Origin of the sequence: Acidovorax sp. HDW3, assembly GCF_011303755.1 — a bacterium.
Taxonomy (GTDB): domain Bacteria; phylum Pseudomonadota; class Gammaproteobacteria; order Burkholderiales; family Burkholderiaceae_C; genus Paenacidovorax.
On record NZ_CP049885.1, the window covers coordinates 2,651,579 to 2,705,748 of the forward strand.

At 63.5% G+C, this 54,170-nt stretch carries 62 protein-coding genes (1 of these 62 cut by a window edge); 8 read left to right on the plus strand and 54 right to left on the minus strand.

What is annotated here, in order from left to right:
• From secY to G7045_RS12265, 18 genes are all read right to left on the minus strand, one after another.
• Positions 1–344, minus strand: partial view of a preprotein translocase subunit SecY gene (gene secY / locus G7045_RS12180; protein WP_166159891.1) — the start only. It extends 976 nt beyond the left edge of the window; only the first 344 of its 1,320 coding nucleotides appear in the window; the start codon lies at positions 342–344; its stop codon lies beyond the left edge, outside the window.
• A gap of 18 nt (positions 345–362) precedes the next feature.
• Complete coding sequence (rplO, locus tag G7045_RS12185) at positions 363–794, minus strand: 50S ribosomal protein L15 (protein ID WP_166160454.1); 432 nt, start codon at positions 792–794, stop codon at positions 363–365.
• Between the two features lie 11 nt (positions 795–805).
• On the minus strand, positions 806–988 hold the full coding sequence (gene rpmD, locus G7045_RS12190; RefSeq protein ID WP_166159892.1) for a 50S ribosomal protein L30: 183 nt from the start codon (positions 986–988) through the stop codon (positions 806–808).
• A 14-nt stretch (positions 989–1,002) separates the two neighbouring features.
• Positions 1,003–1,521, minus strand: a complete 519-nt coding sequence (rpsE, locus tag G7045_RS12195) for a 30S ribosomal protein S5 (protein WP_166159893.1) — start codon at positions 1,519–1,521, stop codon at positions 1,003–1,005.
• Between the two features lie 15 nt (positions 1,522–1,536).
• On the minus strand, positions 1,537–1,902 hold the full coding sequence (gene rplR / locus G7045_RS12200) for a 50S ribosomal protein L18 (protein WP_166159894.1): 366 nt from the start codon (positions 1,900–1,902) through the stop codon (positions 1,537–1,539).
• A gap of 11 nt (positions 1,903–1,913) precedes the next feature.
• Positions 1,914–2,447, minus strand: coding sequence for a 50S ribosomal protein L6 (gene rplF, locus G7045_RS12205; RefSeq protein ID WP_166159895.1), 534 nt, complete (start codon positions 2,445–2,447; stop codon positions 1,914–1,916).
• A gap of 27 nt (positions 2,448–2,474) precedes the next feature.
• A complete protein-coding gene (gene rpsH, locus G7045_RS12210) occupies positions 2,475–2,870 on the minus strand; it encodes a 30S ribosomal protein S8 (RefSeq protein WP_166159896.1) in 396 nt (131 codons plus the stop codon).
• Between the two features lie 20 nt (positions 2,871–2,890).
• A complete protein-coding gene (rpsN, locus tag G7045_RS12215) occupies positions 2,891–3,196 on the minus strand; it encodes a 30S ribosomal protein S14 (RefSeq protein WP_166159897.1) in 306 nt (101 codons plus the stop codon).
• Between the two features lie 8 nt (positions 3,197–3,204).
• Positions 3,205–3,744: a 50S ribosomal protein L5 gene (gene rplE / locus G7045_RS12220; RefSeq protein WP_166159898.1), complete on the minus strand. Its 540-nt coding sequence runs from the start codon at positions 3,742–3,744 to the stop codon at positions 3,205–3,207.
• A 10-nt stretch (positions 3,745–3,754) separates the two neighbouring features.
• Positions 3,755–4,075 (minus strand): 50S ribosomal protein L24, encoded by a 321-nt coding sequence (gene rplX, locus G7045_RS12225; protein ID WP_166159899.1) that lies wholly within the window; start codon positions 4,073–4,075, stop codon positions 3,755–3,757.
• Between the two features lie 11 nt (positions 4,076–4,086).
• Complete coding sequence (gene rplN, locus G7045_RS12230) at positions 4,087–4,455, minus strand: 50S ribosomal protein L14 (protein WP_166159900.1); 369 nt, start codon at positions 4,453–4,455, stop codon at positions 4,087–4,089.
• A 208-nt stretch (positions 4,456–4,663) separates the two neighbouring features.
• Complete coding sequence (locus G7045_RS12235) at positions 4,664–6,262, minus strand: glycerol-3-phosphate dehydrogenase/oxidase (protein ID WP_166159901.1); 1,599 nt, start codon at positions 6,260–6,262, stop codon at positions 4,664–4,666.
• Between the two features lie 128 nt (positions 6,263–6,390).
• Entirely contained in the window at positions 6,391–8,124 is a 1,734-nt protein-coding gene (locus tag G7045_RS12240) for an ABC transporter substrate-binding protein (protein WP_166159902.1), read from the minus strand.
• A 174-nt stretch (positions 8,125–8,298) separates the two neighbouring features.
• Positions 8,299–8,607 carry a DUF2160 domain-containing protein gene (locus G7045_RS12245; protein ID WP_166159903.1) on the minus strand — a complete coding sequence of 103 codons (309 nt, stop codon included), beginning with the start codon at positions 8,605–8,607 and terminating at the stop codon, positions 8,299–8,301.
• Positions 8,608–8,619: 12 nt separating this feature from the next.
• Entirely contained in the window at positions 8,620–9,432 is an 813-nt protein-coding gene (locus G7045_RS12250) for a carbohydrate ABC transporter permease (RefSeq protein WP_166159904.1), read from the minus strand.
• Positions 9,425–10,321, minus strand: coding sequence for a carbohydrate ABC transporter permease (locus G7045_RS12255; protein ID WP_166159905.1), 897 nt, complete (start codon positions 10,319–10,321; stop codon positions 9,425–9,427). The genes G7045_RS12250 and G7045_RS12255 overlap by 8 nt, the downstream gene beginning before the upstream one ends.
• Before the next feature lie 82 nt (positions 10,322–10,403).
• Positions 10,404–11,474: an ABC transporter ATP-binding protein gene (locus tag G7045_RS12260; RefSeq protein WP_166159906.1), complete on the minus strand. Its 1,071-nt coding sequence runs from the start codon at positions 11,472–11,474 to the stop codon at positions 10,404–10,406.
• 2 nt (positions 11,475–11,476) lie between these two features.
• Positions 11,477–12,559: an ABC transporter ATP-binding protein gene (locus G7045_RS12265; protein WP_166159907.1), complete on the minus strand. Its 1,083-nt coding sequence runs from the start codon at positions 12,557–12,559 to the stop codon at positions 11,477–11,479.
• A 181-nt stretch (positions 12,560–12,740) separates the two neighbouring features.
• Between G7045_RS12265 and G7045_RS12270 the strand changes: the two genes are divergently transcribed.
• Positions 12,741–13,508, plus strand: coding sequence for a DeoR/GlpR family DNA-binding transcription regulator (locus G7045_RS12270; protein ID WP_166159908.1), 768 nt, complete (start codon positions 12,741–12,743; stop codon positions 13,506–13,508).
• Positions 13,509–13,530: 22 nt separating this feature from the next.
• Positions 13,531–15,027, plus strand: a complete 1,497-nt coding sequence (glpK, locus tag G7045_RS12275) for a glycerol kinase GlpK (protein ID WP_166159909.1) — start codon at positions 13,531–13,533, stop codon at positions 15,025–15,027.
• Between the two features lie 400 nt (positions 15,028–15,427).
• Here glpK and G7045_RS12280 read toward each other — a convergent pair whose 3' ends face one another.
• A complete protein-coding gene (locus G7045_RS12280; protein WP_205737192.1) occupies positions 15,428–16,354 on the minus strand; it encodes an Rpn family recombination-promoting nuclease/putative transposase in 927 nt (308 codons plus the stop codon).
• A gap of 454 nt (positions 16,355–16,808) precedes the next feature.
• On the minus strand, positions 16,809–17,246 hold the full coding sequence (locus tag G7045_RS12285) for a prepilin-type N-terminal cleavage/methylation domain-containing protein (protein ID WP_304503222.1): 438 nt from the start codon (positions 17,244–17,246) through the stop codon (positions 16,809–16,811).
• A gap of 239 nt (positions 17,247–17,485) precedes the next feature.
• Here G7045_RS12285 and G7045_RS12290 point away from each other — a divergent pair, with 239 nt between their 5' ends.
• From G7045_RS12290 to G7045_RS12300, 3 genes are all read left to right on the plus strand, one after another.
• The gene (locus tag G7045_RS12290) at positions 17,486–18,034 is read left to right on the plus strand and encodes a sel1 repeat family protein (protein ID WP_166159910.1); all 549 of its coding nucleotides are present in this window, start codon (positions 17,486–17,488) and stop codon (positions 18,032–18,034) included.
• 267 nt (positions 18,035–18,301) lie between these two features.
• On the plus strand, positions 18,302–18,598 hold the full coding sequence (locus G7045_RS14755; RefSeq protein ID WP_166160457.1) for a DUF6516 family protein: 297 nt from the start codon (positions 18,302–18,304) through the stop codon (positions 18,596–18,598).
• A complete protein-coding gene (locus tag G7045_RS12300) occupies positions 18,595–18,969 on the plus strand; it encodes a helix-turn-helix domain-containing protein (protein WP_166159911.1) in 375 nt (124 codons plus the stop codon). Before G7045_RS14755 ends, G7045_RS12300 begins: the two co-directional genes overlap by 4 nt.
• 314 nt (positions 18,970–19,283) lie before the next feature.
• Here the strand turns inward: G7045_RS12300 and G7045_RS12305 are convergent, their stop codons facing one another.
• The 33 genes from G7045_RS12305 to G7045_RS12465 all read right to left on the minus strand — a co-directional run bounded on the left by G7045_RS12305 (position 19,284) and on the right by G7045_RS12465 (position 50,030).
• Positions 19,284–19,529: a DUF2274 domain-containing protein gene (locus G7045_RS12305; RefSeq protein ID WP_166159912.1), complete on the minus strand. Its 246-nt coding sequence runs from the start codon at positions 19,527–19,529 to the stop codon at positions 19,284–19,286.
• Entirely contained in the window at positions 19,526–20,800 is a 1,275-nt protein-coding gene (locus G7045_RS12310; protein ID WP_166159913.1) for a TrbI/VirB10 family protein, read from the minus strand. Before G7045_RS12310 ends, G7045_RS12305 begins: the two co-directional genes overlap by 4 nt.
• Positions 20,801–20,802: 2 nt before the next feature.
• On the minus strand, positions 20,803–21,795 hold the full coding sequence (gene trbG, locus G7045_RS12315; protein WP_166159914.1) for a P-type conjugative transfer protein TrbG: 993 nt from the start codon (positions 21,793–21,795) through the stop codon (positions 20,803–20,805).
• Positions 21,792–22,496, minus strand: coding sequence for a conjugal transfer protein TrbF (trbF, locus tag G7045_RS12320; RefSeq protein WP_166159915.1), 705 nt, complete (start codon positions 22,494–22,496; stop codon positions 21,792–21,794). The genes trbG and trbF overlap by 4 nt, the downstream gene beginning before the upstream one ends.
• A gap of 24 nt (positions 22,497–22,520) precedes the next feature.
• The gene (trbL, locus tag G7045_RS12325) at positions 22,521–23,885 is read right to left on the minus strand and encodes a P-type conjugative transfer protein TrbL (RefSeq protein WP_166159916.1); all 1,365 of its coding nucleotides are present in this window, start codon (positions 23,883–23,885) and stop codon (positions 22,521–22,523) included.
• Positions 23,882–24,211: a hypothetical protein gene (locus tag G7045_RS12330; protein ID WP_166159917.1), complete on the minus strand. Its 330-nt coding sequence runs from the start codon at positions 24,209–24,211 to the stop codon at positions 23,882–23,884. The genes trbL and G7045_RS12330 overlap by 4 nt, the downstream gene beginning before the upstream one ends.
• 11 nt (positions 24,212–24,222) lie before the next feature.
• A complete protein-coding gene (gene trbJ, locus G7045_RS12335; RefSeq protein WP_003138979.1) occupies positions 24,223–24,948 on the minus strand; it encodes a P-type conjugative transfer protein TrbJ in 726 nt (241 codons plus the stop codon).
• Positions 24,945–27,398: a conjugal transfer protein TrbE gene (trbE, locus tag G7045_RS12340; protein WP_166159918.1), complete on the minus strand. Its 2,454-nt coding sequence runs from the start codon at positions 27,396–27,398 to the stop codon at positions 24,945–24,947. Before trbE ends, trbJ begins: the two co-directional genes overlap by 4 nt.
• 12 nt (positions 27,399–27,410) lie before the next feature.
• Complete coding sequence (locus G7045_RS12345) at positions 27,411–27,683, minus strand: VirB3 family type IV secretion system protein (protein ID WP_003138984.1); 273 nt, start codon at positions 27,681–27,683, stop codon at positions 27,411–27,413.
• Entirely contained in the window at positions 27,680–28,069 is a 390-nt protein-coding gene (locus G7045_RS12350; RefSeq protein ID WP_166159919.1) for a TrbC/VirB2 family protein, read from the minus strand. Before G7045_RS12350 ends, G7045_RS12345 begins: the two co-directional genes overlap by 4 nt.
• Positions 28,066–29,136, minus strand: a complete 1,071-nt coding sequence (gene trbB / locus G7045_RS12355; RefSeq protein WP_166159920.1) for a P-type conjugative transfer ATPase TrbB — start codon at positions 29,134–29,136, stop codon at positions 28,066–28,068. The genes G7045_RS12350 and trbB overlap by 4 nt, the downstream gene beginning before the upstream one ends.
• Positions 29,133–29,597, minus strand: coding sequence for a CopG family transcriptional regulator (locus tag G7045_RS12360; RefSeq protein ID WP_142091868.1), 465 nt, complete (start codon positions 29,595–29,597; stop codon positions 29,133–29,135). The genes trbB and G7045_RS12360 overlap by 4 nt, the downstream gene beginning before the upstream one ends.
• The gene (locus tag G7045_RS12365) at positions 29,594–31,594 is read right to left on the minus strand and encodes a conjugal transfer protein TraG (RefSeq protein ID WP_142091867.1); all 2,001 of its coding nucleotides are present in this window, start codon (positions 31,592–31,594) and stop codon (positions 29,594–29,596) included. The genes G7045_RS12360 and G7045_RS12365 overlap by 4 nt, the downstream gene beginning before the upstream one ends.
• A 236-nt stretch (positions 31,595–31,830) precedes the next feature.
• Positions 31,831–32,109, minus strand: coding sequence for an EexN family lipoprotein (locus G7045_RS12370; RefSeq protein WP_025297938.1), 279 nt, complete (start codon positions 32,107–32,109; stop codon positions 31,831–31,833).
• A 4-nt stretch (positions 32,110–32,113) separates the two neighbouring features.
• Positions 32,114–33,049 (minus strand): LysR family transcriptional regulator, encoded by a 936-nt coding sequence (locus G7045_RS12375; RefSeq protein ID WP_022580529.1) that lies wholly within the window; start codon positions 33,047–33,049, stop codon positions 32,114–32,116.
• 187 nt (positions 33,050–33,236) lie between these two features.
• Positions 33,237–33,503 (minus strand): hypothetical protein, encoded by a 267-nt coding sequence (locus G7045_RS12380; RefSeq protein ID WP_142091866.1) that lies wholly within the window; start codon positions 33,501–33,503, stop codon positions 33,237–33,239.
• 127 nt (positions 33,504–33,630) lie between these two features.
• Positions 33,631–34,269: a transmembrane anchor protein gene (locus G7045_RS12385; RefSeq protein WP_142091865.1), complete on the minus strand. Its 639-nt coding sequence runs from the start codon at positions 34,267–34,269 to the stop codon at positions 33,631–33,633.
• Between the two features lie 22 nt (positions 34,270–34,291).
• Positions 34,292–34,939 (minus strand): HupE/UreJ family protein, encoded by a 648-nt coding sequence (locus tag G7045_RS12390; protein WP_240919221.1) that lies wholly within the window; start codon positions 34,937–34,939, stop codon positions 34,292–34,294.
• Between the two features lie 265 nt (positions 34,940–35,204).
• Positions 35,205–36,446, minus strand: a complete 1,242-nt coding sequence (locus G7045_RS12395; protein ID WP_142091863.1) for a TolC family protein — start codon at positions 36,444–36,446, stop codon at positions 35,205–35,207.
• Positions 36,443–36,745 carry a DUF3240 family protein gene (locus tag G7045_RS12400; RefSeq protein WP_142091862.1) on the minus strand — a complete coding sequence of 101 codons (303 nt, stop codon included), beginning with the start codon at positions 36,743–36,745 and terminating at the stop codon, positions 36,443–36,445. The genes G7045_RS12395 and G7045_RS12400 overlap by 4 nt, the downstream gene beginning before the upstream one ends.
• Positions 36,738–39,830: an efflux RND transporter permease subunit gene (locus G7045_RS12405; RefSeq protein WP_142091861.1), complete on the minus strand. Its 3,093-nt coding sequence runs from the start codon at positions 39,828–39,830 to the stop codon at positions 36,738–36,740. Before G7045_RS12405 ends, G7045_RS12400 begins: the two co-directional genes overlap by 8 nt.
• Before the next feature lies 1 nt (position 39,831).
• On the minus strand, positions 39,832–40,947 hold the full coding sequence (locus G7045_RS12410) for an efflux RND transporter periplasmic adaptor subunit (RefSeq protein ID WP_142091860.1): 1,116 nt from the start codon (positions 40,945–40,947) through the stop codon (positions 39,832–39,834).
• Positions 40,948–41,133: 186 nt separating this feature from the next.
• Positions 41,134–42,129, minus strand: coding sequence for a M56 family metallopeptidase (locus G7045_RS12415; RefSeq protein WP_166159921.1), 996 nt, complete (start codon positions 42,127–42,129; stop codon positions 41,134–41,136).
• On the minus strand, positions 42,129–42,527 hold the full coding sequence (locus G7045_RS12420; protein ID WP_025297936.1) for a BlaI/MecI/CopY family transcriptional regulator: 399 nt from the start codon (positions 42,525–42,527) through the stop codon (positions 42,129–42,131). The genes G7045_RS12415 and G7045_RS12420 overlap by 1 nt, the downstream gene beginning before the upstream one ends.
• A 110-nt stretch (positions 42,528–42,637) precedes the next feature.
• The gene (locus G7045_RS12425; RefSeq protein ID WP_166159922.1) at positions 42,638–44,635 is read right to left on the minus strand and encodes a relaxase/mobilization nuclease and DUF3363 domain-containing protein; all 1,998 of its coding nucleotides are present in this window, start codon (positions 44,633–44,635) and stop codon (positions 42,638–42,640) included.
• A gap of 424 nt (positions 44,636–45,059) precedes the next feature.
• Positions 45,060–45,647 carry a S26 family signal peptidase gene (locus G7045_RS12430; protein WP_142091856.1) on the minus strand — a complete coding sequence of 196 codons (588 nt, stop codon included), beginning with the start codon at positions 45,645–45,647 and terminating at the stop codon, positions 45,060–45,062.
• Positions 45,644–46,177 (minus strand): DUF2840 domain-containing protein, encoded by a 534-nt coding sequence (locus G7045_RS12435; protein ID WP_142091855.1) that lies wholly within the window; start codon positions 46,175–46,177, stop codon positions 45,644–45,646. Before G7045_RS12435 ends, G7045_RS12430 begins: the two co-directional genes overlap by 4 nt.
• Positions 46,174–46,458 (minus strand): chromosome partitioning protein ParB, encoded by a 285-nt coding sequence (locus G7045_RS12440; RefSeq protein WP_166159923.1) that lies wholly within the window; start codon positions 46,456–46,458, stop codon positions 46,174–46,176. The genes G7045_RS12435 and G7045_RS12440 overlap by 4 nt, the downstream gene beginning before the upstream one ends.
• Positions 46,455–47,093, minus strand: a complete 639-nt coding sequence (gene parA, locus G7045_RS12445) for a ParA family partition ATPase (protein WP_016452353.1) — start codon at positions 47,091–47,093, stop codon at positions 46,455–46,457. The genes G7045_RS12440 and parA overlap by 4 nt, the downstream gene beginning before the upstream one ends.
• Before the next feature lie 253 nt (positions 47,094–47,346).
• Complete coding sequence (locus tag G7045_RS12450) at positions 47,347–48,204, minus strand: replication initiator protein A (protein WP_142091853.1); 858 nt, start codon at positions 48,202–48,204, stop codon at positions 47,347–47,349.
• A 26-nt stretch (positions 48,205–48,230) separates the two neighbouring features.
• Positions 48,231–48,512, minus strand: a complete 282-nt coding sequence (locus tag G7045_RS12455; protein ID WP_003107109.1) for an AlpA family transcriptional regulator — start codon at positions 48,510–48,512, stop codon at positions 48,231–48,233.
• Positions 48,513–48,595: 83 nt separating this feature from the next.
• The gene (locus G7045_RS12460; protein WP_166159924.1) at positions 48,596–49,369 is read right to left on the minus strand and encodes a DNA -binding domain-containing protein; all 774 of its coding nucleotides are present in this window, start codon (positions 49,367–49,369) and stop codon (positions 48,596–48,598) included.
• 310 nt (positions 49,370–49,679) lie between these two features.
• A complete protein-coding gene (locus G7045_RS12465; protein ID WP_166159925.1) occupies positions 49,680–50,030 on the minus strand; it encodes a DUF2958 domain-containing protein in 351 nt (116 codons plus the stop codon).
• Between the two features lie 230 nt (positions 50,031–50,260).
• On the opposite strand from G7045_RS12465, the gene G7045_RS12470 reads away from it, so the two are divergent.
• From G7045_RS12470 to G7045_RS12480, 3 genes are read left to right on the plus strand one after another with little or no spacing between them, the layout of a single operon-like run.
• Positions 50,261–50,557: a helix-turn-helix domain-containing protein gene (locus G7045_RS12470; RefSeq protein WP_166159926.1), complete on the plus strand. Its 297-nt coding sequence runs from the start codon at positions 50,261–50,263 to the stop codon at positions 50,555–50,557.
• 37 nt (positions 50,558–50,594) lie between these two features.
• Positions 50,595–52,283 (plus strand): AAA family ATPase, encoded by a 1,689-nt coding sequence (locus G7045_RS12475; protein ID WP_166159927.1) that lies wholly within the window; start codon positions 50,595–50,597, stop codon positions 52,281–52,283.
• 2 nt (positions 52,284–52,285) lie between these two features.
• Positions 52,286–53,161, plus strand: coding sequence for a DNA adenine methylase (locus tag G7045_RS12480; RefSeq protein ID WP_166159928.1), 876 nt, complete (start codon positions 52,286–52,288; stop codon positions 53,159–53,161).
• A 36-nt stretch (positions 53,162–53,197) separates the two neighbouring features.
• On the opposite strand, the gene G7045_RS12485 is transcribed toward G7045_RS12480, so the two are convergent.
• Positions 53,198–53,512 carry a DUF736 domain-containing protein gene (locus tag G7045_RS12485; protein ID WP_166160458.1) on the minus strand — a complete coding sequence of 105 codons (315 nt, stop codon included), beginning with the start codon at positions 53,510–53,512 and terminating at the stop codon, positions 53,198–53,200.
• Between the last annotated feature and the right edge of the window lie 658 nt (positions 53,513–54,170).

Below are 54,170 nucleotides of genomic sequence, written 5' to 3' on the forward strand. Positions count from 1 at the left end.
GTGATCTTGCGGCGGCCGGCTTCGCCTTCCTTCTTGAGCTGTTCAAAAGTCGGGATGACGTAGGTCATCAGCTGCATGATGATCGACGCCGAGATGTACGGCATGATCCCCAAGGCAAACACCGTGAAGCGCGAGAGCGCCCCACCCGAGAACATATTGAACAGATTGAGGATGCCGCCCTGCTGGCCATTGAACAGCTGCTGCAGTTGCGCCGGGTCGATGCCAGGAACGGGGATGTGAGCCCCGATGCGGTACACGACCAGCGCGAGCAACAGAAAAACCAGGCGGCGACGCAAATCGCCGAACTTGCCGGTTTTTGCAATCTGAGCTGCGCTAGTAGCCACGGATGTCCTCTTTCAGATTCAGGCCACGGCGCCGCCGGCAGCCTCGATGGCAGCCTTGGCACCCGCAGTAGCGACCACACCCGTGAGTTTCACGGACTTGGTCAGCTCACCGCACTTGATGACCTTCACCACCTTGGCCATAGCGGACACCAGGCCCGCCTGCTTCAAGGCAGCGACATCGACTTCGGCCAGGCCGAGCTGATCGAGCGCACGCAGAGTCACCTCGGCGTTGTACTTGAGCGACTGCGACTTGAAACCACGCTTGGGCAGACGGCGCTGCAGAGGCATTTGACCGCCTTCGAAGCCCACTTTGTGGTAGCCACCCGAACGCGACTTCTGACCCTTGTGGCCACGGCCTGCGGTCTTGCCCAGGCCGGAGCCAATGCCACGACCGACACGGCGCTTGGCGTGCTTGGCACCCGCTGCAGGCTTGATGCTATTGAGTTCCATCATCAACCCTTTCAGAGGACTTTGACCAGATAGCTGATCTTGTTGATCATGCCGCGCACTGCCGGGGTGTCCTGCAGTTCGCTGACGCTGCCCAGCTTGCGCAGGCCCAGGCCGCGCACCGTCGCGCGGTGCGACTCTTTGGTGCCGATCGGGCTACGAACCAGCTGGATCTTGACAGTTTGTTGTGTCGTCATTTAACGCACTCCAATCAGGCGAACAGGTCTTCGACCGACTTGCCACGCTTGGCTGCCACTTCCGCCGGGGTGGTGGAGTTGGTCAGGGCGTCGAAAGTGGCGCGAACCATGTTGTAGGGGTTGGACGAACCGTGGCTCTTGGCCACGATGTCGGTGATGCCCATCACTTCAAAGACGGCGCGCATCGGGCCGCCGGCGATGATGCCGGTACCCTTGGGGGCCGGAGCCATCTGCACGACAGCAGCACCGTGGTGACCGACGACGTTATGGAAAATCGTGCCGTTCTTGAGCGACACCTTGACCATGTTGCGACGGGCCTCTTCCATGGCCTTCTGCACAGCAGCAGGCACTTCCTTGGACTTGCCCTTGCCCATGCCAACGCGGCCATCACCGTCGCCGACCACGGTCAGTGCAGCGAAGCCGAGAATACGACCGCCCTTCACGACCTTGGTCACGCGGTTGACCGCGATCATTTTTTCGCGCAGACCGTCGTCACGACCTTCGTCTTGCACCTTGGGGGTAAATTTAGCCATTTTTATCCGCTCCGCTTAGAACTGCAGACCTGCTTCACGGGCTGCGTCGGCCAGGGCCTTGACGCGGCCGTGGTAGGCGAAACCTGCGCGGTCGAAAGCCACCTTCTCAACACCAGCAGCCTTGGCCTTTTCGGCAATGCGCTTGCCGATCAGGGCTGCAGCAGCGGCGTTGCCGCCCTTGCCAGCAGCGCCGATTTGGGTGCGCACTTCTGCTTCGGCGGTAGAAGCCGAGGCCAGCACCTTGGTGCCGCAGCCAGAGATGACGCTGGCGTAGATGTGCAGGTTGGTACGGTTCACCGACAGACGCGCCACGCCTTGCTGGGCAATGCGGATGCGGGTCTGACGGGCACGGCGCAGACGCTGCTCTTTTTTCGTCAACATATTGCAGCTCCTTACTTCTTCTTGGTCTCTTTGATCACGACCTTCTCATCCGAGTAACGGATGCCCTTGCCCTTGTAGGGCTCGGGAGGACGAACGGCACGGATCTCAGCGGCCAGCTGGCCCACCACTTGGCGGTCAGCACCCTTGACGACGATTTCGGTCGGCGTCGGGCAGGCAACGGTGATGCCGGCGGGCATCTCGAAGTTCACGGGGTGCGAGAAACCGATGGCCAGGTTGAGCTTGTTACCGGTGGCAGCGGCCTTGAAGCCCACGCCGATCAGGTTGAGCTTCTTCTCGAAGCCCTTGCTCACGCCCTGCACCATGTTGTTCACCAGCTGACGCTGGGTACCGCTCATGGCGTTGGCTTCACGCGAATCATTGGCGGGCTCAAACGAGAGCTTGCCTTCGTTGTTGGCGACCTTGACCAGCGCGTTCTGGGCGATGGACAGCGTGCCACCCGTACCCTTGACGCTGATTTTGTCGGCCGCAAGGGTCACTTCCACACCAGCGGGAACGACCACGGGGGATTTTGCTACGCGAGACATTTCAGTATTTCTCCTTCATGCCAGCGATTAAGCGACGTAGCACAGCACTTCGCCGCCGACGCCGGTGGCACGTGCCTTGCGATCGGTCATCACGCCCTTGGGGGTGGTGACGATGGCCACGCCCAGGCCGTTCATGACCTGGGGGATGGCGCCTGCGCCCTTGTACACGCGCAGGCCAGGACGGCTCACGCGCTCGATGCGCTCGATCACCGGACGACCGGCGTAGTACTTCAGGGTGATTTCGAGTTGGGACTTGCCGCCTTCGGCCTTCACTTGGAAGCCGTCGATGTAGCCCTCGTCCTTCAGCACCTGGGCAATCGCCACCTTCACCTTGGAGGCGGGGGCGCTCACCGTGGCCTTGGCGACCATTTGTGCGTTGCGGATGCGGGTCAGCAGGTCAGCGATAGGATCACTCATGCTCATGTTGTTCTCTCCTGCTCGACTTACCAGCTGGCCTTGGTCACGCCGGGGATTTCACCGGCGAAGGCCATTTCACGAATCTTGGCGCGACCCAGGCCAAACTGGCGGAAGGTGCCACGGGGACGACCCGTGATTTCGCAGCGGTTGCGCTGGCGCGTCGGATTGGCGTTACGGGGCAGCTTCTGCAGGCCCAGACGAGCGGCGTCGCGCTCTTCGTCGGAACGCTTGACGTCGCCGGCGATGGCCTTCAGTTCTGCATACTTGGCAGCGTACTTGGCGGCCAGTTTTTCGCGCTTGAGTTCGCGCTCGATCAAAGCTTTCTTAGCCATGCGCCACCTCAGTTCTTGAAGGGGAATTTGAACGCGGCGAGGAGAGCCTTGCACTCGTCGTCGGTCTTGGCGGTGGTGGTGATGCTGATATTCAGACCACGCAGAGCATCCACCTTGTCGTATTCGATTTCGGGGAAGATGATCTGTTCTTTGACGCCGATGTTGTAGTTGCCACGGCCATCAAATGCACGGCCGGAGATACCACGGAAGTCGCGCACGCGGGGCAGCGCAACCGTCACGAAGCGGTCCAGGAATTCGTACATTTGAACGCCACGCAGCGTCACCATGCAGCCGATGGCCTGGCCTTCGCGGATTTTGAAACCGGCGATGGCGCGCTTGGCCTTGGTGACGACAGGCTTCTGGCCTGCGATCTTGGTCAGATCGCCGACGGCGTTGTCGAGCACCTTCTTGTCAGCCACGGCCTCGCCCACACCCATGTTCAGGGTGATTTTGGTCAGGCGCGGGACTTCCATGCTGGATTGGTAGCCGAACTTTTCTTTGAGTTCAGCCGCGATTTTTTCGCGATAGAGTTTTTGCAGTCGTGCCATGTCTTACCCCTTAGGCCGCCTTGATTTCGGCGCCGTTGGACTTGAACACGCGAACGCGCGTGCCGTCGGCCTGCACCTTGATGCCCACGCGATCGGCCTTGCCAGTCGCTGCATTGAAGATCGCCACGTTGGACTGATGGATAGGCATGGCCTTTTCCACGATACCGCCGGTGGTGCCCTTCATGGGGTTGGGCTTGACGTGCTTCTTGACCAGGTTGATACCGTCGATCAGCAGATGTGCATCGTCTGCGCGCAGCGTGACGGTGCCACGCTTGCCCTTGTCACGGCCGGTCAGCACGATGACTTCGTCGCCTTTGCGAATCTTGTTCATGGTGCGTCCTTTTAGAGAACTTCAGGGGCCAGGGACACGATCTTCATGAACTTTTCGGTACGCAGTTCACGGGTCACGGGGCCAAAAATACGGGTGCCGATCGGCTCTTGCTTAGCATTGAGCAGCACAGCGGCGTTGCCATCGAACTTGACGAGCGAGCCATCGGCACGGCGAATGCCCTTGGCAGTACGCACCACGACCGCGCTGTAGATCTCGCCTTTTTTGACGCGACCACGCGGAGCGGCTTCTTTCACGCTCACCTTGATGATGTCACCAACGCTGGCATAACGGCGCTTCGAACCGCCGAGCACCTTGATGCACAGGACGGACTTGGCGCCGGTGTTGTCGGCAACCTCTAACCGAGATTCTGTTTGGATCATTTCAATATTCCCAACTTGCTCCAGCAGACCCAACAGCCCCAGAGAACTTCTCAAGGGCCGCGAGCAGCCAGTCAGTCTTGGGCCCGTCGTCCACGCTGCGAACCATTTCGCCGCGCTTCCACTGGGCAGAAAACCTCACGATATTTCACGCGAAGCCTTGCATTGTCGCTGCGCTTTACAACAAAGTCAAGCGCTATAACACACAACTTCAGTGTGGCAGCTGCTGGTATTGCTGCGCCAGCGCCACAAAAGCATCGAGCTGCGGCTCGCCGCCGAGCTCTTCTTGCAACAGCGCGGCCACGCGCGGCGCCAGGGTGGCGGCGCGGCGCGCGTCGAGAAACAGCAGGCGGCAGCGCCGCGCCAGCACGTCTTCGACCGTGCGCGCGTATTCGTAGCGCGCGGCAAAGCGCACCATGGCCTCGCTCAGGCCGTCGGCCAGCCAGGCATCGGCGCCTGGCAGCTGCTGCACGCTGGCGGCCTCGCTGCCATAAGAATGCAGGCCCTGGGCATCGCACAGGCGGTGGCGCACCACCTCGCGACGGGGGCTACCAACCAGAGGGAGCTGCTGCGTAACGCCCGCCTTGCGCGCTGGCAGCAGGCCGGCGTCAAAGCATTTTTGCAACACATCCTCGGCCATGGCGCGGTAGGTTGTCCACTTGCCGCCGGTGACGGTGACCAGGCCACTGGCGCTGGCGAGCACGGTGTGCTCACGGCTGATGGCCTTGGTGTTGCCGCCGTCGTCCTCGGGCGGCTTGACCAGGGGGCGCAGGCCCACCCAGATGCTGCGCACATCCGCCGCCTGGGGGGCGCGCTCCAGGTATTTGGCCGATTCGCTGAGGATGAAATCCACTTCCTCTTTGAACGCCTGCGGCTCGCGCGCCAGGTCCTGGCGCGGGCTGTCGGTGGTGCCCAGAATGAGCTTGCCCAGCCAGGGCACGGCAAACAGCACGCGGCCATCGGCCGTCTTGGGCACCAGCAGGGCGTGGTCAGAGGGCAAAAACTCCCGATCAACGACGATGTGCACGCCCTGGCTGGGCGCCACCATGGGGCGCACGTTTTTGCCCTGGGCCTGGCCGTCTTGCTGGCGCAGTTCATCGACCCACACGCCCGTGGCGTTGACCACGGCGCGCGCGCGCACCTGCAGGCGCTCGCCGCTTTCGGCGTCCTCGCACTCCAGGCCGACGACCTTGCCGTCCTCGTGCAGCAGGCCGCGCACCGGGCAGTAGTTGAGCAGCAGCGCGCCCTGGGCGGCGGCCGTGCGCGCCAGCGCCAGCGCCAGGCGGGCGTCGTCAAACTGGCCGTCCCAGTATTTGACGCCGCCCTTGAGGCCGGCACGGCGTGCCGTTGGCAGGCAATGCATGGTGCTGGCGGCGCCCAAAAATTCTGTTGCGCCCAGGCCGGCCTTGCCGGCAAGGGCGTCGTACATCTTCAGGCCGACGCCGTAGAACGGCGTCTCCCAGATTTTGTAAGAGGGCATGACGAAGGCCAGCGGCTGCGCCAGGTGCGGGGCGTTTTGCAGCAGCGTGGTGCGCTCGTGCAGCGCCTCGCGCACCAGGGCGACGTTGCCCTGCGCCAGGTAGCGCACGCCGCCGTGCACCAGCTTGGTGGCGCGCGACGAGGTGCCTTTGGCAAAGTCATGCGATTCGAGCAGCACCACCGAAAACCCCCGCGCCGCCGCATCCAGCGCCACGCCCAAGCCGGTTGCGCCGCCGCCCACCACGGCCAGATCGTAGGTGTGGGGCTGGCGCAGACGCTGCAGCAAAGCAGCACGGTCGGTACGGGAGGGCTGGGGGGCGGAAGAAGTCATGGTGTGCAATTGTCCGCCGAATGGCGGTATTTTCCCAGGGTTAACCCTAGGTTTTGGAAGTCAGTCGCCCGGTAACTGCCTGCCCCCACAGGGGCTGGCAGTTACCTGCCGTGGGGGCTGGATGCGGTTTAGCGCGCCTTACCGTTTTTCCAGGCCTGCAGGAGCTTGTCGTAGGCAATGGTCTCGCCCTTGGGCTTCTCGTTATCGAGCTTCTTCCAGGGCGCGTGCGTATCCGACAGCCACTTGGCCGGGTCTTCCTTCTTGTTGAGCTTGGGTGCGCAGTGCGCCATGCCGGCGCGCTCGAGGCGCGCCATGACGTTGTCCATCTCATTGGCCAGGTTGTCCATGGCGGCCTGCGGGGTCTTTTCGCCGGTCACCGCCTGGGCCACGTTTTTCCACCACAGCTGGGCCAGCTTGGGGTAGTCGGGCACGTTGGTGCCGGTGGGCGACCAAGCCACGCGCGCCGGGCTGCGGTAGAACTCGACCAGACCGCCGAGCTTGGGCGCCATGTCGGTCATGGCCTTGGACTGGATGTCGCTCTCGCGGATCGGCGTCAGGCCAACGACAGTCTTCTTGAGCGAAGTGGTCTTGGCGGTAACGAACTGGGCGTAAAGCCAGGCGGCGGCCGTGCGGTTGGCGTCGTGGTCCTTGAAGAACGTCCAGCTGCCCACGTCCTGGTAGCCGTTTTGCATTCCCTGCTTCCAGTACGGGCCGTTGGGGCCGGGGGCCATGCGCCACTTGGGCGTGCCGTCGGCGTTGACCACAGGCAGGCCGGGCTTGGTCATGTCGGCGGTAAACGCGGTGTACCAGAAGATTTGCTGCGCGATCTGGCCCTGGGCGGGCACGGGGCCGGCCTCGCCAAAGGTCATGCCCATGGCTTCCTTGGGCGCGTACTTCTTCATCCAATCGACGTACTTGGTGAGGGCGTAGACGGCCGCAGGCGAGTTGGTGGCGCCGCCACGCGCCACGCTGGCGCCCACGGGCGTGCATTTGTCGTCGGCGACGCGAATGCCCCACTCGTCGATCGGCAGGCCATTGGGCGTGCCAATGTCGGCCGTACCGGCCATGGACAGCCAAGCATCGGTGAAACGCCAGCCCAGGCTGGGGTCTTTTTTGCCGTAATCCATGTGGCCGTAGATGGGCTTGCCGTCGATGTTCTTTACATCATTGGTGAAGAACTCGGCGATGTCCTCATACGCGCTCCAGTTCAGCGGCACGCCCAGGTCGTAGCCGTACTTGGCCTTGAATTTTTCTTTCAGGTCCTTGCGCTCGAACAGGTCGGCGCGGAACCAATACAGGTTGGCGAACTGCTGGTCGGGCAGCTGGTAGAGCTTGCCATCGGGCCCGGTGGTGAATTTGGTGCCGATGTAGTCCTTGAGATCGATCCCGGGGTTGGTCCATTCCTTGCCCGCACCGCCCATGTAGTCCGAGAGGTTCAGGATCTTGCCGTAGCGGTAGTGGGTGCCGATCAGGTCGGAGTCTGAGATCCAGCCGTCGTAGATGCTCTTGCCCGACTGCATCGAGGTCTGCAGCTTCTCGACCACGTCGCCTTCCTGGATCAGATCGTGCTTGACCTGGATGCCAGTGATTTCCGCAAACGCCTTGGCCAGGGTTTTGGCCTCGTACTCGTGCGTGGTGATGGTCTCGGAGACGACGGCGATCTCCTTCACGCCCTTGGCCTGGAGCTTTTTGGCGGCGTCGATGAACCACTTCATCTCGGCCAGCTGCTGCTCCTTGTTCAGTGTGGACGGCTGGAACTCGCTGTCGATCCACTTCTTGGCCTCGGCCTCGCCCGCCCAGCTGGCCTGGCCCAAGGCCAGCGCGGCGGCGGCGAACGCAATCGCTTTCCATTGCATTTTCATTGTCAGTCTCCTCACGTCCCACTCCCCAATGGACAAAGGGCCGCCAACCTCGGGGGAGGGACGGGCGCGGCCCACTTCAAAAAAGAGAGCTGCTCGCGCTTGCTGCACAAGGGTTTGAGCATGTTTTATGCCTGAAAACCTTGCTGGACAAGCGCGAGCAGCTATCATTTTTCATCACCCTTTGCGCAGCAGCAGCGCCAGCACGGCCATGGAGGCCACGAAGCTGATCCACACCGAGGGCTCGGCCTGCAGGCTGAACCAGCCCTGCAGCTTCTCGCCCAGCCCCACCCAGATGAGGTTGATGTAGGCGGCGCTGAGCAGGCCGATGAAGAGCCGGTCGCCACGCGTGGTGGCAATCGGCAGCCAGCCCTTGCGCAGGCGCGTGGGGTATTTGATCTCGGCCAGCGTCATGGCCACCAGCATCAGCGCGATACAACTGAAAAACACGGCCACCGGGGTGGTCCAGGCCATCCACTCAAACATGTCGGCGCCTCCTTAAACGCGGCCCATCGCAAAGCCTTTTGCGATGTAGTGGCGCACAAACCAAATCACGATGGCACCGGGCACGATGGTCAGCACGCCGGCGGCGGCCAGCGTGGCCCAGTCCATGCCGCTGGCGCTGACGGTACGCGTCATGGTCGCCACGATGGGCTTGGCGTTGACGCTGGTGAGCGTGCGCGCGAGCAGCAGTTCCACCCACGAGAACATGAAGCAGAAGAACGCCGCCACGCCCACGCCCGCCTTGATGAGCGGCAGGAAGATGGTGAAGAAAAAGCGTGGGAAGCTGTAGCCGTCGATGTACGCCGTCTCGTCGATCTCGCGCGGAATGCCGCTCATGAAGCCTTCCAGAATCCACACCGCCAACGGCACGTTGAACAGCAGGTGCGCCAGCGCCACCGCCAGGTGCGTGTCCATCAGCCCCACGGTGGTGTAGAGCTGGAAGAACGGCAGCAGGAACACGGCGGGCGGCGTCATGCGGTTGGTCAGCAGCCAGAAAAATACGTGCTTGTCGCCCAGGAACTGGTAGCGCGAAAAGGCATAGGCCGCCGGCAACGCCACGGTGAGCGCAATCACCATGTTGATGGCCACGTAGATCAGGCTGTTGATGTAGCCCGAGTACCAGCTCTCGTCGGTGAAGATGGTTTTGTAGTTGGCCCAGGTGAAGTGCTGCGGCCACAGCGAGAAGCTCGACAGAATCTCCTCGTTGGTCTTGAAGCTCATGTTCACCATCCAGTAGATCGGCAGGATGGCAAACAGCAGGTAGGCAATCAGGAACAGCGTGCGTTTTTGAAAGCGGGCTTCAGTCATGGCCGGCGCCCTCCGGGGTGGCATTGCCCACGCGCTGCATCCAGTTGTAGAGGATGAAGCACAGCAGCAAGATGATGAGGAAGTAAATCAGCGAGAACGCCGCCGCCGGCCCCAGGTCGAACTGGCCCACGGCTTTTTGCGTCAGGTACTGGCTCAGGAACGTGGTGGCGTTGCCCGGCCCGCCGCCGGTGAGCACGAAGGGCTCGGTGTAGATCATGAAGCTGTCCATGAAGCGCAGCAGCACGGCAATCATCAGCACGCCGCGCATCTTGGGCAGCTGGATGTAGCGAAACACCGCCAGCTTGCTCGCGCCGTCGATGCGCGCCGCCTGGTAGTAGGCATCGGGAATCGAGCGCAGGCCGGCAAAGCACAAGAGCGCCACCAGCGGCGTCCAGTGCCACACGTCCATCGCCAGCACGGTCAGCCACGCCTGGGTGGCGTTGCCGGTGTAGCTGTAGTCCACGCCCATGGCGTTGAGCGCCGCGCCCAGCAGGCCGATGTCAGCGCGGCCATAAATCTGCCAGATGGTGCCGACCACGTTCCACGGAATCAGCAGCGACAGCGCCACCAGCACCAGCACGGCCGACGACTTCCAGCCCTGCGCCGGCATGGACAGCGCCAGCAAAATGCCCAGCGGAATCTCCACCAGCAGCACCGCCAGCGAGAAGGTGATCTGGCGCAGCAGCGCCGCGTGCAGCTCCTCGTCGCGCATCACGGCGGCAAACCATTCGGTGCCGACGAACACGCGCCGCTCGGGGCTGATGATGTCCTGCACCGAGTAGTTCACCACCGTCATCAAGGGCAGGATGGCGGAGAACGCCACGCACAAGAGCACGGGCAAAATCAAAAACCAGGCTTTCTGGTTCACAGGCTTGTTCGTCGTACTCATATCTGCCCCCACGCTCGGCACTGCGTGTTCTCGCTGCCCCCCAAGGGGGCGCGAACTTGCTTGAAGCGGTTCTGCGCTGCGTTCATGCCAGCAACTCCTCGTTTTGGTAGAAGCAGGTGTGCTCGCCCAGCACCTGCAGCCACACCGTCTGGCCCACGGCGGGCAGCGCGGCGTCGCTGGCGCAACGCGCCTTGAGCTGCTGGCCGTCGATCTGCGCCGTCAGCATCTGGTGCGTGCCCAGGTCTTGCACGCGCTGCACGGCGCAGGGCAAGGCACCGGGGGCGCCGGCATCGACCACCGCCAGGTATTCCGGGCGCACGCCCAGACTGAGCGCACCCGCTGGCAGCGGGCGCGGCGCGGCCCACTGCATCCCAGCAACCTGCAGCGCGCCGCCTTGCACCTGGGCGGGCAAAAAATTCATGCCCGGCGAGCCGATGAAGTGGCCCACAAACGCATGGCGCGGGCGCTCGAACAGCGCGTCCGGCGTGCCCACCTGCACGGCGCGCCCGCGCGTCATCACCACCACCTGGTCGGCAAAGGTCAGCGCCTCCACCTGGTCGTGGGTGACGTAGATCAGCGTCAGCTTGAGTTCGTGGTGGATTTGCTTCAACTTGCGCCGCAGCTGCCATTTCAGGTGCGGGTCGATCACCGTCAGCGGCTCATCGAACAGCACCGCCGCCACGTCCTCGCGCACCAGGCCCCGGCCGAGCGAGATTTTTTGCTTGGCATCGGCCGCCAGGTTGGCCGCGCGCTGGTCGAGCTGGCCGCTCATCTCCAGCATCTCGGCAATTTTGCCCACGCGCTCGCGGATCTTGGCCTCGGGCACCTTGCGGTTCCTCAAAGGAAAGGCCAGGTTCTCGGCCACCGTCATGGTGTCGTAGATCACCGGGAACTGGAACACCTGCGCAATGTTGCGCTCCTGCGGGCTGGCGCGCGTGACATCGCGGCCATCGAACAGCACCTGGCCGTGCGAGGGCACGAGCAGGCCCGACATGATGTTGAGCATGGTCGTCTTGCCGCAGCCCGAGGGCCCGAGCAGCGCGTAGGCGCCGCCGTCGTCAAACGTCATGTCCAGCGGCAGCAGGGCGTAATCGCTGTCCTGCTGCGGGTTGGCCTTGTAGGAATGGGCCAACTTCAATTCAATGCGCGCCATGGCTAGCGCCCTCCTGCGCTGGCTGCGCGCTGCGGCGCCAGCGCCAGGGCGCCCGCCGCGTTGAACACATAGGCATCGCCCGGACGCAGGTACAGCGTCACCTGGCTGCCCAGCTCCAGGTAGCTCACGCCGGTGATCTGCGCCACCAGCTCGCCCCAGGGCGTTTCGGCGTGCACAAAGGTGTCCGAGCCCGAAATTTCCGACAGCTGCACGCGCCCGACCACGGCCACGTCGCCCGGCTGCTGCTGCAGGCGCAGCGCGCTGGCGCGCAGCCCCAGGGTAACGCTGCCCGCCAGTTGCGCCGGCAGCGCCAGCGCCAGCACCTGCCCACCGGGCAGCGCCAGGCCGGCGCCTTGCACCTGCGCCGCCACCAGGTTCATCGGCGGGTCGCTAAACGCCCGCGCCACGCGCAGCGAGTTGGGCGCATGAAAGACCTCGGCCGTCGGCCCGTATTGCAGCAGCTCGCCCTCGTGCAGGACGGCGGTGTAGCCGCCCAGCAGCAGGGCTTCGCCCGGTTCGGTGGTGGCATAGACGACGGTGGAATCACCCGCAGCAAACAGCTGCGACAGCTCCTCGCGCAGCTCCTCGCGCAGCTTGTAGTCGAGGTTGACCAGGGGCTCGTCGAGCAGCATCAGCGGCGCGCCCTTGGCCAGGGCGCGCGCCAACGCCACGCGCTGCTGCTGCCCGCCCGAAAGCTCTGCCGGAAAGCGCTGCAAGAACATGTCGATGTGCAGGCGCTCGGCAATCTGGCGCACGCGCTGCTCGATGTTTTTCTCGCCGCGCAGCTTGAGTGGCGAGGCAATGTTCTGCGCCACCGTCATCGACGGGTAGTTGATGAACTGCTGGTACACCATGGCCACGTTGCGCTCGCGCACGGGCACGCCCGTCACGTCGCGGCCATCGACCCGCACCTGCCCCTGGCTGGGCGTATCGAGCCCGGCCATGATGCGCATCAGGCTGGTCTTGCCCGCCTGCGTTGCGCCCAGCAGCACCGTCACGGCGCCGCTGTGCAGCGCCATGCTCATGGGGTAGAGCCACGGCTCGGCCCCCACCTGCTGGCTGATTCCTTCCAGAACCAACTCCATTGCTTATCTTTCTGTGTACCCTCGGTGGGTCGTAGATGGGCCGGAACGCGGGACGCGCCGGCTCGTTTCGGATTTGTGCATTCTTGTTCTTTTTGGCGCGCGAATGTACTACGGACTTACCCCTAAAATTTTCGTTTTGGTTCGTTTTACAATACGGGCTCTAAAAAAAGGAATCTCTCCGGTGACCACCACCCCCCGCCAACTGCAATTGCTGCAGGCGCTGCGCCAGCGCCAGAGCGCCAGCGTCGAAGAACTGGCCGAGCTGCTCGGCGTCACGCTGCAGACCGTGCGCCGCGACGTACAGCGCCTGGCCGATGCCGGCCTGCTGCTGCGCTTTCATGGCGGCGTGCGCCTGCCGGGCTCGACGGTAGAAAACCTCGCCCACCAGCAGCGCGAGAACCTCAACCCCGAGGGCAAGGCGCGCATCGCCCGCGCCGTGGCACAGCAAATCCCCAACGGCTGCTCGCTCATCCTCAACATCGGCACCACCACCGAGGCCGTGGCGCGCGCGCTCTTGCGGCACCAGGGGCTGCGCGTCATCACCAACAACCTCAACGTTGCCACCATCCTCTCGGACAACCCCGACTGCGAGGTCATCGTCGCCGGCGGCATGGTGCGCGCGCGCGACCGCGCCATCGTGGGCGAGGCGGCGATCGATTTCATGCACCAGTTCCGCGTCGATATCGCCGTCATCGGCATCTCCGGCATTGAAGAAGACGGCACGCTGCGCGACTACGACCTGCGCGAGGTGAAGGTGGCGCAAACCATCATCGCCCAGGCGCGCGAAGTCTGGCTGGTGGCCGACCAAAGCAAATTTGGCCGCCCGGCCATGGTGCAGCTCGCCACACTCGACCAGATCGACCGCCTGTTCACCGACGCCCCCCCGCCCGAGCCCTTCCCGGCCCTGCTGCACGACGCCGCCGTCGAATGCCACGTCGCCCAGACCTGACTTTTTCTTTTCTCACCACACCATGACCTACCTGCTCGCCCTCGACCAAGGCACCTCCAGCTCCCGCGCCATCGTCTTTGACGCCCAGGGCCACCCCATCGCCCAGGCCCAGCAGGAACTCACGCAGCACTACCCCCAGCCCGGCTGGGTCGAGCACGATCCGCTCGAAATCTGGCGCACCCAGCTCGCCACCGCCCGCCAGGCGCTGGCGCAGGCGGGCATCAGCGCGGCCCAGGTGCGCAGCATAGGCATCACCAACCAGCGCGAAACCACCGTGCTCTGGAATCGCCACACCGGCCAGCCGCTGCACCACGCCATCGTCTGGCAAGACCGGCGCGCCGAGCCCGCCTGCGCCCAGCTGCGCGAGCAAGGCCAGGCCGAGGCCATTGCGGCCAAGACCGGGCTGCTCGTCGATGCGTATTTTTCTGCCACCAAGCTGCAATGGCTGCTCGACCACATTCCGGGCGCACGCGCCCAGGCCGAGCGCGGCGAGCTCGCCTTTGGCACTATTGATAGCTGGCTCATCTGGCAACTCACCGGCGGCCAGCGCCACGTCACCGACGTCTCCAACGCCAGCCGCACCATGCTGCTGAACGTGCACACCAACCAGTGGGACGATGAATTGCTGGCGCTGCTGCGCATTCCGCGCGCGCTGCTGCCCGAGGTGTTGCCTTCGAGCAGCGACTTTGGCCGCACCGCACCCGAACTGCTGGGCGCGGCGGTGGCCATTGGCGGCGTGGCCGGCGACCAGCAAAGCGCCCTCTTTGGCCAGGCTTGCTTCAAGGCCGGCATGGCCAAGAACACCTACGGCACGGGCTGCTTCATGCTCATGCACACCGGCGGCCAGTTCCAGCGCAGCAACAACGGCTTGATTACCACCAGCGCCGCCCAACCCACGGCGCAGGCGCAATTCGCGTTAGAGGGCAGCGTGTTTGTCGGCGGCGCCGTGGTGCAGTGGCTGCGCGACGGCCTGCACGCCATCCGCGCCAGCAGCGAGGTGCAGCAGCTCGCGCAAAGCGTGCCCGACTCGGGTGGCGTCATGTTCGTGCCCGCCTTCACCGGCCTGGGCGCGCCCTACTGGAAGCCCGACGCACGCGGCACCATCACCGGCCTGACGCGCGGCACCACCATTGCCCACATCGCCCGCGCCGCGCTCGAATCCATCGCCTACCAAAGCGCCGCCCTGCTCCAAGCCATGGCGCGCGACGCGGTGGCCGCCGGCAGCAGCCCGGTGAGCGAGCTGCGCGTCGATGGCGGCGCCTGCGTCAACGACCTTTTAATGCAGTTCCAGGCCGACCTGCTGGGCATCCCCGTGGTGCGCCCCGCCTGCATCGAGACCACCGCCCTGGGCGCGGCCTACCTGGCGGGCCTGTCCTGCGGGCTGTACGCCAACACCGAAGAAATCGCCCACCTCTGGCGCGCCGAGCGCCGCTTTCTGCCCACCCTCCCCCGCGAGCGCGCCGAGGAACTCATGGCGCATTGGGAACATGCAGTGCGGCAGACGACGCTGGCGCCGTAGCGCGGCGGCTGCAGCCCCCCCGCCGCCGCCTGTTTGCGCTGCGGGGTTTTTCTCCTTCCCCCGCTGGGGGAAGGCTGGGATGGGAGCCTGCTGGCACTGGGCACAGAGGCCGATGAAGCAAGCGCCGCTGGCCCCCACCCCCGCCCTCCCCCAGAGGGCTTATGTATGCACACATCTTTTTTTGATAGCGCACAACGCTTGTTTGGCGCTGATTTGCACTCCCTCTCCCCTTGCGGGAGAGGGTTGGGGAGAGGGGTGAATAGGCAAGGTGCTGCCAGCGCCCCCTCTCCCCCGGCCCCTCCCCCGCGAGGGGGGAGGGGAGCAAAAACCGCCCTTTGACCAGGCGCTTGATGTTGTAGCGGGGCGCCATCATGGTCATCGCCACCGACTGAGCGCCCCCTTATGCCGATGGTGGGGCCGGCGGTGCAGCAAACACCTCATCGAGTGAACGTGCGCTCAAAAAGCGATCTGTCCAGGCTTCCAGCTGCGCGGTGCTGGCCGCGTTCAGTGCGGCCAGCGTTTCTTGCGAGAGCGGGCCAAAGCGCGCCACCAGCAGGCGCTGCAGAATGCGGGCCTCGCCCTCTTTGCGGCCTTCCTGGCGGCCCTCCTGCCGGCCCTGGTCTTTGTGCTGGTGCGCCCATTCTTCAAACCGTGTAGCCAGTGTCATCTTCAACTCCTTCAAGTCTTGCACCTTGGGCAGTGCCAAGTCGTTTTTACTCTGCCGCAGCAGTACGGCGCGTATCCAGATGGCAAAAATGCGTTTGAGTTCGGGGTTGTCGTCCAGCCACGCATTGAGCAGGTCGATCACCTCCAGCACCGTGCTTTGTTCGGGCGGGCGCTGTAGGCGCATCATGGCCGCCGCCAGGTTTTGCATCTGCGCCAAGCCCGCTTCGGTGTACTGGTTTTCGGCAATCAGCAAGTATTGCATTTGCGGCAAAAACTGCGACACCAAGCCCGGCACCTTGGGAATCAACTCGCTGATGTTGGTCGCTGGCGTCCAGGGCGCGTCGCCGTTGTAGAGCACGATGGGCAGCACCGGCGGTAGTTTGCGATCAGGCAGCACCTGTTTGGCTTTGATGAGGTCTTGGTACAGCAGCCCCACATAGCTCATCATGCGCACCGCCATCCACGCATCGACCTTGCTTTGGAACTCGATCAGGATGTACAGATACACCCAATCGCCGCCGACTTTGACGCGCCAGACCACATCGTCAGCGCGGTGGCGCATGTCGTCGCTGACGTAGCTGCCGGGCATTTTTTGCAGCGTGCTGTAGTCCAGGCTGTGCAACCAGGCATCCGGAATAAAGCCCAGCGCCAAGTCGCGCACCAGCTCGGGGGCGCATGGTGGTCGATTGTAGGCAGAGCACCCATGCTGCCTGCTCCTACTAAAAATTCATAGCTGCTTGCGCTTGTCCAGCAAGGGTTTGAGGCCAAAAATACCCTTTAAAACGCCCTGTTTTCCACCCTGCAAGCGGGCAGCATGTGTGTCGGCGCCGCCGTGGTGCAGTGGCTGCGCGACGGCTGCAGCCCCCGCCTGCTCACACTGCGGGGTTTTGCTCCTTCCCCCGCTGGGGGAGAAGGTGAAAACCGGCCCCAGACAAGCGTCAGGCGCTATCAAAATTGCTGTGCAGCGGTCTATACCAGCAGCCCCAGCACGGCCCTTCAAAAAGAACCAGGACATTTGCCTGGTTTGCATTTATTTAGGAAATAAAAAACCCCCTTTCAAGCGAAAGGGGGTTTGCCTCAAATATCTCCTCTCATTCAGGAGACATTAACCGCAATTAGCAAATGCGGGGGCTTGTCGTGCAGGTACCACTCACAGCCCAAGTAATGCCATCGGCAGTTGCAGTAGGCGTCAGAATATAAGTTTCGCCATTGAGCTTACCTGCCGTCACTGCAGTTGCAGTAATCACACCAGCCGCAGTAGAAACACTCGCCACTTTACCCACTGCAGCTGCGGTATTGGCCTTGACTTCCCAGCCCACACCCGAAGCGCCACCATTACAGGCAGTCACGGTATTGTTATTATTTTGCGCACAGGTTGCCACATCATTTTTGACAGCACTTGCCAAATTGATAATTTCTGTGAATTCAGCCTTGCGGGTGTACTGGCTGTACTGAGGCAGCGCCACAGCAGCCAAAATACCAATGATCGCCACAACGATCATCAATTCGATCAGGGTAAAACCCTTTTGCACGGAACGCATCGTACGGTTCATTTCAAACTCCTTCGAAGGGGAAAAGAACAGGCACAGGGCCTGGACGCAGAGACAAGGGCAAGCACCGTGCCAGCGCTGAAAACGCCGTTTGCGCCGCCAAAAACCGGGTTTGTCGCCCGCCAGGGGCGCCAGCGGCGGGCGCGCGTCGCCTTTTTGGCGCGACAGCAACAAGCGCTTACCAGCCTGTCGCCCGGCGGCGGCGCCATGGCGGGCGCTGCGGCCTCACTACAATTTGCGCCATGCATACCACCGCCTCTGATCTGCCGCCGCAGGGCATTAGCCTGCCGACTTTGGTTGCCCTTTCCGGGCGCAGCCTGCGCACCTGGCAGCGGCGCGTAGAAGAAGGGGCCGTGCCCAGCCTGCGCGATGCCAGCGGGCGCACCCTGGTGCCTCTGGCCGCTTTGGCCGCGCTGCCCGACCTGCAGGGCGGCAACTGGAGCGCAGCCGATCTGCAGCTGCTGCTGCACGCCGACGGCGGCGCCCCCCAGGCTCTGGCAGAGCTGGGCGCGCGCTTTGCGTTGCAGGCGCTAGAGGCGCATCGCTCCAGCGGTGGGGGGGGGGGGCAAGATCATACGCGCTGCGCCCAGTTTTTCCTGGGCAAAGCAGCCGACCTGGGCGAAGCCGATGCCATGCATTGGCTGGGGCTGCTGGCAGCCGCCGGCGCGCACGAGGGCGGCAGCCCCGACCCCGCCCTGGCGCTGATGTGGCTGGCCAAGGCCAGCACCCAGGGCCACGCGATTGCGCAAGCGCAGGTGCAGGCGCTGCTGGCGGGACTGCCCAAGGGGTGATGGCACGACGGCTGTGACTCCCCTCCCCCCTCGCGGGGGAGGGGTGGGGGGAGAGGGGGCGCTGGCAGCAGCTTGCCTGTTCACCCCTCTCCCCAACCCTCTCCCGCAAGGGGAGAGGGAGTAAAACCCCGCGCCAGACAAGCGTCAGGCGCTATCAAATTCATCACGGCCAGCCGCTTTCAACAGATAGCAGGGAAAAAAACACTGCGCCGTGACCAAGGGGCTTTGCGGGTTGCGGTTTTGAGAGCAGACGTGATAATACTCATCATGCCTGAGACAAAGCTCTACGACGAATCCCACAAGATTTCTGACAAACGTGGAAACGGGAGCCTGCGGCGAGAAGTCTGGGTTGACCATCTCGGCAAGGTAGTCCGCTACAACCTCGCCTACATCAATCACAACCTTCATGCCGGCGACAACGGGCGGGTGGTGGGCTACGACAACGCCCATGGCTACCACCACAGGCATTACTTTGGCGTTGTGGAACCCATCGTCTTCGTTAGCTTCGAGGACATTGAGGAGCGATTTGAACAAGATTGGATTGCACTGAAAGGCCACCAATGACCCAGCTCACCATCACCACAGGAACGCAAGAAGATTTCTTCGCACGCGGCCGCCGCTTGGCCCAGGCGGCAGATCGCGGCCAAGCCATTGCGCAGGAGCGCGTCGTCAGCTTTGAAGACCCAGCGGAAGTGGTCAAACTCATCACGGCAACCCGTTTGGCATTGTTTCGGGCCGTCAAGGAGGCGCCAGGCTCCATCACGGACATCGCCGCGCGGCTGCACCGTGACCGCAGCGCAGTCAAACGCGATCTTGATGAATTGGCGCAAGCCGGGCTGGTGACGATTGCAGACCGGGTGCTGCCCGGCCATGGCCGCATGAAAGAGGTGCGCGCCACAGCCAGCCGCTTTCAGCTGATGGCAGAGGTGGCATAAAGGCGACGCTGGCGGGCAAAAAAGTGCCGGCGTCAAGTCTTTCGTGTCCATCATGCAAGGCTTGAAACCGTATATGGGACAGTAGGTTAGCTCTTTTTCAGGCCACTTTGCAGAAGTTTGGCCGCTTGGGCTAGGAGCCACATAAGAGCGTTGGGAGAGAAGGCCGCATCGCACTGTGTCGTGCTGGATTGCCGAGAAACGGCGGGCCTGTTTCATCATCATAGCCCAAGCCGCTCTTGGTGGCATCCAGAACGAAGAACGCGCGGCCTTGGGCCGCGCGTTCGATGGATGCTGCTGGGCAGTGTTCGAGGCCATCATGTCGGCTTGGACGGCACGCTCCGCGTCGTGGTGCCCTTCCTGAATCCCCTATCCCCCGCCATGAACGCCTCCAGCATGTGTGGGATCAACTTCTCGGCATCGACCGCCTCGCCATACGTCTGCGCGTGCAGCGCGGCGTAGCGGTCGAGGTCGGCTTTCAGGCTGGCCGGGCAGGCAAAGGTCAGCTTGACGCTCTCGGTCTTGGGCAGCGGCCCAAGCCGCATTTTCTTGGCCGTGTTCATTGCGAAGCCCCCCGATTGAAGAACAGCGGCTGGTACGGCCGCAGCACCAGATCCCGGTTCACGATGACGCGAACTGGCAGGCCTGGCCTGATGGTCAGCGTCGGCTGAATGTCCATGTTGCGCCGGGTAATCTCCTGGCCGACCTGATTGATGCTGTCCTGGGCGCTGTCGCGCCCGACAATGACGATGCGGTTGCCATCCTGGCGGTTCTCGGGTGCGGCCAGTTCGGCACCTACTCCCAGCAGCGTTGTCAGCACCGCACCCGCGACGATGCGATCCCAGTGCCAGTCCACGTCATCCTCCAGGCCGGAGTAACCGGCCGGGTCGGTGCCGATGAGGTTGTCGAGCGTCAGCGAGGACGTATCGGGCAGGATGACCCGATTCCACACCACCTGCACGCGGCTCTGCCCGTGGCTGACCCGGCTGTTGTAGCGCCCGAGGATGCGCGATCCCTGCGGAATCAGTAGGAACTTGCCCGTGGCCGAGTCATAGACCGGCTCCGTCACCGTGCCGATCACGTCGCCCGGAAGATCGGACTTGATGCCCGTCACCAGTGCCCCAGCGATCACCGTTCCGGCCATGACCTGATACGGCGAGGCCGGCAGCGCCAGATGGCCGGAATTGCGGGTTTCCGTAGAACCGCTTTGCAGGAATGCCTCGTTCTGGTCTTGCCGACTCCGCGCAGCAGCAGGGGCGGCAAGCTGGGCTGCCGCCGAGGCCGGCCCAGCGGCGAGCGGATCGAAGGCGGCGAGCGTGCTGGTAGCGCCAGGAGTGCCCGATGCTGCCTGCGCCACCGTGGCGGCGGTTTGGCCCTGGCCGCCCGAGCGGAAGAACACCGACGAAGCCGCTGCGGCTTCCGCCTCCTTGCGTAATGCGTCGTTGGGATCGTGGCCGGGAGCCGAGTAAGCGGCCACGGCCGGCTGCTGCGAGTTCACGATGGCTGGGCCAAGATCGCCCGGCAGCGGCGGCCCCAGCTCGGGCACCTTCGGCGGCAGCTTCGAGTAATCGGCCGGCAGGCCGTCCAGCCCTTCGGACTTGCTCACGCGATCGACGTTGTAAAGCTCGGTCTGTTCGCCCGCGCCGCGCCGCTGCGGTTGCAGCGACCAGATCGTGGCCCCGAGCACGGCGACCGACAGGCCGCCGATGAGGACGGCCAGCGTGCGCCGGTTCAACCGGGTCACAGCACGCGGCTGGGCACGAAGCGCCACCGCCTCGGGCGCGACCTTGCCCGCCTGCGGCGTGGCGAGGTCGGGAGTGTCGTCCTGGCTCATCGTCAGTTCCTCCGTGCCACGCCATCCGTGCGCTCGATTCGCACCACGTCGCCCTTGTCGCCGCCCAGGCGCAGTTCCGCCGCGCCAAAGAGGCGATCCACGATGTAGTACGGCGAGCGGAAGCGGTAGTTCACTAGTTGTCCGTCACCTTCCGGCCCGATCACGAACAGCGGCGGAAGATCGCCTTGCGCGATGCCAGCGGGAAACTGGATATAGACCTTCGCGCCATCGTCGAAGGCGCGCAGCGGCTTCCACGGCGGATTACTGCCGCTGACCGCGTAGCGGAAGCGCAGGTTCTCCAGCGACAGGCCGCTATCGACCGGCGCGGCGGCGCTGGCCGCCTGCGCCTGGCGCTGCAAGGCCAGCATCCGGTCGCGCGGATACTCCCACGAGACTGACGCCATCCACGTCTTGTCCGTGGAAGTCAGCTCCAGCAAGTACGTCCTGCGGCTGGTGGTGATGACCAGATTGGTCTTGAGGCCCGAGCGGATGGGCTTCACCAGCACGTTGACGCGCAGGTCGGCACCGCTGCCGCTGGACGTGTCGCCCACGATCCAGCGCACGGTATCCCCGGCGGCCACCGTCACTAGCTCCTCGCCAGGTTGGAGCGACACCACGGTCACACGGCCCACGGCCGCATAGACCTGATACAGCGCGCCATCGGTGAAGGGCCACACCTGAATCGCGTTGACGTAGCCCTCGCGCGTAGGCGCGACACGGGCCTCGGCATTGGCGCGTGAAACGCGCACCTTCTCGTCGGCCGGCTCGGGCGTGGGCTTGGTGCCCTCGGCCTCGGGAACCGGCATCAACTGCGCTGGCATCGGCAGCACTTCGGGCACGGCCACGACTTCCACCGGCGCGAGCGGCTCCGGTAGCGGCTGGGCCTGCACCGGCTCATCGAGCGAGATGGTCGGCGGCGGCTTGCCCTGCGTGGCGCAGCCCGCGAGGGCCAGCAGGATCAGCGGCAAGGCGGATTTGCGGAAAACATCATTCATGGCTTTGCTCCTTCGGAAGAATCCAGTTCGCGGCTCCACGACAGGCCGTTGACGTAGATGCCAAGCGGGTTCTTGCGCAGGCGTTCTTCGGTGCGCGGCGGCTGGAGCACGATGGACACCACCGCCGTCCACCGCTCCAGGCCCGCTGCGGCGCCGTTGACGTAGCGCCGTTCCGTCCAGCGCACGTTGAAAGACGTGTCGCTGGCGCGCACGACGCTGGTGATCTGCACCGTCACCGACTCCTTGCCGATGCGTGCGAACGGATCGTTGACCCGCGCGTAGTCGTTGAGCACGGCCGCGCCCTTGTCGGTCGTGTAGTCGTAGGCGTCCAGCCAGTTTTGGCGGACGACGATGGGGTCGATGGACAGCGAGCGCACCAGCGTCACGAAGCGCGCGATGTGGTGCGCCGTCTGCGCATCGTTGGGCCGGTACGACGTGGCGGCTTCGCCTACGGCGCGCACCTGGCCTGCGTTGTCCACTTCCACGACGTAGGGCGTCACGATGGACTGCGCCGAGCGCCACACCAGGCCGCCGGCCATCAGCAGCGCTAGCATGAGGCAGCCGAAGGCCATGAATCGCCAGTTCTTGGCCTGGACGCGGGCCGAGCCGATACGGTCGTCCCACACCTGGCCAGCGGCTTGGTACGGCGTGGCAGGCTGCGGCGTGTCGGCGTAGCGCACCTGCGGTTTCTTGAATCGCATGGTCAGTTCTCCTTGTGAATTGCGTCAGTCGTCGGAGCCGCGCAGGCTCGGGCCTTGGCCGGAGCCGCCGCCATCGCCACCGCGCAGCGTGTGGGCGGTGGTGGTCGCGGCATGGGTGAGTTGCTGGCGGCGTTGCAGCCGCTTGGCCCAGGCGGGTTGCTCGGACGTCTGTGCAGCGGCAACGCCTGCGGGGGCTTCGCTGGCGGTTGCGGCTGACGTGCCAGCGTCGCCGTTCCAGCCCGCGCGGAACGGCGCGGCCATGCGCTGCCCGGCAGCGGAAGCGCGGGATGCGGCAGCGCGTCCGGCAGACTGCGCGCCGGTCTTGGCGACGTTGCCCAAGCCCGCCATCGCGCCCTTCGCGCCGCCGCCGGCGGCGGCGGAACCGGCCTGGAACGCCGACTTCGCGCTGCTGGCCGCCGACGTGGCGGCACGCGCGCCGCTGCCGGCCAGCTTGGCGGCAGCCGGGGCCATGCGCGCACCAGCGGCCACCGCGCCGCCCACGCCCGTCGCGGCAGCACCGACGGCCACTGCCGTTCCGGCTGCGCCGACGGCGGCACCGGCCATCGCGCCCGCGCCGAGCTGGGGCGCACCGGACACGAGGCCCGTGGCGATGCCAGGGCCGAAGATCCCCAGCGCCAGTAAGGTGAGCGAAGCCAGCATGATGACCAGCGCGTGGTCGATGTTTGGCTCGGCGGGATGGACTTGGAATTGTGCGAACAGGCCCGAGCCAATGCCGACGATCACGGCCAGCACCAGCACCTTGATGCCGGAGGCCACCACGTTTCCCAAGACTTTTTCGGCCAGGAACGAGGTCTTGTTCCACAGCGCGAACGGCACCAGCACGAACCCGGCGAGCGTGGTCAGCTTGAACTCGATCAGCGTGATGAAAAGCTGGATCGCCAGCACGAAGAAGCACAGCACCACGACCAGCCACGCAAGGAACATCACCACGATGGGGTCGAGGTTCACGAACACCTCGGGGAAGCCCGCCATCTCGCCGATCTGCTCCAGAATCGGCGCTCCGGCGTCGATGCCGGTCTTGGCAAGCCGGCCCGGCTGCAAGAAGTTCTCCATCGTGATGGCCGAGCCGGTGGCGGTGATGCCCAATCCCGCAAACGAGCGGAACACGATGCTGGCCAGCCAGTTGAAGTTGTTGAGGATGTAGGCGAAGGCACCGACGTAGAGCACCTTGCGCAGCAGCTTGGCGATCACGTCATCGCCCTGGCCGGTGGCGTGGCTCATGGCCCAATACAGCCCAGCGATCGTCATGTCGATGACGATCAGCGTGGCCGTGAGGAACGCCACTTCGCCGCGCAGCAGCCCGAAACCCGAGTCGATGTAGGTGGCGAAGGTGTTGAGGAACTGGTCGATGATGGTCACGTCATTCATGGCGCGTCCTCCGGGGCGGGCAAGTCCGGCGCGGTGCCATCGGCCGGTTCCTCGAAGCTGGGCGGGATCGGCGGCAGGTCGGCCAGCGTCTGGTATTCATCCGGCCCGGCCTCGCCGGAAAAGAAGCGCCGCCGGAAGGCTTCGGCGGCGGCGCGGCAAGCGTCCTCGCCCGTGGCCTGCATGACCTGTTGCGGATGGGCCGCGCATTGCGCGCGCAATGCCTTGAGCCGCACGGGATCGGCGGCCAGGGCATCGGCGAGGTTGTCTGCCGGCTGCTCGCTGCAGGCGGCCAGCAGCACGGCACAAAGGACGAGGACGCATCGCATGTCGGCCCCCGTCAGTCGCGGTAGAAGTTGACGGACTGCGGCGTGTACGGCGTGCCTTCCCCGAGGAAGCGCCGCCGCACTTCGCGGGCGCGCTCGGTGGCCGCCGCCTGCCGCGCCAGTTCCAGCGAGGCGGCCCGGTCTTGCGTGATCTGGAGCCGCTGCGACTGGATCGACTGCTTGGCCTGCAAGGCGAGCAACTGGTTCATGGCCTGCATCGCCTGCAACGCGCCTTGCGCCGACTGGCTCTTGCCGACAAGATCGGCCAGCACGCTTTCGTCTTCGCCCAGGTTCTGGGACACCTGCGCCTGCATCTGCATGGTGGTCTGCAAGCCGTTGAGCGTGTTCTTCCACCGCTCCTGGGCGTCGCGGTACATCTGGTCGCCGCTGACGGTGGCAGCGTACTGCTCCGGGTACAGGCGGGCAAACTCCCGATCAAGGTTCGTCACGTCGTAGGCCAAGCCTCGCGCCTGGGCGATCAGCCGCTCGGTGGTCGCCAGGTTGGCGCGCAACTGGCCGACCACGCTGGACGGCAGGCTGGCGAGGTTGCGCGCTTGGTTCATCAGCATCTGCGCTTCGTTCTGTAGCTGCTGGATCTGGTTGTTGATCTGCTCCAGCGTGCGGATCGCGGTCAGCGTGTTCTGCACGAGGTTGGTGGGGTCGATCACGACCCATTGCGCATGGGCGGTGGCGGTGCAAAGCATGGCCGCGATGGCAGCGGCGACAAGGCGCTTCTTCATGGCAGGTTCTCCAAGGGTTGAGCTGCGAGGGAATCCGGCGCGAGGCCGGGGAACGAGGGCAGCAGGTCAGCCGCCCAATCGAGGCCGCGATGACGCAGCCAGGCGCCCGCGAAACCGGGGGGGCCGGCGTCCAGCAGCACGCGGTCTATGTCGCGCTGGTCTTGCGGCGTGGAAGCGCCCGCAAAGGCCAGCGTCGCCGGCCCCAGGTCGAGGTCGAACAGGCGGTTGCCGAGGCGGGATTGGTAGTAGTAGTCGCGCTTGGGCTGCGCGGTGGCGACGATCTCGATCTGCCGCCTGTTGAGGCCGAAGCCCTCGTAGATCGTGCGAATCTGCGGCTCGGTCGCCTGTGGGTTGGCGAGGAAAATGCGGCTTGCGCAGCTTTCGATGATCGCGGGCGCGATGCTGGAATCCTTGATGTCCGCAAGTGACTGGGTGGCGAAGATGACGCTGACGTTCTTTTTGCGCAGCGTCTTGAGCCATTGGCGGATGCGCGCGGCAAACACCGGGTCATCGAGGAACAGCCACGCTTCATCGAGGATCAGCAGCGTCGGCGCACCATCGAAGCGTTCGTCGAAGCGTGCAAAGAGGTAATGCAGAACGGCCATGACGGCGGCCTTGCTGTGCATCAGTTCTTCCATCTCGAAGCACTGCACGTCGGCCATGCCCAGCCGGTCGTGATCGGCGTCCAGCAGCTTGCCGTGCGCGCCGCCCAACACATAGGGCGCGAGCGCCTGGCGCAGCGCGTTGGACTGCAAGAGGACGGAAAGCCCGGTCATCGTGCGTTGCTCCACCGGCGCACCGGCAAGGCTTTGCAGCGCCGACCAGATGGCCGCCTTCTCGTCCGGGCCGACTGCCACGCCTTCGTGCAGCAAGCGTCCTTCGATCCATTCCGCTGCCCAGCTGCGGTAGCCCTCGCGGTCAATGCGAGCCAAGGGCTGAAAGGCGATTTCGCCATCCATGCCCAGGTCGTAGTGCTCGCCGCCCAGCCCGAGGATGGTGGCGCGCATGGAGCGCCCCATGTCGAACGCGAAGATGCGCGAGCCGCGATAGCGGCGGAACTGCATCGCCAGCGTGGCGAGCAAGACCGACTTGCCCATGCCAGTCGGGCCGGCGACCAGCGTATGGCCCACGTCGCCGATGTGAGTCACCAGCCGGAACGGCGTCGCGCCATCGGTGCGCGTGACGATCAGCGGCGGGCCGTCGAGGTGGTCGTTCTTCTCCGGCCCGGCCCATACCGCCGACACTGGCATCATGTGCGCCAGGTTCAGCGTCGAGACGATGGGCTGTCGGACGTTGGCATAGGCATTGCCCGGAATGGACGATAACCACGCATCCACAGCATTAAGCGTTTCGGGAATGGTGACGAAGCCGCGCCCCTGAATGACGCGCTCCACCATGCGCAGCTTCTCGTCGGCTGCGCCGGCGTCCTCGTCCATGACGGTGACGGTCGCCGTCAGATAGCCAAAGGCGACTTGATCGCTGCCCAGCTCCTGCAAGGCGGCATCGGCGTCGGCAGCCTTGTTGTTCGCATCGGTATCGACCAGCGGGCTTTCCTGCTGGAAGATCGTTTCGCGCAGCAGCGCGATGACGTTCTTGCGCTTGGCGAACCACTGGCGGCGCAGGCGCCCCAATTCCCGTTCCGCCTCGGATTTGTCGAGGCACAGAAAGCGCGTACTCCAGCGATACCCAAATCCCAGGCGGTTGAGGTCGTCCAGAATCCCCGGCCAGGTCGAGGTCGGGAAACCGCGCACCGACACCACGCGCAGGTGCCGGTCGCCCAGCATGGGTGCTAGGCCGCCGACCAGCGGCGAGTCGGTCAGCAGCGCGTCGATGTGGAACGGCACTTCAGGCACGCCGACGCGGTAGTGCCGCGTCGAGATGGTGGCGTGCAGATAGGTCAGCGTCTGGCTGTCGTCCAGCCAGGAGACTTCCGGCATCACGCCATCGAGCAGGTCAAAGACCCGATCCGTTTCCGCAACGAAGGATTGCAGCCGCTCGCGCCAGTCCACGCCATTCGTCGGCGTGTTCTCGTAGAGCATCTTGGCGGCTCGGGCGCGCGACTCCTCCGGCGGCAGGTATTGCAGCGTGAAGTGGTAGATGCTCTCGAAGTGGCTGTCCGACTCCTCGAACGCCGCACGTCGTTCCTCGTCCACCAGCCACGACAGCGGCTCGGGAAACGAGGACTGCGGATAGCGCGATGCCCGCATCCGCTCGGCGTCGATATAGAAGGCCCAGCCAGAGCCGGTGCGGCGAAGCGCGTTGTTCTGCCGCGCCGCCGTGGCGATCAATTCGCCCTGCGTCGCACTGTCCAAGTCGGGGCCGCGGAACTGGAACGATCGTTGAAACGAGCCGTCCTTGTTCAGCACCACGCCCGGCGCGACTAGCCCGGCCCAGGGCAGCCAGTCGGCGAGCAGCGCGGGCCGCTGGCGGTATTCGGCGAGGTTCAGCATGGCGGCATCCCCTCACACGTCCAGCAGCGGGCGGTGCTTGATGTGCCGGGCGAACACGGCCATGAACTGCGGATCGACGCGCGCACCCCAGACCGCCAGCGAATGGCCGACGATCCAGAGCACCACGCCAGGAATCCACAGTTGCAGGCCCAGCCCGACGGCGGCGGCCAGCGTGCCGTTAGCAATCGCCACGGTGCGCGGTGCGCCGCCTAGCAAGATCGGCTCGGTGAGCGAGCGATGCAAAGGCACCTCGAACCCGGCCGCGAAGGTATCCGGGCCGCTCATACGACAGCCCCGCCGGAGAAGCTGAAGAACGACAGGAAGAAGCTCGAAGCCGCGAACGCGATGGACAGGCCGAACACGATCTGGATCAGCTTGCGAAAGCCGCCCGACGTGTCGCCGAACGCGAGCGCGAGGCCCGTGGCGATGATGATGATGACGGCCACGATGCGCGCCACCGGCCCTTGGATCGACTCCAAGATCGACTGCAAGGGGCCTTCCCAGGGCATCGAGGAACCGGCGGCCTGCGCGGTTCCGGCCAGGAACAGCAGCAGCGCGGCCAGCATCAGTCCTTGCCCCGCAGGGCGGGCCAGGCTATGCAGCCGCGCGAGGCCGGACAGGTTGAAATGCGGATTTACGGAATCACGGAAAGCATGGGCGTGCGTCGTCATGGAAGTTCTCCAGAAAGGTCGAGGGATGGGGAAGTCGCCGCAACGGGTGCGGCATCGGGAAGCGGCGGCAGCTCGGGAAACGGCGTCTCCAGCGCGTCCGCCAGTTGGTAGCCCACGCCGTCGAAGCCGACGACGCGGGCGATACTCTCGATGCGGCGCTTGCGCCCGCGTCCGGCGATGTGGATCACCACGTTGACCGCCTCGGCGATCAGCGCACGCGGCGGATTCACCGCCACTTCGAGAATCAGTTGCTCCATGCGCAGCAGCGCGCCCAGCGCGGAACCTGCGTGGATCGTGGCGATGCCGCCGGGGTGGCCCGTGCCCCACACCTTGATGAGATCCAGCGCCTCGGCGCCACGTACCTCACCAACGACCACGCGATCAGGCCGCAGGCGCATGGACGAGCGCACCAGCTCGGTCATGGACACCACGCCGGCGCGCGTGCGCAGCGGCACGTGGTCGCGGGCTGCGCATTGCAGCTCTACCGTGTCTTCGAGCACCAGCACGCGGTCGCCGGTGGCGGCGATTTCGGCGAGCAAGGCATTGGCGAGCGTGGTCTTGCCGCTGCTGGTGGCCCCGGCGATCAGGATGTTCTGGCGCTCGCGCACGGCGCGCACCAGAAAGCCCGCCTGGGCGGCGGTCATCATTCCGTCCACGACGTACCGCTCCAGCGGGATCACGCCGATGGCGCGCTTGCGCAACGCAAAGGCCGGCCCCGGCGCGGCGGGCGGCAGGATGCCCTCGAAGCGTTCGCCGGTTTCGGGCAGTTCGGCGGATAGCAGCGGCTGGCCGCGATGCACCTCCGCGCCGACGTGGGCCGCGACCAAGCGGATGATCCGCTCGCCATCGGCCTCGGGCATCTCCACGCCCATCGGCGCGCGGCCCGACGACAGGCGATCCACCCAAAGGGTGCGGTCGGGGTTGAGCATGATTTCCACCACGTCGGGGTCTTCGAGCGCAGTGGCGATCAGCGGCCCCATCGCCGTGCGCAGCATCTGGATGCGCCGGTCGAGCGAGGCCGCAGCGGACGAGCGTGGCTCGGGTGGCAACTGCGAAACGGCGCTCATGACGCACGCTCCCGCGCCTGGGCGGCTGCCGCCGCGTCCTCCATCCGCACCGGAGCGGGGTTCAGTTCCTCCACCACGTCGCGCACCAGGCTCCGTCCACGCATCAGGTGGCGGCCAAGCTGCTCGGTGAACTGCTCGAAGCGCGCCTTGCCCTGGGCGCGAGCTGCCTCTTGATGCGCCTCGGGAACCGGCGTGCTGACGGTCAGGTAGTAGCGGATGAACAGCGCCAGCGTCTCGATGGCGATGTTCTGGTCGCGCTCCATGCGCTCGGCCTGGCGCGACAGCCGGTCGAGCCGCTTGGCGATGGCCGCTTCGCGCTGGTCAGCAGCATCGGGCGATAGCCACGATGCGAGCGCCGCCGCGACGATGGACGACTTGGATACGCCTTTCTTGGCGGCCAGTTCATCAAGCCGCTGGGCGTGCTCGGGCTGGATAAAGAGATTCAGGCGGTAGTGGCTCATAGCTCAATTCCGTCGTTGGGGTCGAGGGACGCCAGCCGGGCCGTGCGCTGCATGGCCGGATCAAGTTGGCGAGGAAGGGGAAGCGGCAGGTCGTCGTCGTCATCGAACAAGCCGAGGTCGGCCGCGGGCGCGGCCAGCTCCGGGTCGTAGGCGACGGCCTCGGAGAGTTCGGGCTGACGGCGTGGGCCGCCGTCGTCGGCGGAACCGAGGCCATCGGCGGATGCCGTGGCCGGTGCGGTGGGCGTTGGTGGGATTGCCAGCCCGCTCCAGTCGTCGGCGCGCAGCGGCGGCGCGTCGGCGTATTGGCAGTCCGCCAGCGCGGGCGGCGGCAACACGCGCCGCTTGAAATTGGCGTCGGCGTAATAGCGCAGCTTCCGGGCCTTGATCGGCGCCACGCTGGACACCATCACCACCGCCTCGTCCGGCGGTAGCTGCATGACTTCGCCCGGTGTCAGCAGCGGGCGGGCCGTCTCCTGGCGCGACACCATGAGGTGCCCCAGCCACGGCGCGAGCCGGTGGCCCGCGTAGTTGCGCTGTGCGCGCAGCTCGGTGGCCGTGCCCAGCGTCTCGGAGATGCGTTTGGCGGTGCGCTCGTCGTTCGTGGCGAACGTCACGCGCACATGGCAGTTGTCCAGAATCGAATGGTTCTGGCCGTAGGCTTTGTCGATCTGGTTGAGCGACTGCGCGATGAGGAAGCTGCGGATGCCGTAGCCCGCCATGAAGGCCAAGGCCGTCTCGAAGAAGTCGAGCCGGCCCAAGGCCGGGAACTCGTCGAGCATCAGCAGCAGCTTGTGGCGGCGCTCGATGCCGTCGCTGCCGTCGAGCGATTCGGTGAGCCGGCGTCCGATCTGGTTGAGGATCAACCGGATCAAGGGCTTCGTGCGGCTGATGTCCGAAGGCGGCACCACCAGGTACAGCGATACGGGGTGCTCGGCGGAAATGAGGTCAGCGATACGCCAGTCGCAGCGCGAGGTGACTTCGGCCACCGTGGGATCGCGGTACAGGCCGAGGAACGACATGGCGGTGCTCAACACGCCGGAACGCTCGTTGTCCGACTTGTTGAGCACTTCACGCGCAGCGGATGCCACCACCGAATGCGGCCCATCGCCCAGGTGGGGCGTGGTCATCATCCGGTGCAAGGTCAGCTCGAAGGGGCTGGCCGGGTCGCTGAGGAAGTTGGCGATGCCGCGCAGCGTCTTGTCCTCGCCCGCATAGAGCACATGCAGGATCGCCCCGACCAGCAGCGCGTGCGAGGTCTTCTCCCAATGGTTGCGCTTCTCCAGCGCGCCGTCGGGATCGACCAGAATGTCCGCGATGTTCTGCACGTCGCGCACTTCATGCGCGCCGCGCCGTACCTCCAGCAGCGGGTTGTAGGCCGCCGACTTTGCATCGGTCGGGTTGAACAGCAGGCAGTGGCTGAAACGGCTGCGCCAGCCGGCGGTGATCTGCCAGTTCTCCCCCTTGATGTCGTGGATGACCGCCGAGGCCGGCCAGCTCAACAAGGTGGGAACCACCAGGCCGACACCCTTGCCGCTGCGCGTCGGCGCGAAGGTCAGGACGTGTTCCGGGCCTTCGTGGCGCAGGTACTGGCGATCGTACTGGCCGAGGAACACGCCGACCGGCTGCGTGAGGCCCGCCTTGCGAATGTCCTGCGCATTCGCCCAACGGGCCGAACCGTAGGTCGTGACCAGGCGTGCCTGTCGCGAGCGCCAGACCGACATGGCAATGGCGACGGCCACGGCGACCATGCCGCTGCCACCGGCGATGGCTCCGCCCGTGTCGAAGATTTCCGGGGTATAGGCACCGTAAGAGAACCACCACTCAAACAGCTTCCACGGGTAGTAGATCGGCGTGCCAAGAAAATCGAACCAGGGCGAGCCAAGGCGTAGCTGATAGCCAAGGGCTGCTGCTGTCCATTGTGTGGCGCCCCACACTCCGGCGATCACGATGCCGAATACCACGGCGATCTGACCGAACAGCACGTTCGTCCCTTGCATGACCTGGCCTCCGATTTCTCCTGCGCTGATTCCTCATGGAAGAAGCGGCACAAGGACGTGCCGCAGGCGTCAGGATCGGTGTCGGATCAGTGCCGGTCAAAGACCGTTTAGAGCAGAAAGGTCGAGGAAAAAGAAAGAATTAGTGCTGCGGTAGGCCAAAGAAAAACGCCGCAAGCGGTAGCGCATTGCGGCGTGTCGAGAAGAAAAATGAAGATGATGCAGCGAGTTGCCAACAATCAGAACTTGGGCGATTCCTTCGGTGGTGTGTATGGCGTTTGGCCGTCGCCATAGAACCGTTTGCGCGTAGCTTCCGCCACGCGGTTGCACAGCACTTCGCCCAGCTTGGCGCGGTCGGTCTTGCACTGCTGCCGCAGTTCCTTGAGCCGCTCGGGGTTGGCCGCGAGTTCTTCCACCGTCGGGACGTTGACTGTGGAATCAGCGGGCTTCTGTGGCGTCTCGGACTGGCCGCAGGCAGCCAATGCAGCCATCAGCAAGAACGGGATGATTTTCTTCATGGCATCATTCCTCCGAAGCATCGGGATTTCGACCTCGTATCGGCCTTGGGGGTTCCAGAGATTCGATGGTCTGTACGCGCTCAATGAATCTTGCCAGTTCGTCGGATAGATCACCGTCAAGATGAAGCAAGTACGTCGTCAACGGTGGCACGCGCTGCGCCAGCGGACGGGCCACGACACCCGGCTCACGGCTGGCGGCAATGTGTGCGGCGCCGGCCAGCCCGAGCGCGAAACCAGCCGATACCAGCGCCATCATCAGGTCGCAAGAAGCAACACGTTCTGCAATCAAAGGCTCCATCTCAGTATGGCGAAGCACTCGTTCGACATGCTTGGCGTGGCCTTCGCACACTTGCGGATCGCACAAGACCAATGGGTAGCGCAGCAGCTCATCCAAGGGGATGCGTTTGTGGGCCAGCAACGGATGCCGGCCAGGAACCGCGACCATCAGCGTATCGCTCCAGGCAGGTACGGTGACGATGCCATCACCAACCTCGTTGGACTGGGCGAATCCCACGTCGTACAGATCGCTATGAAGCCCCTTGATCTGCTGTGACAGGGGCACCTCGAAGAATCGGATTTCTACCTCAGGTTCTTCCTGGCGACAAAGTACGAGCAAGGCAGATAGACGCGATGGCGTGATGCCATCGGACAACGCCACGCGCAACTGCCCGTGAAAGCCGTTGGCCGCCGCCTTTACGCTCTCCCGAGCCTGTTCCACAGCAGCGAGTACGCGACGAACATGCTCCAAGAACAACTTGCCAGCGCGGGTCAGCCTGGTGCTGCGGGTGGTGCGGGCAAACAGCACAACACCCAGTTCTTCTTCCAGTTCCTTGATGGCTCGGGACAAGGGCGATTGCTCAATGTGCAGTTTCTCTGCGGCACGGGCGAAGCGAAGCTCCTCAGCTACGGCGAGAAAATACTTCAGGTGTCTCAACTCCATAGAATATTCACTCCCTCCGAGCCGACATAGCACTTGCTCCTCGGTTAATGCTAGAACCATGATTCGTCACCTAGGCCAGTGCTGAGTATTGGCAGCTCCGAGCAGCCGAGCGAGGGTCAAGGCGGAGCTTGCCAACTCAATCAGGCGGTGGCCGTGACCTTGTGAGTCACGGCCACAATCTGAAAAATCAGTTCTTACCGTCGGACGATTGACGGGGTGCCGGAGTCGGCGTTGCAGCCGGCTTCTTCTTTGCGGCGGCATCGCATTGCTCTTTCAGCTTCTTTACTTCGGGGTAAGCCACGTCGCTGATGTACCGCTTCGTATCTGCCAACTGCTCGCAGGTCTTCGGCATGGCCTTCTCATCGTCGTTATGCGCGCCGGGGTGGGCCATCGCAAGCGGCGAAGCGAGCGATGCGCTGGCCAGGGCGGCAATCAAGAACGGACGAATATTCATTTCACTATCTCCTTGGGTTAAGCCCAGCCTTCGCGGCTGAGCGGAAAACTACGGCCTCCTGTTGCGTGTCTGCTATATCAGCAGGAGGGCCGGAGTACATGGGCATTCGCCCCTGTCTTTTTGATGACTACAAGACGCGCTTCATTTCTGCGTATTGACCGCGAGCGCGGACAACCACAGTCACATCGGCATCCCCACGGTTTCGCCAGAACCAGCCGTGATTGCCGTTAAAGGCAGCCTGGATCGAACCATCATCTGCGGGCACGGCACGGCCTTTCTCGTAGCTGATCGACTGTCCACCGCCATCGCCGTGGGTATCGAAGTTCACTACGCCACCTTCGGCAATCCAACTGAACTCAGCTTTCTCGCCGGCCTTCATACTCAACTTCACTTCGGCACCTTGGCCCGGCTTTAGGACAACGCGCACCTCATCGCGCCACGCAGAATCGTTCGCCAACTGAGGGGTGCCTTGTGTCTGCGCCGGCGTGGCTATGCTGGCATTCCCTGTGCTCGTGCCGGCGGCCCTGGCCTTGGCTGCGTCCATTGCTGCATCTGCCGCGGCTTCTTTAGCTAGCTGGGTCTTGATTTCCCCCATTTCCGTCAGCCCGAGAGCGCGGCCAATCCCTGTCGGGTCGATTGCATATTCGGAGGGAAGGACGATAGCTATCAGAATTGCGACGGCGGCAACGAGCGCAATGCACGTTGATCGCAGCAATTGTTTCGATGTAGGTAGGTCGTCAAGAGTTGGCTTTGATACGTTGAACATAAAGGTTTTCTCCGTGCGGGGTTCAGGAAACGAAGTAGCCGGTGATTTGGTAACCGATCAGAATGAAGCCGGCACACATCATTGCCACGTTTGCGGTGTATGCATGACGCCAGAAGCTCGCTGTTCGGCGCCAGTAGCTCATTGCGATCAAGATCGTGCCGAGCGCAAGCAACTGTCCCATCTCAACGCCGACATTGAATGCCAGTAGATTGGGAATCAGGCCGTCAGGTGAGATGTTGTATTCGATGATCTTGGTGGATAGTCCGAATCCGTGGAACAGACCGAATACAACTGTGGCGGCTTTTGTATTCGGTTGAAAGCCAAGCCATCGTTGAAAGGCGCCAATATTGTCGAGCGCCTTGTAAACAACCGAAAGGCCGATGATCGCGTCGATGATGTAGCTGTTGATTCCGACGTTGAAATACACACCAAGTAGCATCGTGGTCGAGTGGCCGATGGCAAATAGCGTCACGTACAGGGCGACATGTTTCATCCGGTATAGGAAAAAGATCACGCCGAGTAGAAACAGAATATGGTCGTACCCCGTCGCCATATGCTTCGCCCCTAAATACATGAAGGGGATAATATTGATGCCAGATATTTCTTGGATGTATCCCTTATCGCCCTCGGCAACAGCATGGGCCAGAGCCTGGTTTGCACTGGCGAACATGAGGAGAAGCATTGCCGTTAGAAATAGGAGAATACGTGCCCGGGTTGATGGATGGCGGCTCGGCATTACTTCAATTAGTCTTTCGTGCATGTATCTCATACCTTGAATAAACTCAGAAAAATCCTTTGATTGAGCGCGGGAAAGTGGCTTCTCATTCTCCGCGCTCCTGCGATTAGGGTGAAGAAATCGACGCGCTTACGATGGCGTGTCCTCCGGGCTCAGTCGCTCAATCTCGCCTGCCATATTGGCGTGCAGCAGTTCGGCTCTATTCATCGGCCAGCCCAAGAATCAAATGAGCGTCGATCAGCAGCCGATTGCGCGCCTTCAACGCTTCAATGCGGGATGAAAGCGATGCCCCGGCAGCATCGACGGATTGCCGACGCAGCAGCAGCAGAGATTGCAAATCCCCTTCGCCAAGGCCGTAGCCACGCTGGCCGAGCTTGGCGTTCTCATGGGCCATCTGCGCGGACTGTTCGGCTAACCTCCAGCGCCGCAGTGCAGTGCGGGCATCGTTGATGGTTTCCGCAGTCGCTAAGTCGATTTCCTTGCGCTGGCGCTCTAGTTCGGCCCGCGCAACGTCCGCCTGCTTGAGCGCCTCCAACATGGTTTCCTTGCGATAGGTCCCTCCGAGCGGAATGCTCACGCTGATGCCCACGATGCGTTCGCTGCGACGAGCCTCCGAGGCTGTGAAAATGCCAACGGTGGGGTCAGGAATCCGGTCGGCTCGCGCCCTCTCGGCAGTCAGTTCAGCCCGCTTTAGCGAAGCTTGCATGATTCGCAGCGTGTCGCTCTCGGCAAGGACCCGTTCGCGCCACTGCGCTTCGTCCAGCTCAAGTTCCACAGGTTCACTTAAGGACTGCGGCTCCATCACCAAAGAAGGAAACCGTGAGCGAAGACGAAGGATCGCCTTGGCCTCCTGTGCCTGGGTGGCGTCGAACTGTCGGCGCGCCTCGGCCGCGTCCGCTTGTGCAGCGTTGAGATCCAGCAGCGACGCATCGCCGGCTCTGCGACGCCCTGCAACTGCCGATGCGCTCGATTCGGCGAAGCCGAGCTGTTCCTTGGCCAACTCTCGCGCCTGGATAGATGCCAGCCAGTCGATCCACAAGTCAGCCAATGCACGCGCGGCTTCATGTCGTGCTTCCGCTAACTCGGCGCGAGCTATCTGTTCGGTAGTGTCGCCTAGGCCCTGATCGAGCTCGGCCTTGCCACCAATTCGGATCGGTCGCTCGATCCTGGCGGTCCATTCGTTGGAATTGCCACCTGTGTCATAGCGGCGTCTCTGGCCGTCGATTCCTACAGACCATTCGTAGGGAGATGCAGCGATCTTGCGCCCTGTGTGACCTGCTGCTTCCAGCGCATGCCGAGCCTTCAAGACAGAAGGCTCCTGCTCGATAGCCGCACGCGCAAGTTCGGCAGGTGGTAGGTCGGACGGAGTGACAGGCTGTGCAACCACTTGTAGCGGCAGCACCAGCACCCACCCCAAGGTCATCGTGATCCAAGACTTCATGCAATCTCTCCATCGATCGACAGCGGCGCTGCCCAATAGCGCAACCCAGTGCCAGCAAAGCGTTCTTGCAGCAATTGCAGGAGTTCTTCCTGCTTCCCGTCGGTGACCACGATCTGCACCAGGACCGCATGGCTGCGTCCCATCACTTTTTCTTCGTTCGATAGCCGCCCGTAGGCTGTGCCGTGGCTGAACGTCGGCGTGCTTACAAAGAGTTCGTCACCCGCAACTTCAAGCAGCAGGTCGAACAACTTTTCCTCGATTTGTGGATCAAGAACCAAGGTCAGGCAAGACTTAGGCATGGCTCACCTCCACAGGCGCCGCCGACTTGGCATGCGCGAATCGCAGGTACAGGATGGGCAGCAGGATCAGCGTCAGCGCGGTCGCTGTGATCAGGCCGCCGATAACGACGATGGCCAACGGTCGCTGAATTTCCGAGCCGGGGCCAGTGGCGAACAGCAGCGGTATCAGACCGAACGCGGTGATCGAAGCTGTCATCAGCACTGGACGCAAGCGCCGACGTGCCCCCTGTGTCACGCACTCGATTAGGGAAAGGCCTTCGGCGTGCAACTGGTTGAAGTAGCTCACCAGCACCACGCCGTTGAGGACGGCGATACCCAGGAGCGCGATGAAGCCTACCGAGGCCGGCACGGACAGGTACTCGCCCGTGAGCCAGAGCGCCATAATTCCGCCCACCAACGCAAAAGGAATGTTGCTCAAGACCAGCAAGGCCTGTCGCAGTGAGCCGAAGGTTGAGAACAGGATCAGGAAGATGAAGCCCAGCGACAGCGGCACAACGAGGGACAGCCGGGCCGCCGCGCGCTGCTGGTTCTCGAACTGCCCCCCCCAGGCGACGCGATAGCCCGTGGGGAGCGTCACCGCCTGCGCAACCTTTGCTTTGGCTTCCTCAACGAACCCCACTAGATCGCGGCCGGTGACATTGGCGATCACTACGCTGTAGCGGCTTCCCATCTCGCGATCGATCTTCACTGGTCCGCTTTCGCGCTCCAGTTTGGCGAGTTGATCCAGCGCGACGTTTTGGCCGCCGGGCGCCATGATGCGCAACGCCGCGAACTCTGCTGGGGAAACTTTCACGCCGTCAGGACCGCGCACCACGATCGGGATTCGGCGGTTGCCGTCGATCACAGTGCCTGCTCGCTGGCCCTCGATCTGCACGCGCAAGGCGTCCTGAACGTCCTCGACCGATAGGCCGTAGCGACCAGCGGCCAAACGATCGACCACTACGCGCAGGTACTGCACGCCATCGTTCTCGACGGTGTAGACGTCCTGGCTGCCGGGCACTTCCTTGATCAGCTTCTCGACCTGGCCGGCGAGGTCATTGAGCGTCTTCAGGTCCGGCCCGAATATCTTGATCGCCACGTCGCCTCGCACCCCGATGATCATCTCGGATACGCGCATGTCGATGGGCTGCGTGAAGCTGTAGCCCACACCCGGCAGTTGATCGAGTACCCCACGAATCTTGTCTTCCAACGCTGGCTTGCCTCCTTCGGGCCATTCGCTACGTGGCTTGAGAACGAGAAAGGTATCGGTCTGGTTCAGGCTCATGGGGTCCAGGCCGATCTCATCGGCACCCGCCCGCGCGACAATGCCAGTGATCTCGGGCACGCCCTTCATCAACGCCTGATGTATCTTCAGATCGAGTTCGGCCGTCTGTTCCAGGCTCACCGAGGGAAGCTTTTCAATGCCGACGATGATGTCTCCCTCGTCCATTGCCGGCATGAAGGTCTTGCCGACCAGTGTGTAGACGCCCACGGCTACGGCCAGCATGGCGCCCGCCACAACAAAGACCAGTTTTTGCCGGCGCAGGGCGAAGTCGAGGACCGGCGTGTACAGCCGCAGCGCATGGCGTGGCAGCCAGGGGTCGTCGTGCGTCACCTTCTTGAACAGGAAGGACGACAGCACGGGGATGACGGTAAGCGAGAGGACGAGCGAACTGCCCAACGCGAATACGATCGTCATCGCCACCGGCACGAAGAACTTGCCTTCGAGACCTTGCAGCGTCATTAGCGGCAGGAACACGACGGCGATGATCAGGATGCCGGCCGCGACCGGCGCGGCCACCTCACGCACCGCACGAAACACCATGTGCTGACGTGGTAGCTTGTCCTTGCCGTCATGGGCCATGTGCTGGACGATGTTCTCGACCACCACCACCGCACCGTCGACCAACATGCCCAGCGCGATGGCCAGACCCCCCAGGCTCATCAGATTGGCCGACATGCCATACCAGCGCATCAGGATGAAGGTGGCTAGCGCCGACAGCGGCAGCACCACGGCCACCGTCACGGCAGCTCGCAGGTTGCCCAGGAATGCTCCCAGCAGGACCAGCACCAGTACGGTCGCTTCCAGCAGCGCCGTTGACACCGTGCCAATCGCGGTCTCGACAAGGCTGGCGCGGTTGTAGAAGACCTTGAGTTCGACGCCCTTCGGCAAGGTCGGCTTGAGTTCTTCCAACTTCTTCGTCACGCCTTGGACGACTTTCTGTGCATTGGCCCCAGCCAACCCGAGCACAAGGCCTTGTACGGCCTCTCCCTGGCCGCTCTGCGTCACCACCCCATAGCGAGTGAGATAGCCCTCGCGGACCTGAGCAATGTCGGCGATGCGCACGCTCGCCCCGCCTTCGGCCTTCACGACGATGGCGCGCACATCGTCCATGCTCTTGATGCTGCCTTCGCTACGCACCAGCAGCACTTCATCGCCTTCGCCGAGGCGGCCTGCGCCGTCATTGCGGTTGTTTGCCTCGATGGCTATGCGCAACTGCGTGGTTGACAGGCCCACCGCAGCAAGTTTCACTGGATCGGGAATGACCTCGAACGTGCGTACCTTGCCGCCCAACGCATTGACATCCGCCACGCCTGGCACCGAGCGCAGGGCGGGCCGGATCACCCAGTCAAGCAAGCTACGTCGCTCCTCCAGCGACATCTCCTTGGACTCGACGGTGAACATGAACATTTCGCCCAGCGGCGTCGTGATCGGCGCCATGCCACCGCTGATGCCTCCAGGCAGATCGGCGCTGATGTTGGACAACCGTTCTGCGACCTGCTGACGTGCCCAATAGATATCGGTGCCGTCCTCGAAATCGACCGTAATATCGACGATGCCGTATTTGGACATCGAGCGCAGGATGCGTTGATTGGGAATGCCCAGCATCTCGACTTCTATCGGTACAGCAATGCGGGTTTCGATTTCCTCGGGCGTCATGCCCGGTGCTTTCATGATGATCTTGACCTGCGTGCTCGCAACGTCAGGGAACGCATCGATCGGCAGATTCCGGAAGGCATACCAGCCTCCACCGGCCAGCAATGCGCCGACCAGCAGGACAAAAAGGCGCTGCGCGAGCGCGAATTGAACAAGGCAAGTCAGCATCTCAATTGCCCCCGCCCTTGCCGAGCCATGCCGCCTTCAGCCCGATCACTGAAGTAACGGCGATTTCCTGGCCAGCCCGAAGCGCACCCTGGACCCGCAACGCTTGACCGGCGCTATCCAATACATCCACTGGCGTGGCGACGAAGCCCTTATCGGTTCGCACGAAGACATAGGCCTTGTCGCCCTGGCGCGCCACGGCGGCGACCGGCACCGGCCAACCTTCGCCGCCAGCGGCAAAGGCTACTTGGGCCTGGACGAACTCGCCCGGCCGCAGCGACACCGCCCCGCGTGTGACCTCCGCGCGCAGCACTACCGTCTGGCTGTCGCTGACGGTGGCTCCCAGGCTGGTGGTGACCGCAACCGCATCCCTGCCAACAACGGTGACTTGGCCGCCACGCGCTGTCACCCTCGACTGGCGCTCTACAGGCAACTGGATATCAAGCCACAGCTTGCGTGTGTCTGCGACACGCGCAAGGGGATCAGATTGTTGGACTCGTTGCCCCGGCTTGACGCCAAGATCAGTCACGATGCCCCCCGCACGTGCCCGGATGACTAGCGCGTCCTGCATCGAGCCGCCTGCGGCGACACGACTTATAGCGCCCGCATCCAAGCCTGCCAGCCTCAAGGCAGCTTCAGCTTGCCGCAAACGGGCTCGCTCCTCCGTTGCAGCAGTCTCCGCATCTTGCGCTCTGCGCTCAGGTACGATGCCTTCGGCGGCTAACTGCTTCTCGCGCTGCAAGTTCCTTTGCGCTAGACGGTTGCGCGAAGCAGCTTCCATCAGTTTGAGCTGCTGTTCGCCCAATTCTGGGCTGCTCAAGCGCAGTAAGGGTTGGCCCGGTTTGACGGCTTCATTCTGACCAATTAGTAGTTGATCGACTACGCCCGCCAACGGTGCGCTGACGACGTATTCTTGCGAAGGAGGCAGCACGACGCGAGCTGGGTAAGCCATACCCGGAATGGATGCCGGTTTGTCTAGGCGTTGTAGCTGTACGCCCAAGGCCTGCATCTGCGTGGCTGAAACCGCGAACTCGTCGGCGGCCAAGGCCGCCGACGGGAGAGAGAGCGCGATTGCGAAAGCGCAGAGCGTGCGCGTCCAAAGTGACGATTGGTAAGACATAAATGCTCCGATAAATACTCCGCGAAAATTCCAACAGCCGCTGCAATTAGCGAACAAGGTCTTGGCTGGTGAGCAAACGATCCGTGTTTTGGACGGACTAGCCGCGTATGCAGGAGCGGATTCACCATAAAACCGATCGTTAATCGGTTTTTTGAGTAAAAAAACACAGCACACACGCATATGAACTTACCTCGTCATCACGGTGATGAGAGATTCGGTCACAGAGTGCAGCCAGCCGGTCGATAAGCTGCAAAAGGCCAGAACAACGATACCGAGCATTGGCCCCAAATACGAGATCGACGTGTGCCTGGATGACAGCAATGCTTCAACGCGCTCAGGGACAAAATCGGAAAAGAACGCCATCGTCAACGGCACCTGCTCCCTCGCGTGTTGCCGAAATATCTTCTCCACCGTAACGATGGTTTCGGCCACGGCGACAGGGCATCCCACTTCTTTGGCGGCAGCAAAATCACAACGCTGCTCCAAGGCGAGTTCCAGATCGCGCAACAACCGACGACGGACACCGGGCAACTGGATGCTGGACAGTACGGCAGCGGTCAAGCGATTCAGAACATCACGATTGGCGATGTGAGCCTGTTCGTGCGCGAGCACCACGCGCAACTGCATCGGATTGAGTCGTCGCATCAACGACGTTGAAAGCAGAATGTGACCACGCCCGACGCCGCAGGCCAACGCCATAGGCTGTTCAACATCGAGCACGCGCAGTTTGTCGGGATACCCTGGACGACCACTCAGCCGCACCAGCGAGGCAAGGGTTCGACGAGCGCGCCAAAGACCTGCTGCGGCCCGCGCCGCCAGCCAAGCCGCATATCCTGCCAGCAACGCCAATGCACCCCATAGCCAAGCACTTTGCCCGTTACTGCTCGGGTGCCAAACGCACAGATGCAGAAGCGTGTCGGCATGCGCAGAACAGGCAGCGGCAAATAGGGCTGAGTCGTCGAACATCGACGGCATTGCAATGGTCATCACCGCGTAGGCGATGCCTGCCAATGCAGGCGTTACCAGCATCCACCAAGATACCCGCGCCCGCTGAGAGGGGGCCTTGCCTGACAGCGCACGACGCAATGGATGCTCGCAGGCACCGATCAGCAGAGTAAGCGTCACTGCCAGCACGAAGCCGGACAGCAATGCAAACTGAAGTAGTGGGCCATAGCTCGTCATCACGGCTGATCCAATTCAGCCCGACGACGTGCGATCAATTCCTCCAACCTCTTGAGCTGGTCGTCATCCGCCCTTGCAGCAAGATCGACAAATGCGCTCAGCAACGCATCGGGCTGCGGCCCTGCGACACGACGCACCGTGGATTCCACCAGTTTCTGGATCAATTCGCGGCGGGAAACTCGCGCTGAGTATTCATAGGCATGGCTGATCTTTTCGCGCTGGAGCATGGCTTTGCGAAACAGACGTTCCAGCGTAGATTGCACGGTGTTCAAAGAAATCGAGCGCGACTGTCCAATGCGGGAATAAACCGCCTTGGTGTCGGACGGGCCGAAGCGCCAGATGTCTTCAAGCACGGCGATTTCCAGATCGCCAAGTGTTGGTACGCTGTGGTTGGTCAAGGTTGTCAGCTCCGAGCTTTGACTCTAACTAATGAGTATCGTCCAGAAAAAACCGACCGTCAATCGGTTTATTGTGCCATGCCGGCACTCCGCCTCGCTCTTGCGGGCAATCAAGCGACAGTAGGCCCGCGTTGCCGCCCAATCTCCCAGGACACCCCGCCACCGCGCACGGTTGCCGCAAGCTGCTGCCCCAGCCGCTGTTCAATCACCGGCTTCCACGGCACCAGCGAGAAGCCCATGCCGTCATCGAGCATCGCGTAGCGCCCGCTGGCGAGCATGACGCTGCGCCGGTAGATGCCAGCCACGCGCTGCCCGTCGGCCACGGGCCGGTGCTCCAGGCCGGTATCGGCGGCAATGTCTTTGGCGGCCTGTGCCAGTTCCCGGTTGCGCAGCGTGCCCAGCAGGTTGCGCGCCAGGATCACGCGCTGTCCACGCCGCTCGGCCAGCCCCTGTTCGGCGAGGAAGTCGGCGCGCTGCTGCATCGCCTGCTTGGCCTCGCCACCAAAGCCCAGGTCGCCCAGGCCCGAGCCGCTGCCGATCAGTTGCTGGTCGAGCCAGGTGGCTCCGATCACGCGCGCCTGCCGCTCGATGGGCAGGTGCGATTTCAGCTCCACGGCCACGCCGCCCAGGCGCTGCGCGTCGTAGCGGCGGCCCTGCTCGGGCAGGTCGCCCGGCACCTTCCACAGCCCTTCCGCCACGCGCTCAACGATGCCGGCACGGCGCAGGGCTTCCAGCCTGCGGACGTGGGCGGCTACTACCTCCTGCGGGTCGCGTCCGAGGACGGCTTGGCCCTGTGCCACCGCCAAGTGGTGGTCGGTGCGATACAGGCCGTCGCTCGCCAGCGCGGCGATGTTCCTGTCGGCCGCGCGCACGTCGGCCGATCCCTTCACCTCCACCACGGCGCCGGTCGGATAGTTCGCCAGCTCGTCGCGGGCGTTGAGCGCAACGTAGTGCGCCTTGCCGTCCACGCCGTCGATGACCAGATAGCCCCGGTCGCGCAGCTCGTCGGCCAGCCCCTTCGCGGCCACGCGCCCGAGGATGGTTTGGCCACTTCCATCCGCATCATGGCCCGGCTCGAACACCGCCAGCTCGCGCGGCTCGCCGCGCATGGCCCTTTGCATCGTGCGGATGATGTCGCCGCGTTCGCCCAGGGCGCGCAGGGTCTTCTCCGCATCGGCATGGACGGCCCAGGTGCCGGGCTTCGCCTCGTCGGCCAGGCCCAGGCGCTGCAAGCGTTGCAGGCGGCCGATCAGCAGCAGGCGCTGGCGCTGCAAGCGGGGTTCGTTGAGCCGTTCGACATGCACCAGGCCATCGTCGCCGGCCTCGCGCTTCAAGGTGCGATCCAGGCTCGTCCACCGCTCTTGCTCCACCTCGCGCTGCAAGGTCTGCTGGATCTCCAGCTCGGTGCGCGGCCCCAGCCATTCGGTCGCCAGCTCGGCGGCGCGGTGGCGGAAGCCATCGGCGATGTAGTCGCCCGCGATGATGAGGTCTTTGCCGGTGTCATCGCGCCCGCGCACGACGATGTGCGTGTGCGGGTTGTCGGTGTTCCAGTGGTTCACGGCCACCCAATCGAGGCCTGTGCCCAGGTCGGCCTCCATGCGGCCCATGAGGTGCCGCGTGTAGGTGCGCAGGTCTTCCAGCTCCGCGCCATCCTCGGGCGAGAGGATGAAGTGGAAATGGTGCCGGTCGTCGGCGCAGCGTTCCTTGAAGGCATCGAGGTCAGCGGCGTCGGTCTGCGGCCCGTAGGCTTGGCCCGGCTCGCCGTCGCGTCCCACACCATCGCGTTCGATATAGCGCAGGTGCTTGGCGAGCGACTGCGGGCTGGCTCGCTGGTGGTTCACCAGCAAGGTCTTGATGGTCACGCGCCGCGACATGGGCGTCAGCTTCGCGCCCGCGAAGCGCGCCGCCGTGTGGCCGCGCCCGAGGCGCGAGCCGGGCCGCTGGCCGGTGCCGCGCGCCGATGCCGGACGGGGCACCGTGGACTTGCCGCTGCTGGCCTTGCCCGCCTGTTTGAGCACCTTGGAAACGAAGCTCTGCCCCTGGCCCTTGCCCCGGTTCTTCGGAGCGCTGGGGCGCACGCGGAAATCGTCGTCGCGGCGGTCGCTCATGGCTGTCTCCAAGGAAAGCTGCGGCGTGCCCGAGCGTGCAAAGCACGCGGGCCGCTCTGTCTTGGCGCGGGCCTCGCGCCACACGCGGCACGGCGGCGAAGCCGCTCCGTGCCGCGCCAACCCCACGTGCAGACTGGCTTTCGACGCGGCCCGGTGCCGCGTCCTTTTGTCTTGCCTTCCGCCTTTGCCCCTCGCTGACGCTCCGGGCAGCGGCGGCCCGGCGCCGCTGCTGCGCGAGCAGCCAGCGCGCCGGCGAACGCGGCGACGGCCATAGGCCGGGCGCGTTCGAGGCAAGACGCCTGCACGTGGGAAGGCAGCGCGAAGTGCGGCGCGGATGCGCTCGCACTGCACGCGCGATGACACGCGGAACGCCACCGGATCGGCACGCCTGATAGCACGATGATGCGCAGCGAATCGGCGGCGATCATGGGCGCTTCTCCAGCCAGACCGGGTGCGCGACGCCGATCACGGCGGATGTGCTGACCGGCCCGAAATACCGGCTGTCGAACGACGCCGGATTGGTCGAACTGAGCAGGAACAGTTCGCCAGGGCGAAGCTGCCGGCACTGCGGCCAGGATGGCAGCGGACGGCCCAGCCGGTCGGCGGGCCGAACGGCAGCCACCGGCACGCCGTCGATCCACACCAGCGCATCGAAAACGCAAACGTGCTGCGGCGCGGTCGCGCCCACGCGCTTGAGCAGCGGCACGCGCGCCGGCAGGTAGCCGCGCTGCGCGGCCAGCGCGGCGGCGTCTGGCGGCAGCGTGGCTAGGACGATGCTGTCCACGGACAACGGACGTGGCGGCGAGCCGGGCCGATGGTGCAGCGGATCGACGCGATACCAGCCGACCGCCACGCTGTCGGACGGGTTGTAGATCAGGCGCGGCAGCGGATGCACGAAGGACGCCCAGGCCAGCGCAGCGAGGCCGCAGGCGGCGAGGCCCGCGAGCACGATGCGAGCGCGCAGGCGCGAGCGCGGATGCGGCGCGGTGCCGATGGCGGAAACGGCGGTCATGGCAGCGCCCTCCCGGTCAGCCAGGCGGCGTGCCGCTCGGCGGTGTATTCGGGCAACGGCAGGCGCGCGGCGAGCCGGTTGGCGAGCGTGCGCCAGTACGCGGGCGAGACGGCAACGGGTGCGATGCCCAGCGCCTCGATGGCGTCGATGCGCTCCAGCACGGCACGCACTTGCCCGTCGCCCTCGGCGTGCAGCAACAGGCGCGCGCCGGGCTGCACGCCGGGGATGCGCTGCGCCGCGTCCAACGGTGTGCAGGCTTGCATCACCATGAGCTGCCAGCGCACGGTGCCGTAGTCGTTGGCCTGCCAGCGGATGCGGCAGAACACAGCGCCCGGCAGGAACACCGCGCTGCGCCGCCAGCGGTCGAGCTGGTGCGTGCGCTCGGGTTCGCCGAAGCGCAGGTAGAGCTTGAAACGGGCCTCGATGTAGGCCAGCGCCACGCGCGTCAGCGGCGCGCTGGCGGGCTGGCCGACAGGCGCAGTCAGCGCAGCCGTGGCCGCGACGGCGGCAGGCGAAGCGGATGCGGTCATGGTGTGTTCTCCCTGTGGTTCTCGGGAAACTCCTGCTCCAGCAGGCCGCGCAGCAGGTCGGCCACGGTCACGCCTTGCGTGAAGGCCGATACCTTGATGCGCGCCCGCATGGCGGGCGTGATGTCGAGGGTGAGGCGGGCCGTGTAGAGGTCGCCCTTGCCCAGCGCATCGGCGTCGCCCTGGCGAATCCACGCCTCGGCGTGCGGATTCGCGGGCGGACGCGCGCCGATGCCGACGCGCTTTGCCGCACGTTTGCTGTTCGGTGGTGGCTTCTCTGTCATGTCGTCCACCGCAGCAGTTCATCCACAAGGGCGGTGATTTCCCGTGCGGCGGCGCTGTCCGGCGCCGTCTCGCGTGCAAGCCGGCCAGCGGCCACGCTGTCGGCGAACACGATGCGCTGATGCACTTCCGCGCGCAGCGCAGGAAGCGGCTGGTCGGCGAGTGCCTGGCGCGCTTCGCGCCCGATCACGGTGGTACTGACACGCCGATTGATGACGAAGGCCGCGCGCAGCGCAGGCCGGAACACCTGCGCCTCGCGGATCAGCGCGACCATCTCGGCGCTGGCCCACAGGTCGTAGGGGCTGGGCTGCACCGGGATCAGCACGCGCTCGGCCGCCAGCAGCGCGGAGCGCGCCAAGGCGGCGATGCGCGGCGGCCCGTCGATGACGACGTGATCGGCCCGCCTGGCAAGCTCTGGCGCTTCCTGATGCAGCGTTTCGCGTGCGAGGCCCACGGCGCTGAAAAGCCGTGGCAAGCCTTGCTGGCTTCTGCGCTGTGTCCAGTCCAGCGATGAACCCTGTGGGTCAGCGTCCAGCAGCACGACGTGCTGGCCGCGCATGGCCAGCTCGCCAGCGATGTGGGTGGCGAGCGTGGTCTTGCCCACGCCGCCTTTCTGGTTGAGAAGCGCGACGATCATGGCCTGGCCCTCCGTGTTGGAAAGCCCGGCTGTTGCTGCTGCGTTGGTGGCCGCGTGGCGGTTATCCACCGCAACGGCGTTTCCCTACTAAAAGTTAGAGAAATTAAGTTAGGGAAGTTAGGGGGCGCGAAAACCCAGTGCTGGCGCGGGTTTGCGGCTGATTTTGTTGCCTGATAGCACGATAGTTCGTTGCCTGATAGCACGATACTTCTGTTGCCTGATAGCACGAGTCCGTCCACAGGCTCTCCCGCAGTTATCCCCGTGCCGTGGACGGCACGGGCCGGAACGTGAGCAGCGGCGAGGAAAGCCCGGAGACGTGCTCGATGCCCAAGTGGTAACCGGGCAAGGACTGCCGCGCGACCAATGCCCGCAAGTCGGCGGCGAAGTCGTAGTAGCGCGCCACGCTGCCCGATTTGCGGTACAGGTGCTGAAAGTCGAACTGCCAGCCGTGTTCCTGCTTGCCGCCGTGCTTGCGCACCAGGCGGTACAGCCACCGCTCGATGCCGCCGGTCAGCCGGAAATACGCCGGGTCGATGGTCAGCACCAGAGCGGCGTCGATCACGCCCGCATAGAACCAGTCCGGCAGGATCAGCTCGATGCCCAGCGGCGTGCCGCTGGCATCGGCCAGCTCCTTCCATTCGTTGATCCACGAGAAGCGGTGCAGACGCCGGCCGGTCGTCTCGCGGATGGATGTGGCCACCGTGGTCGATTGCAGGCGATCCAGGGCTGCTTTGAGGCGCTGGTAGTCGCGCAGCGATGTGCCGCGACCGATGTAGCGCAGGATCTCGTAGGGCGTGGCCTGCATGAGCCGCGACGGCCGCAGGCCCGCGTCGCGGGCTTCCACGATCTGCGAGGCCGCCCATATCAGCACGTCCGCATCCCAGATCGTGGCGATGCCGTGCTCCTGCGTGCCTTCCACGCGGATCGTGACGTTGCCGGCCCGGAAGTCGATCGGCGCAATGCGCCGAGACTTCGCCAGCGAGAAGAACGGAAAGGCCATCAAGTCCTGGCTGTCGCGCGGCGCCATGTCGCCCGGCAAGGCGCGGAACAGGTCGAGCTGTTCGCGCTCTTGCATCGGCCGCTGCCGCACGGGCAGCGCAGGGCTGGACATGACGATGGCCTGACACGCGCCAGCGATCAGCGCGCACGGCTGTCCGCCGAGTGGTGCTCGGCGTACTCGGGATCGGAAGTCGTCTCGAAACTGCGATCAGCCGCCCAGGCATCGAGGTCGGCCACGGCGTACATGACGCGCCGGCCGAACTTGCGAAAGCGCGGCCCGCCGCCGATCACGCGCTGCTTTTCCAGCGTGCGCGGCGACAGGCGCAGGTACTCGGCGGCTTCGTCGTTGGTGAGGTAGCGTTGGGGCTGCGCGGCAGCGGTCGAGACAGTGGCGGCAGGCCGCAAGGGAGCGGGACGCATGGTGTGAACCTCCATCGGTTATGAAGCTCCGGCCACACAGCGCGGCTGGATGGAGGCAGTCTCAAGAAGCGAGGGGTTTTCGATCAGGGACGTTTTGCGTGGTCTGCAAAACGTCCCTTCTCAAGCGGTGCAAGCTGTGCTAGGCGGCGATAGCCGCCGCGCATCAGCGCATCGCCGCGCCGCACCAGGCGGCGCACGCGGGCGCGCAGGTCGCCGTCGGCGTGCCAGTCGGCCGCCACGGCATCGGCGCCGAACAGCCCTTCGGCGACTTCGCGCAAGGACGCGCCCGCCAGGGTCGCGTCGAGCGCCTGCAAGGTGTGCAGTTCCAGCAGCGCAGCGAGTGTCGGCCGGGGCTTCGTATCGGCCAGGTCGGAGCTGGGCAGATGCCCATGTGCAGGCGCGGCAGCGCCGCCGCGGTGGGCATAGGCGACAGCCATGCCATCCTCCAGGCCGGGCGCCAGCGCGAAGCGCGCGCATCGACCGGGGCTGCGCGCGATCAGCGCCAGCCCTTTGCCGTCATGCAGCAGTTGCTTGTGCCCAGGGATGTGCCAGAACGCAAAGGCGACCGCATCGGGCGGCGGGTCAGCATCGGCATAGAGCTGCACCACGGCAGCATGGCCGGGCAGCCAGGCCGGATGCGCGTCGCGCGCATCCAGCACCGGGTCTTCCAGAAGGCGCAAGCCCCAGCGATGTGCCGCGTCCTGTGCCGCCTGCGGCCGGCGATGACGGCGCAGCCAGTCGAGCCGGTAGTCGGGGTGCCTGCGCAGGTATTCCCAGGCAAGCGCAAGGTCGTCCAAGTGCAGCGCGTACAGGTACGCGGCAGTCGGATACCAAGGCTCGGCGCTGCGATCGACCATGACGCAACCTCCCTGCGAACAGGACGGGCCGCCACGGAAGAACTACGCGCTACATCGGTATCGTCAGAACGTCATGGGTTAAAAAGATGGATGGGGCTGTCAAGACCGATTGGCTCCGATGCGTTGCGGTAGTCGTCTCAATGGCGGGGCAGCAGCGCCCCGGCCGTGGGACGCCGTACCGTCCAGCCTGCCGCAGCCCGCGCGGGGCATCATGTCTATTTGGATCAGACTGGCGTGGGTATGCCGCAAGAATCCCGATTGAGACTTTCCCGGTATGACACCAGACTGAAAAAGTCAGAGTGCGCGGGGTTCAGTCCGGGATAGCCCCGTCCCGCTCGGCCAGGCGCGTGTATTCCGACAGCATGCGCGTGGGACGGAAATAGAGGTCGCGCAGTACGGGCCGCTTGAGCGGCCCGACGATGCCGGCCAGGTCGGACAGCTTGACGGTGCCTTGTGCCGGCATCCCGATACCCAGGTCGATGAGGCCCCAGGCAGTGTCGCCGTCGGCGGGGTCGAGCGCAGCCAGCAGCCAGGTCACATGCGCGTCCGGCATGAACAGCCGCACCACGGGCACCGGGTCGATGGCCCGGCCAGCAGCGCGGGCCTCGCCGTTGGCGAGCAGTTGCGCGCGCTCTGGGGCGGTGGTGAGTGGCTGGGGCATGGTCGGCAATCCCACAAATCCAATGTTGCACGAACGCGGTTTCACGGCGAAGCGCAGAACCGCCAAGCCGGATATGCGTCTTCGTGCGCAAGCACGGATGCGGTTCCGTGGCTTTACTGGAACCCGCCGATACGGATTTCCGTAAAGGCACAGGCATTGAATGAACACTATAGATTGTAGCTCTATAGGGCGCAATGGGGTGTCATCTTGGTATTTGTGGGGAATCCAAGGTGGCAACAACGTACTCGCTGGCGAAGGCATTGAAGACGGTCAGGAAGGCGCGCGGCTTGAGCCAGGAAGCGTTCTCTGACGTGTCTAGCCGCACCTACATGAGTACCCTGGAGCGCGACTTGAAAAGCCCGACCTTGCACAAGCTGGCCGAGCTTTGCGAAGTGATGAAAATCCACCCGCTCACGTTGCTGACCTTGGCGTACGCCGGTGACAGCGAACAGAAAGCCGATCACCTTTTAATGCTAGTTCGACAGGAACTCCAAGAATTGGTTGTGGATGATTCCGGCCAAAGATAGATTTCTTCAAGGGACTTAAAAACAAACTCCGCACACCATGCCTAAGACTCAACTAAAAAAGCTAACGATCGAGAAATTCCGCGCATTGAACGATGTGGCGGTTGAGTTCGGCGATTACATCACTGTTGTTTGTGGAAAAAATGGTACCTCAAAGTCCTCGATACTGGGCATAGCTGCGCAAATTTTTAGCTTTGAAAAAGATTACGTCAAAGACGAAGCTCTTGCATTCCGACAGATTGCAGGAGAAATGTTCAAGTCTCAATACAGTGACCATTTCAGGATATCCGAAAAGTTTGATGTTCCCGGCTCCATGTCCGTAAACATTGATTTGCTTGACGGATATACAAATCAGGCTGCGACCGCCAGACTTGAGTTGATGAAAAGAGGGAAGTCGCCTAGACCTGTAGTTAGAAATAACAGCACGGCGGCCGGAAGCAGCAACACGAGTAGGAATTTTACTCATCCGGTAATTTTTCTTAGCTTGAAGCGTCTTTACCCTATCGCGGCCAGAGACTACAAGCTAGGCGACTTTGATTATCTAGAGCATCACAAGAAAGATTTCATTGCGCTAACGAACGAGCTTCTTAACCGCAACGCATCGCTTGCAACAGGGACTGATGGAACTATCAGTTCTGCGGTGGCGCATGGGGAGAACTACGACCAAGACTCTGTTTCGGCGGGTGAGGACAATGCAGGCCAGATCATATTGGCCTTGATGTCTTTCAGAAAGTTGAAGGAAGAGTATGCTGACTATAAAGGTGGTTTGCTTTTAATCGACGAGGCTGATGCTGGGCTATTTCCGACTGCACAAGTAAATCTACTAAAGATGCTTGATCGCGAGTGCAAGAGCTTGGATCTTCAAGTTGTCATGACTTCGCATTCGCCGGTTCTGATTGAATATGCGTATGAGCAGAGTCGTCAGTTCAGAAGAAAGTACAAGACCATTTATTTGAGCAACACCTACGGCAATGTCCAGGTGATGCAAGACTGGTCATGGGCACAAATTAGTGCAGACATCAACACAAAGACCATTGATACGTCATCTGGAGTTTCACTGCCTCGCATAAATATCTATTTCGAAGACAAAGAGGCCGAAGATTTTTTTGCAACTTTGATGTTTAGGCAGCCAATAAAGAAGTTCACAAATCCGATGTCGGAAGTGTCACTCGGATGCTCTAATTATCTTCAGTTGATCCAGAAGAAACTCCCTGAGTTCTCGGAAAGAAGCATCGTCTGCTTAGATGCAGATCAAGACTCTCAGGTTACAGGGAAGAGCTATAAGACAGTGACCCTCTTGCCTGGGCATCTCCCACCTGACCAGCTTGTGTTCGAGCACTTGTACAATCTCCCTGCCGCCCATCCATTTTGGAAGAATGATTTGCAGTTCACAAGAGATGTTTTCACCAATGCAGCTCGCGAGGTTTTGAACGAGTTTTCAATCAACGGGGATTCTGTTGAGGTGAAGGAGCGGGTGGCTGCATACACTGGAACCAAGAAGCCGAGAGAGGTTTTTAAGCGTTTTTATAAGGGTGTCGAATTTCAGAAATTGCTCACATCTGGAGTCAAGCCCTACAATCCTTGGAAGCATTGGATAGATAACAATCCAATGCTTATTAACGAATTCTTGGAGAATTTCAAGACGGCTGTTCACGGTGTGATGAGCACAGGGTATGCTGTGGACGTCACCAAGTTGGCCGCCTTGGAAGTTAAGCCAAGAAAGGTATAACGATGTTCTCAAACAGACTGTATAGCCCTCTGCGCTACCCTGGCGGGAAGGCGCCATTTGCTCCATTTATTGCAAAAATAATGGAAACGAATGGTGTCACGGGAGGGCATTACTTGGAGCCATACGCTGGCGGGGCAGGCGTTGCGCTTGATCTACTCTTTCATGGGCACGCAAGTCATATCCACATCAACGATGCTGATCCTGCCGTATATGCTTTTTGGGTTGCTGTAACAAAGCATTCAACTGAGCTTCTTGATTTACTCGAATCCACCCCTATTACCATTGAAGAATGGTTTAGATGGCGAACCGTTTTACGAGAAGATTCCGTTGCCAGCCTAGTCGATAAAGGATTTGCGACTTTGTTCATGAATCGGACGAATCGGTCTGGAATTCTCAAGGCAGGCGTCATTGGTGGAAAGAGTCAGAACGGGAACTACAAGCTGGACGCTAGATTTAAGAAGGACGTTGTTGCTTCACGCATTCGTGAAATCGCCCGGCGACAGAGTGACATATCGGTGTATTGTGAAGATTCACTGTGCCTTCTGAATCGCTGCTCGGATTTTTTGCCAAAACAATCTCTGATCTACCTCGACCCTCCATACTACGTTAAGGGAAAGGGGTTGTATCGAAATTACTACGAGCATGATGACCACGCGGCCATTGCCAAAGTCATTCAACAGAAGAAGTTCAAATGGCCTTGGGTCGTGTCTTATGACAACGCCGAAGAAATTTGCGCCATGTATCGCATGAGCCAATCGTTGAGCTATGGTCTGAACTACACCGCACAAAGACGATACGTTGGTAATGAGGTAATGTTCTTCAGTCAGAACTTGACAGTGCCTGATGAAGCCATTCCTCAAACTAGGGCGGTGAGCTAAAAACGCCCCGCCGCAATGGGCGGAGCGCTGCGGCGGTCACGCCGCCTGGGGCTTGCTGCGCGACCAGATCAGGTCGTGCGTGCCATCCTCGCTTTCGATCAGGCGGGCATAGACCGTGGCTGGGAACGATGGATCGTCGAGGGTCACGGAGATGTACTCCCGCCCGGCCTCGCTGGTCTTCTTCCACGCCGCGCCAATGTCGTGGCTGGCCGCCTGCAAGCGGAAGTCAGGGGCCTTCTCGTTGTCCCCCTTGTCGTTGGGAACCAGCTTGACCTTGACGTTGAGCGTCAGGGTGCGAAGCGTGCCGGCGAAGCCGTCTTTCTCTGCGGTGAAGGTGCCGATGTTGGCCATGATGTTTTCTCCTTTCGGTTGAACAAGGTTCGCGCCCATCGCGTCCTTGTTGTGATTCGGCCGGCGGGGGACGGGCTGGCTGCACCGCTTGCGGTCGGAACGCAGTGGAGAACCGGAAGGCGAAAAGAATTTGCTGCGCGAGGAAGCCGCGCAGCGGCGGGGAAATTGTTTTCGCCGGACGGTTGCAGCCATGAAGCCCGAGGCGCAGCCGCGCCCCCGCCAGGATTCACAACGAGACAAGGACGCCTTGGGCCGAACCGCTCCGAAAGGAGATGGGGCCGGCTCGGCATCCCGGCATGAAGGCTGCTCCGGCTCGCCCGCTAACGCGGGCCAGGTCAACCACCCGACGACAGGCGAGAACGCCCCTGCCGCACCTTGCGGTGCCGGTCTTGAGGCGTGGCGTGGAAGCTCCATAGCGATGCCGGGCGGGTTGTCCGTGAACCGTCCTTCGTGATGTGACAGGCGGGAACCGCCAGCGTTGAGGACGGCACGCATTTGCACAACCTGCCGCAGCAAGCGCCAGCGTGTTCGCCAGCGCCGCGCCCATCGCGGCGGGGCGCTGGCCGGGCCGATCCGGCGTAGGCCGGTTCGGCGGTGTTCAAGGGGTGCCAAGCATCGCGCGGCGGGGATAGCCCGCAGGGCTTTCCCCTGGAGGCAA

What these genes read in the sequence shown, in the direction of transcription:
- rplO (WP_166160454.1), bottom strand. Translation starts at nt 794, where the DNA reads ATGGAACTCAATAGCATCAAGCCTGCAGCGGGTGCCAAGCACGCCAAG.
- rpmD (WP_166159892.1), bottom strand. Translation starts at nt 988, where the DNA reads ATGACGACACAACAAACTGTCAAGATCCAGCTGGTTCGTAGCCCGATC.
- rpsE (WP_166159893.1), bottom strand. Translation starts at nt 1,521, where the DNA reads ATGGCTAAATTTACCCCCAAGGTGCAAGACGAAGGTCGTGACGACGGT.
- rplR (WP_166159894.1), bottom strand. Translation starts at nt 1,902, where the DNA reads ATGTTGACGAAAAAAGAGCAGCGTCTGCGCCGTGCCCGTCAGACCCGC.
- rplF (WP_166159895.1), bottom strand. Translation starts at nt 2,447, where the DNA reads ATGTCTCGCGTAGCAAAATCCCCCGTGGTCGTTCCCGCTGGTGTGGAA.
- rpsH (WP_166159896.1), bottom strand. Translation starts at nt 2,870, where the DNA reads ATGAGCATGAGTGATCCTATCGCTGACCTGCTGACCCGCATCCGCAAC.
- rpsN (WP_166159897.1), bottom strand. Translation starts at nt 3,196, where the DNA reads ATGGCTAAGAAAGCTTTGATCGAGCGCGAACTCAAGCGCGAAAAACTG.
- rplE (WP_166159898.1), bottom strand. Translation starts at nt 3,744, where the DNA reads ATGGCACGACTGCAAAAACTCTATCGCGAAAAAATCGCGGCTGAACTC.
- rplX (WP_166159899.1), bottom strand. Translation starts at nt 4,075, where the DNA reads ATGAACAAGATTCGCAAAGGCGACGAAGTCATCGTGCTGACCGGCCGT.
- rplN (WP_166159900.1), bottom strand. Translation starts at nt 4,455, where the DNA reads ATGATCCAAACAGAATCTCGGTTAGAGGTTGCCGACAACACCGGCGCC.
- G7045_RS12235 (WP_166159901.1), bottom strand. Translation starts at nt 6,262, where the DNA reads ATGACTTCTTCCGCCCCCCAGCCCTCCCGTACCGACCGTGCTGCTTTG.
- G7045_RS12240 (WP_166159902.1), bottom strand. Translation starts at nt 8,124, where the DNA reads ATGAAAATGCAATGGAAAGCGATTGCGTTCGCCGCCGCCGCGCTGGCC.
- G7045_RS12245 (WP_166159903.1), bottom strand. Translation starts at nt 8,607, where the DNA reads ATGTTTGAGTGGATGGCCTGGACCACCCCGGTGGCCGTGTTTTTCAGT.
- G7045_RS12250 (WP_166159904.1), bottom strand. Translation starts at nt 9,432, where the DNA reads ATGACTGAAGCCCGCTTTCAAAAACGCACGCTGTTCCTGATTGCCTAC.
- G7045_RS12255 (WP_166159905.1), bottom strand. Translation starts at nt 10,321, where the DNA reads ATGAGTACGACGAACAAGCCTGTGAACCAGAAAGCCTGGTTTTTGATT.
- G7045_RS12260 (WP_166159906.1), bottom strand. Translation starts at nt 11,474, where the DNA reads ATGGCGCGCATTGAATTGAAGTTGGCCCATTCCTACAAGGCCAACCCG.
- G7045_RS12265 (WP_166159907.1), bottom strand. Translation starts at nt 12,559, where the DNA reads ATGGAGTTGGTTCTGGAAGGAATCAGCCAGCAGGTGGGGGCCGAGCCG.
- glpK (WP_166159909.1), top strand. Translation starts at nt 13,531, where the DNA reads ATGACCTACCTGCTCGCCCTCGACCAAGGCACCTCCAGCTCCCGCGCC.
- G7045_RS12285 (WP_304503222.1), bottom strand. Translation starts at nt 17,246, where the DNA reads ATGAACCGTACGATGCGTTCCGTGCAAAAGGGTTTTACCCTGATCGAA.
- G7045_RS12290 (WP_166159910.1), top strand. Translation starts at nt 17,486, where the DNA reads ATGCATACCACCGCCTCTGATCTGCCGCCGCAGGGCATTAGCCTGCCG.
- G7045_RS14755 (WP_166160457.1), top strand. Translation starts at nt 18,302, where the DNA reads ATGCCTGAGACAAAGCTCTACGACGAATCCCACAAGATTTCTGACAAA.
- G7045_RS12300 (WP_166159911.1), top strand. Translation starts at nt 18,595, where the DNA reads ATGACCCAGCTCACCATCACCACAGGAACGCAAGAAGATTTCTTCGCA.
- G7045_RS12305 (WP_166159912.1), bottom strand. Translation starts at nt 19,529, where the DNA reads ATGAACACGGCCAAGAAAATGCGGCTTGGGCCGCTGCCCAAGACCGAG.
- G7045_RS12310 (WP_166159913.1), bottom strand. Translation starts at nt 20,800, where the DNA reads ATGAGCCAGGACGACACTCCCGACCTCGCCACGCCGCAGGCGGGCAAG.
- trbG (WP_166159914.1), bottom strand. Translation starts at nt 21,795, where the DNA reads ATGAATGATGTTTTCCGCAAATCCGCCTTGCCGCTGATCCTGCTGGCC.
- trbF (WP_166159915.1), bottom strand. Translation starts at nt 22,496, where the DNA reads ATGCGATTCAAGAAACCGCAGGTGCGCTACGCCGACACGCCGCAGCCT.
- trbL (WP_166159916.1), bottom strand. Translation starts at nt 23,885, where the DNA reads ATGAATGACGTGACCATCATCGACCAGTTCCTCAACACCTTCGCCACC.
- G7045_RS12330 (WP_166159917.1), bottom strand. Translation starts at nt 24,211, where the DNA reads ATGCGATGCGTCCTCGTCCTTTGTGCCGTGCTGCTGGCCGCCTGCAGC.
- trbJ (WP_003138979.1), bottom strand. Translation starts at nt 24,948, where the DNA reads ATGAAGAAGCGCCTTGTCGCCGCTGCCATCGCGGCCATGCTTTGCACC.
- trbE (WP_166159918.1), bottom strand. Translation starts at nt 27,398, where the DNA reads ATGCTGAACCTCGCCGAATACCGCCAGCGGCCCGCGCTGCTCGCCGAC.
- G7045_RS12345 (WP_003138984.1), bottom strand. Translation starts at nt 27,683, where the DNA reads ATGAGCGGCCCGGATACCTTCGCGGCCGGGTTCGAGGTGCCTTTGCAT.
- G7045_RS12350 (WP_166159919.1), bottom strand. Translation starts at nt 28,069, where the DNA reads ATGACGACGCACGCCCATGCTTTCCGTGATTCCGTAAATCCGCATTTC.
- trbB (WP_166159920.1), bottom strand. Translation starts at nt 29,136, where the DNA reads ATGAGCGCCGTTTCGCAGTTGCCACCCGAGCCACGCTCGTCCGCTGCG.
- G7045_RS12360 (WP_142091868.1), bottom strand. Translation starts at nt 29,597, where the DNA reads ATGAGCCACTACCGCCTGAATCTCTTTATCCAGCCCGAGCACGCCCAG.
- G7045_RS12365 (WP_142091867.1), bottom strand. Translation starts at nt 31,594, where the DNA reads ATGCAAGGGACGAACGTGCTGTTCGGTCAGATCGCCGTGGTATTCGGC.
- G7045_RS12370 (WP_025297938.1), bottom strand. Translation starts at nt 32,109, where the DNA reads ATGAAGAAAATCATCCCGTTCTTGCTGATGGCTGCATTGGCTGCCTGC.
- G7045_RS12375 (WP_022580529.1), bottom strand. Translation starts at nt 33,049, where the DNA reads ATGGAGTTGAGACACCTGAAGTATTTTCTCGCCGTAGCTGAGGAGCTT.
- G7045_RS12380 (WP_142091866.1), bottom strand. Translation starts at nt 33,503, where the DNA reads ATGAATATTCGTCCGTTCTTGATTGCCGCCCTGGCCAGCGCATCGCTC.
- G7045_RS12385 (WP_142091865.1), bottom strand. Translation starts at nt 34,269, where the DNA reads ATGTTCAACGTATCAAAGCCAACTCTTGACGACCTACCTACATCGAAA.
- G7045_RS12390 (WP_240919221.1), bottom strand. Translation starts at nt 34,939, where the DNA reads ATGTTCGCCAGTGCAAACCAGGCTCTGGCCCATGCTGTTGCCGAGGGC.
- G7045_RS12395 (WP_142091863.1), bottom strand. Translation starts at nt 36,446, where the DNA reads ATGAAGTCTTGGATCACGATGACCTTGGGGTGGGTGCTGGTGCTGCCG.
- G7045_RS12400 (WP_142091862.1), bottom strand. Translation starts at nt 36,745, where the DNA reads ATGCCTAAGTCTTGCCTGACCTTGGTTCTTGATCCACAAATCGAGGAA.
- G7045_RS12405 (WP_142091861.1), bottom strand. Translation starts at nt 39,830, where the DNA reads ATGCTGACTTGCCTTGTTCAATTCGCGCTCGCGCAGCGCCTTTTTGTC.
- G7045_RS12410 (WP_142091860.1), bottom strand. Translation starts at nt 40,947, where the DNA reads ATGTCTTACCAATCGTCACTTTGGACGCGCACGCTCTGCGCTTTCGCA.
- G7045_RS12415 (WP_166159921.1), bottom strand. Translation starts at nt 42,129, where the DNA reads ATGACGAGCTATGGCCCACTACTTCAGTTTGCATTGCTGTCCGGCTTC.
- G7045_RS12425 (WP_166159922.1), bottom strand. Translation starts at nt 44,635, where the DNA reads ATGAGCGACCGCCGCGACGACGATTTCCGCGTGCGCCCCAGCGCTCCG.
- G7045_RS12430 (WP_142091856.1), bottom strand. Translation starts at nt 45,647, where the DNA reads ATGACCGCCGTTTCCGCCATCGGCACCGCGCCGCATCCGCGCTCGCGC.
- G7045_RS12435 (WP_142091855.1), bottom strand. Translation starts at nt 46,177, where the DNA reads ATGACCGCATCCGCTTCGCCTGCCGCCGTCGCGGCCACGGCTGCGCTG.
- G7045_RS12440 (WP_166159923.1), bottom strand. Translation starts at nt 46,458, where the DNA reads ATGACAGAGAAGCCACCACCGAACAGCAAACGTGCGGCAAAGCGCGTC.
- parA (WP_016452353.1), bottom strand. Translation starts at nt 47,093, where the DNA reads ATGATCGTCGCGCTTCTCAACCAGAAAGGCGGCGTGGGCAAGACCACG.
- G7045_RS12450 (WP_142091853.1), bottom strand. Translation starts at nt 48,204, where the DNA reads ATGTCCAGCCCTGCGCTGCCCGTGCGGCAGCGGCCGATGCAAGAGCGC.
- G7045_RS12455 (WP_003107109.1), bottom strand. Translation starts at nt 48,512, where the DNA reads ATGCGTCCCGCTCCCTTGCGGCCTGCCGCCACTGTCTCGACCGCTGCC.
- G7045_RS12460 (WP_166159924.1), bottom strand. Translation starts at nt 49,369, where the DNA reads ATGGTCGATCGCAGCGCCGAGCCTTGGTATCCGACTGCCGCGTACCTG.
- G7045_RS12465 (WP_166159925.1), bottom strand. Translation starts at nt 50,030, where the DNA reads ATGCCCCAGCCACTCACCACCGCCCCAGAGCGCGCGCAACTGCTCGCC.
- G7045_RS12475 (WP_166159927.1), top strand. Translation starts at nt 50,595, where the DNA reads ATGCCTAAGACTCAACTAAAAAAGCTAACGATCGAGAAATTCCGCGCA.
- G7045_RS12480 (WP_166159928.1), top strand. Translation starts at nt 52,286, where the DNA reads ATGTTCTCAAACAGACTGTATAGCCCTCTGCGCTACCCTGGCGGGAAG.
- G7045_RS12485 (WP_166160458.1), bottom strand. Translation starts at nt 53,512, where the DNA reads ATGGCCAACATCGGCACCTTCACCGCAGAGAAAGACGGCTTCGCCGGC.